49 protein-coding genes (1 of these 49 only partly in view) are annotated in these 56,768 nt (G+C 72.5%); 17 read left to right on the top strand and 32 right to left on the bottom strand.

What is annotated here, in order from left to right; all coding sequences use genetic code 11:
- The 3 genes from ACFW01_RS19570 to ACFW01_RS19560 form a co-directional block, all read left to right on the top strand.
- Positions 1 to 513, top strand: partial view of a PadR family transcriptional regulator gene (locus tag ACFW01_RS19570; RefSeq protein ID WP_384504980.1) — the 3' portion only. Its footprint begins 54 nt before the window's first position; only the last 513 of its 567 coding nucleotides appear in the window; its start codon lies off the left edge, out of view; it ends in the stop codon at positions 511 to 513.
- Between the two features lie 67 nt (positions 514 to 580).
- Positions 581 to 2,290, top strand: a complete 1,710-nt coding sequence (locus ACFW01_RS19565) for an acyl-CoA dehydrogenase family protein (RefSeq protein ID WP_384504977.1) — start codon at positions 581 to 583, stop codon at positions 2,288 to 2,290.
- A gap of 65 nt (positions 2,291 to 2,355) precedes the next feature.
- A complete protein-coding gene (locus ACFW01_RS19560) occupies positions 2,356 to 2,907 on the top strand; it encodes a YciI family protein (RefSeq protein ID WP_234957749.1) in 552 nt (183 codons plus the stop codon).
- Between the two features lie 29 nt (positions 2,908 to 2,936).
- Here ACFW01_RS19560 and ACFW01_RS19555 read toward each other — a convergent pair whose 3' ends face one another.
- Complete coding sequence (locus ACFW01_RS19555; RefSeq protein ID WP_384504974.1) at positions 2,937 to 5,399, bottom strand: SCO7613 C-terminal domain-containing membrane protein; 2,463 nt, start codon at positions 5,397 to 5,399, stop codon at positions 2,937 to 2,939.
- A gap of 147 nt (positions 5,400 to 5,546) precedes the next feature.
- Between ACFW01_RS19555 and ACFW01_RS19550 the strand changes: the two genes are divergently transcribed.
- Together ACFW01_RS19550 and ACFW01_RS19545 are read left to right on the top strand one after the other, a co-directional pair.
- Complete coding sequence (locus ACFW01_RS19550) at positions 5,547 to 5,726, top strand: hypothetical protein (protein WP_234957747.1); 180 nt, start codon at positions 5,547 to 5,549, stop codon at positions 5,724 to 5,726.
- A 29-nt stretch (positions 5,727 to 5,755) separates the two neighbouring features.
- Complete coding sequence (locus tag ACFW01_RS19545) at positions 5,756 to 6,058, top strand: hypothetical protein (RefSeq protein ID WP_234957746.1); 303 nt, start codon at positions 5,756 to 5,758, stop codon at positions 6,056 to 6,058.
- A gap of 52 nt (positions 6,059 to 6,110) precedes the next feature.
- On the opposite strand, the gene ACFW01_RS19540 is transcribed toward ACFW01_RS19545, so the two are convergent.
- Positions 6,111 to 8,102, bottom strand: a complete 1,992-nt coding sequence (locus tag ACFW01_RS19540; RefSeq protein WP_384504969.1) for an NAD-binding lipoprotein — start codon at positions 8,100 to 8,102, stop codon at positions 6,111 to 6,113.
- Between the two features lie 297 nt (positions 8,103 to 8,399).
- Between ACFW01_RS19540 and ACFW01_RS19535 the strand changes: the two genes are divergently transcribed.
- Positions 8,400 to 8,549: a hypothetical protein gene (locus tag ACFW01_RS19535; protein ID WP_234957744.1), complete on the top strand. Its 150-nt coding sequence runs from the start codon at positions 8,400 to 8,402 to the stop codon at positions 8,547 to 8,549.
- Between the two features lie 21 nt (positions 8,550 to 8,570).
- On the opposite strand, the gene ACFW01_RS19530 is transcribed toward ACFW01_RS19535, so the two are convergent.
- From ACFW01_RS19530 to ACFW01_RS19520, 3 genes are all read right to left on the bottom strand, one after another.
- Entirely contained in the window at positions 8,571 to 8,909 is a 339-nt protein-coding gene (locus ACFW01_RS19530) for a hypothetical protein (protein ID WP_384504966.1), read from the bottom strand.
- 61 nt (positions 8,910 to 8,970) lie between these two features.
- Complete coding sequence (locus ACFW01_RS19525) at positions 8,971 to 9,906, bottom strand: MerR family transcriptional regulator (protein WP_384504963.1); 936 nt, start codon at positions 9,904 to 9,906, stop codon at positions 8,971 to 8,973.
- A 41-nt stretch (positions 9,907 to 9,947) separates the two neighbouring features.
- Positions 9,948 to 11,015: an aldo/keto reductase gene (locus tag ACFW01_RS19520; RefSeq protein WP_384504960.1), complete on the bottom strand. Its 1,068-nt coding sequence runs from the start codon at positions 11,013 to 11,015 to the stop codon at positions 9,948 to 9,950.
- A gap of 140 nt (positions 11,016 to 11,155) precedes the next feature.
- Here ACFW01_RS19520 and ACFW01_RS19515 point away from each other — a divergent pair, with 140 nt between their 5' ends.
- On the top strand, positions 11,156 to 11,968 hold the full coding sequence (locus tag ACFW01_RS19515) for a helix-turn-helix transcriptional regulator (RefSeq protein WP_234957741.1): 813 nt from the start codon (positions 11,156 to 11,158) through the stop codon (positions 11,966 to 11,968).
- Here the strand turns inward: ACFW01_RS19515 and ACFW01_RS19510 are convergent.
- Positions 11,941 to 13,140 (bottom strand): hypothetical protein, encoded by a 1,200-nt coding sequence (locus ACFW01_RS19510; protein ID WP_384504957.1) that lies wholly within the window; start codon positions 13,138 to 13,140, stop codon positions 11,941 to 11,943. The genes ACFW01_RS19515 and ACFW01_RS19510 overlap by 28 nt on opposite strands.
- A 215-nt stretch (positions 13,141 to 13,355) precedes the next feature.
- On the opposite strand from ACFW01_RS19510, the gene ACFW01_RS19505 reads away from it, so the two are divergent.
- From ACFW01_RS19505 to ACFW01_RS19495, 3 genes are all read left to right on the top strand, one after another.
- Positions 13,356 to 14,597, top strand: coding sequence for a PP2C family protein-serine/threonine phosphatase (locus ACFW01_RS19505; protein ID WP_384505006.1), 1,242 nt, complete (start codon positions 13,356 to 13,358; stop codon positions 14,595 to 14,597).
- Positions 14,598 to 14,667: 70 nt separating this feature from the next.
- Positions 14,668 to 16,212, top strand: a complete 1,545-nt coding sequence (locus ACFW01_RS19500; RefSeq protein ID WP_384505003.1) for a CHASE3 domain-containing protein — start codon at positions 14,668 to 14,670, stop codon at positions 16,210 to 16,212.
- Positions 16,209 to 16,655, top strand: a complete 447-nt coding sequence (locus ACFW01_RS19495) for a response regulator (RefSeq protein WP_234957739.1) — start codon at positions 16,209 to 16,211, stop codon at positions 16,653 to 16,655. Before ACFW01_RS19500 ends, ACFW01_RS19495 begins: the two co-directional genes overlap by 4 nt.
- 23 nt (positions 16,656 to 16,678) lie before the next feature.
- Here ACFW01_RS19495 and ACFW01_RS19490 read toward each other — a convergent pair whose 3' ends face one another.
- From ACFW01_RS19490 to ACFW01_RS19475, 4 genes are read right to left on the bottom strand one after another with little or no spacing between them, the layout of a single operon-like run.
- A complete protein-coding gene (locus ACFW01_RS19490; RefSeq protein ID WP_234957738.1) occupies positions 16,679 to 17,647 on the bottom strand; it encodes a PfkB family carbohydrate kinase in 969 nt (322 codons plus the stop codon).
- On the bottom strand, positions 17,644 to 19,122 hold the full coding sequence (locus tag ACFW01_RS19485; RefSeq protein ID WP_234957737.1) for a cytosine permease: 1,479 nt from the start codon (positions 19,120 to 19,122) through the stop codon (positions 17,644 to 17,646). Before ACFW01_RS19485 ends, ACFW01_RS19490 begins: the two co-directional genes overlap by 4 nt.
- Before the next feature lie 47 nt (positions 19,123 to 19,169).
- The gene (locus tag ACFW01_RS19480; protein ID WP_384504952.1) at positions 19,170 to 20,162 is read right to left on the bottom strand and encodes an ADP-ribosylglycohydrolase family protein; all 993 of its coding nucleotides are present in this window, start codon (positions 20,160 to 20,162) and stop codon (positions 19,170 to 19,172) included.
- The gene (locus ACFW01_RS19475) at positions 20,159 to 20,878 is read right to left on the bottom strand and encodes a GntR family transcriptional regulator (RefSeq protein WP_384504949.1); all 720 of its coding nucleotides are present in this window, start codon (positions 20,876 to 20,878) and stop codon (positions 20,159 to 20,161) included. Before ACFW01_RS19475 ends, ACFW01_RS19480 begins: the two co-directional genes overlap by 4 nt.
- Before the next feature lie 253 nt (positions 20,879 to 21,131).
- On the opposite strand from ACFW01_RS19475, the gene ACFW01_RS19470 reads away from it, so the two are divergent.
- Genes ACFW01_RS19470 through ACFW01_RS19460 form a run of 3 tightly spaced genes read left to right on the top strand, consistent with a single transcriptional unit; the run spans position 21,132 to position 23,955 of the window.
- Positions 21,132 to 22,154: a FecCD family ABC transporter permease gene (locus ACFW01_RS19470; protein ID WP_384505000.1), complete on the top strand. Its 1,023-nt coding sequence runs from the start codon at positions 21,132 to 21,134 to the stop codon at positions 22,152 to 22,154.
- 1 nt (position 22,155) lies between these two features.
- Positions 22,156 to 22,929, top strand: coding sequence for an ABC transporter ATP-binding protein (locus ACFW01_RS19465; protein ID WP_384504946.1), 774 nt, complete (start codon positions 22,156 to 22,158; stop codon positions 22,927 to 22,929).
- A gap of 15 nt (positions 22,930 to 22,944) precedes the next feature.
- Positions 22,945 to 23,955 (top strand): ABC transporter substrate-binding protein, encoded by a 1,011-nt coding sequence (locus ACFW01_RS19460; RefSeq protein ID WP_384504943.1) that lies wholly within the window; start codon positions 22,945 to 22,947, stop codon positions 23,953 to 23,955.
- A 54-nt stretch (positions 23,956 to 24,009) separates the two neighbouring features.
- Here the strand turns inward: ACFW01_RS19460 and ACFW01_RS19455 are convergent, their stop codons facing one another.
- A complete protein-coding gene (locus tag ACFW01_RS19455; RefSeq protein WP_234957732.1) occupies positions 24,010 to 24,585 on the bottom strand; it encodes a snapalysin family zinc-dependent metalloprotease in 576 nt (191 codons plus the stop codon).
- 149 nt (positions 24,586 to 24,734) lie between these two features.
- Between ACFW01_RS19455 and ACFW01_RS19450 the strand changes: the two genes are divergently transcribed.
- The 3 genes from ACFW01_RS19450 (at position 24,735) to ACFW01_RS19440 (ending at position 27,726) form a co-directional block, all read left to right on the top strand.
- Positions 24,735 to 25,592 carry an aldo/keto reductase gene (locus ACFW01_RS19450; RefSeq protein WP_384504939.1) on the top strand — a complete coding sequence of 286 codons (858 nt, stop codon included), beginning with the start codon at positions 24,735 to 24,737 and terminating at the stop codon, positions 25,590 to 25,592.
- A gap of 198 nt (positions 25,593 to 25,790) precedes the next feature.
- The gene (locus ACFW01_RS19445; RefSeq protein ID WP_234957918.1) at positions 25,791 to 26,927 is read left to right on the top strand and encodes a PQQ-dependent sugar dehydrogenase; all 1,137 of its coding nucleotides are present in this window, start codon (positions 25,791 to 25,793) and stop codon (positions 26,925 to 26,927) included.
- Between the two features lie 142 nt (positions 26,928 to 27,069).
- The gene (locus ACFW01_RS19440; RefSeq protein WP_234957731.1) at positions 27,070 to 27,726 is read left to right on the top strand and encodes a phosphatase PAP2 family protein; all 657 of its coding nucleotides are present in this window, start codon (positions 27,070 to 27,072) and stop codon (positions 27,724 to 27,726) included.
- Positions 27,727 to 27,733: 7 nt separating this feature from the next.
- Here ACFW01_RS19440 and ACFW01_RS19435 read toward each other — a convergent pair whose 3' ends face one another.
- The 21 genes from ACFW01_RS19435 to ACFW01_RS19335 all read right to left on the bottom strand — a co-directional run bounded on the left by ACFW01_RS19435 (position 27,734) and on the right by ACFW01_RS19335 (position 55,318).
- Positions 27,734 to 29,068: a glutamate-1-semialdehyde 2,1-aminomutase gene (locus ACFW01_RS19435; protein WP_234957730.1), complete on the bottom strand. Its 1,335-nt coding sequence runs from the start codon at positions 29,066 to 29,068 to the stop codon at positions 27,734 to 27,736.
- A gap of 7 nt (positions 29,069 to 29,075) precedes the next feature.
- Complete coding sequence (rfbC, locus tag ACFW01_RS19430; RefSeq protein ID WP_234957729.1) at positions 29,076 to 29,627, bottom strand: dTDP-4-dehydrorhamnose 3,5-epimerase; 552 nt, start codon at positions 29,625 to 29,627, stop codon at positions 29,076 to 29,078.
- Positions 29,624 to 30,862 (bottom strand): polysaccharide pyruvyl transferase family protein, encoded by a 1,239-nt coding sequence (locus ACFW01_RS19425; protein ID WP_384504934.1) that lies wholly within the window; start codon positions 30,860 to 30,862, stop codon positions 29,624 to 29,626. The genes rfbC and ACFW01_RS19425 overlap by 4 nt, the downstream gene beginning before the upstream one ends.
- The gene (locus tag ACFW01_RS19420; protein ID WP_234957727.1) at positions 30,859 to 31,806 is read right to left on the bottom strand and encodes a glycosyltransferase family 2 protein; all 948 of its coding nucleotides are present in this window, start codon (positions 31,804 to 31,806) and stop codon (positions 30,859 to 30,861) included. Before ACFW01_RS19420 ends, ACFW01_RS19425 begins: the two co-directional genes overlap by 4 nt.
- Positions 31,803 to 33,134, bottom strand: coding sequence for a hypothetical protein (locus ACFW01_RS19415; RefSeq protein WP_384504930.1), 1,332 nt, complete (start codon positions 33,132 to 33,134; stop codon positions 31,803 to 31,805). The genes ACFW01_RS19420 and ACFW01_RS19415 overlap by 4 nt, the downstream gene beginning before the upstream one ends.
- Positions 33,131 to 34,429, bottom strand: coding sequence for a DUF4910 domain-containing protein (locus tag ACFW01_RS19410; RefSeq protein ID WP_384504927.1), 1,299 nt, complete (start codon positions 34,427 to 34,429; stop codon positions 33,131 to 33,133). The genes ACFW01_RS19415 and ACFW01_RS19410 overlap by 4 nt, the downstream gene beginning before the upstream one ends.
- Entirely contained in the window at positions 34,426 to 35,451 is a 1,026-nt protein-coding gene (locus ACFW01_RS19405) for an NAD-dependent epimerase/dehydratase family protein (RefSeq protein WP_384504924.1), read from the bottom strand. Before ACFW01_RS19405 ends, ACFW01_RS19410 begins: the two co-directional genes overlap by 4 nt.
- Before the next feature lie 6 nt (positions 35,452 to 35,457).
- On the bottom strand, positions 35,458 to 36,105 hold the full coding sequence (locus ACFW01_RS19400) for a PIG-L family deacetylase (RefSeq protein WP_234957724.1): 648 nt from the start codon (positions 36,103 to 36,105) through the stop codon (positions 35,458 to 35,460).
- Entirely contained in the window at positions 36,102 to 36,896 is a 795-nt protein-coding gene (locus ACFW01_RS19395) for a sugar phosphate nucleotidyltransferase (RefSeq protein ID WP_234957723.1), read from the bottom strand. The genes ACFW01_RS19400 and ACFW01_RS19395 overlap by 4 nt, the downstream gene beginning before the upstream one ends.
- Positions 36,893 to 38,128: a class I SAM-dependent methyltransferase gene (locus ACFW01_RS19390; RefSeq protein ID WP_234957722.1), complete on the bottom strand. Its 1,236-nt coding sequence runs from the start codon at positions 38,126 to 38,128 to the stop codon at positions 36,893 to 36,895. Before ACFW01_RS19390 ends, ACFW01_RS19395 begins: the two co-directional genes overlap by 4 nt.
- On the bottom strand, positions 38,125 to 39,366 hold the full coding sequence (locus tag ACFW01_RS19385) for a glycosyltransferase (RefSeq protein ID WP_384504919.1): 1,242 nt from the start codon (positions 39,364 to 39,366) through the stop codon (positions 38,125 to 38,127). The genes ACFW01_RS19390 and ACFW01_RS19385 overlap by 4 nt, the downstream gene beginning before the upstream one ends.
- Before the next feature lies 1 nt (position 39,367).
- Entirely contained in the window at positions 39,368 to 40,621 is a 1,254-nt protein-coding gene (locus ACFW01_RS19380) for an O-antigen ligase domain-containing protein (protein WP_384504916.1), read from the bottom strand.
- 1 nt (position 40,622) lies between these two features.
- Complete coding sequence (locus ACFW01_RS19375) at positions 40,623 to 42,143, bottom strand: right-handed parallel beta-helix repeat-containing protein (RefSeq protein WP_384504913.1); 1,521 nt, start codon at positions 42,141 to 42,143, stop codon at positions 40,623 to 40,625.
- Positions 42,144 to 42,152: 9 nt separating this feature from the next.
- Entirely contained in the window at positions 42,153 to 44,129 is a 1,977-nt protein-coding gene (locus tag ACFW01_RS19370; RefSeq protein WP_384504910.1) for an alginate lyase family protein, read from the bottom strand.
- Positions 44,126 to 46,312: a bi-domain-containing oxidoreductase gene (locus ACFW01_RS19365; RefSeq protein ID WP_384504908.1), complete on the bottom strand. Its 2,187-nt coding sequence runs from the start codon at positions 46,310 to 46,312 to the stop codon at positions 44,126 to 44,128. Before ACFW01_RS19365 ends, ACFW01_RS19370 begins: the two co-directional genes overlap by 4 nt.
- 16 nt (positions 46,313 to 46,328) lie before the next feature.
- On the bottom strand, positions 46,329 to 48,263 hold the full coding sequence (gene asnB / locus ACFW01_RS19360; RefSeq protein ID WP_384504906.1) for an asparagine synthase (glutamine-hydrolyzing): 1,935 nt from the start codon (positions 48,261 to 48,263) through the stop codon (positions 46,329 to 46,331).
- Positions 48,264 to 48,266: 3 nt separating this feature from the next.
- Positions 48,267 to 49,802 (bottom strand): Wzz/FepE/Etk N-terminal domain-containing protein, encoded by a 1,536-nt coding sequence (locus ACFW01_RS19355; protein WP_384504903.1) that lies wholly within the window; start codon positions 49,800 to 49,802, stop codon positions 48,267 to 48,269.
- Complete coding sequence (locus tag ACFW01_RS19350) at positions 49,799 to 51,166, bottom strand: Wzz/FepE/Etk N-terminal domain-containing protein (RefSeq protein ID WP_384504900.1); 1,368 nt, start codon at positions 51,164 to 51,166, stop codon at positions 49,799 to 49,801. Before ACFW01_RS19350 ends, ACFW01_RS19355 begins: the two co-directional genes overlap by 4 nt.
- Positions 51,156 to 52,442 (bottom strand): glycosyltransferase family 4 protein, encoded by a 1,287-nt coding sequence (locus tag ACFW01_RS19345; protein WP_384504897.1) that lies wholly within the window; start codon positions 52,440 to 52,442, stop codon positions 51,156 to 51,158. Before ACFW01_RS19345 ends, ACFW01_RS19350 begins: the two co-directional genes overlap by 11 nt.
- Complete coding sequence (locus ACFW01_RS19340; RefSeq protein WP_234957712.1) at positions 52,432 to 53,751, bottom strand: nucleotide sugar dehydrogenase; 1,320 nt, start codon at positions 53,749 to 53,751, stop codon at positions 52,432 to 52,434. Before ACFW01_RS19340 ends, ACFW01_RS19345 begins: the two co-directional genes overlap by 11 nt.
- A 73-nt stretch (positions 53,752 to 53,824) precedes the next feature.
- Positions 53,825 to 55,318, bottom strand: coding sequence for a sugar transferase (locus ACFW01_RS19335; RefSeq protein WP_234957711.1), 1,494 nt, complete (start codon positions 55,316 to 55,318; stop codon positions 53,825 to 53,827).
- An 814-nt stretch (positions 55,319 to 56,132) separates the two neighbouring features.
- Between ACFW01_RS19335 and ACFW01_RS19330 the strand changes: the two genes are divergently transcribed.
- Positions 56,133 to 56,684, top strand: a complete 552-nt coding sequence (locus ACFW01_RS19330) for an EF-hand domain-containing protein (RefSeq protein ID WP_384504893.1) — start codon at positions 56,133 to 56,135, stop codon at positions 56,682 to 56,684.
- The last annotated feature ends 84 nt before the right edge of the window (positions 56,685 to 56,768 follow it).

Below are 56,768 nucleotides of genomic sequence, written 5' to 3'. Positions count from 1 at the left end.
TACGAACTCGCGCGCCGGTTCGAACGGTCCATCGGGTACTTCTGGACCGCCACCCACCAGCAGATCTACCGCGTCCTCGGACGCATGGAGGGTGGCGGCCTCCTGCACGTCCGCGACGTCCCGCAACAGGGGCGGCCGGGCAAGAAGGAGTACTCCGTGGCGGCCCCCGGCCGCGCCGCGCTCTCGGCGTGGCTGCACGAGCCGATCGAACCGGAGAGCGTACGCCACGAACTCGCCGTGAAGATCCGGGGAGCGGCCTTCGACGACCCGACGGCGCTGCTCTCCGAGGTCGAGCGCCATCGAAAGGCCCACGACGAACGGCTCCGGCGCTACCTCACCGGAGAGCAGCGGGACTTCACCGGCCCCGAAGCACCCGACCCCCTGGACGTCGGCCAGGAACTCCAGCACGTCGTCCTGCGCGGCGGCATCGCCTACGAGCGCATGACCATCGCCTGGCTCGACGACGTCCTCGACACCCTCCACCGGCTCCGCGCCACGAAGCCCCGCGCCTGAACACCCGGCGCCCCCGCCACACCCGTACCACGTCCGCTCGCCCGACCCGCTCCGGAAGGCACCCCTCATGGCCGACCAGTTCCTGTTCAACCCGCGCACCTACGACCCGGCGCACTTCGACCCGCAGACGCGCAGGCTGCTGCGCGCCACGGTCGACTGGTTCGAGGCGCGCGGCAAGCGCAGGCTGATCGAGGACTACCGCTCGCGCGTCTGGCTGGAGGACTTCCTCGCCTTCGCCGCGAAGGAGGGACTGTTCGCCACCTTCCTCACCCCCGCGGCGGACGGCGACCGGCCGGACCAGCGCTGGGACACCGCCCGGATCGCCGCCCTCAACGAGATCCTCGGCTTCTACGGCCTCGACTACTGGTACGCCTGGCAGGTCACCATCCTCGGCCTCGGCCCGGTCTGGCAGAGCGACAACGCCGCCGCCCGCGCCCGTGCGGCCGAACTCCTCGCCCAGGGTGAGGTGTTCGCCTTCGGGCTCTCCGAGAAGAGCCACGGCGCCGACATCTACTCCACGGACATGCTGCTGGAACCCGACGGCAGGGGAGGCTTCCGGGCGACCGGCTCCAAGTACTACATCGGCAACGGCAACGCCGCCGGACTCGTCTCGGTGTTCGGCCGCCGTACCGACATCGAAGGTCCGGACGGGTACGTCTTCTTCGCCGCCGACAGCCGCCACCCCGCCTACCACCTGGTCAAGAACGTCGTCGACTCCTCCAAGTACGTCAGCGAGTTCCGGCTCGACGACTATCCCGTCGGCCCCGAGGACGTCCTGCACACCGGACGGGCGGCCTTCGACGCCGCCCTCAACACCGTCAACGTCGGCAAGTTCAACCTGTGCACCGCCTCGATCGGCATCTGCGAACACGCCATGTACGAGGCCGTCACCCACGCCCACAACCGCATCCTGTACGGCCGCCCGGTCACCGCGTTCCCGCACGTGCGGCGCGAACTGATCGACGCCTATGTGCGCCTCGTCGGCATGAAGCTGTTCAGCGACCGCGCCGTCGACTACTTCCGCACGGCCGGTCCGGACGACCGCCGCTACCTCCTCTTCAACCCGATGACCAAGATGAAGGTCACCACCGAGGGCGAGAAGGTCGTCGACCTGATGTGGGACGTCATCGCCGCCAAGGGCTTCGAGAAGGACACCTACTTCGCCCAGGCCGCGGTCGAGATCCGGGGCCTGCCGAAGCTGGAGGGAACGGTGCACGTCAACCTCGCGCTGATCCTCAAGTTCATGCGCAACCACCTGCTCGACCCGGTCGACCGTCCGCGGGTGCCGGCCCGCCTCGACGCGGCCGACGACTCCTTCCTCTTCCGCCAGGGCCCGGCCCGGGGACTGGGCTCCGTCCGGTTCCACGACTGGCGCACGGCGTTCGACGCCTACGCCCGGGTGCCCAACGTGGCCCGGTTCCGCGAGCAGGCCGACGCGCTGTGCACATTCGTGACGACCGCCGCTCCCGACGAGCGGCAGAGCCGCGACCTGGACCTGCTGCTCGCGGTCGGCCAGTTGTTCGCCCTGGTGGTGCACGGCCAGCTCATCCTGGAGCAGGCTGAGTCGGCCGGCCTCGACGAGGACGTCCTCGACGAGCTGTTCGCCGTCCTCGTGCGCGACTTCTCGGGCCACGCCGTGGAGCTCCACGGCAAGGACTCCGCCACGCAGGAGCAGCAGAACTGGGCCCTCGGGGCCGTCCGCCGCCCGGTCGTGGACGAGGCCCGCTCGGCCCGTGTCTGGGAGCGCGTGGAGGCGCTGTCCGGCGCCTACGCCTGACGCGCGCACGCGAGGGTGCCGGGGGCCGGAAGCGAGCGCGCCGCGGGTGGGTGAAGACTGGGCGCATGGAGTTCTTCTGCTACCACCGCGACCGGTCCGGCTCCCTGCCGCTCCGCCACGAACTGCTGGAGCGGCACTGGTCCTACATGGACGGCTACGCGAAGGAGATGACCGCCCGCGGCCCGACCCTCTCGGACGCCGACGGTGATCCCACCGGCAGTGTGCACATCCTCGACCTGCCGGACCCCGCCGCCGCCCGGGCCTTCGCCTTCGACGAGCCCGGCTACCAGGCGGGCGTGTACCGGGACGTGCTGCTGCGCCGGTGGCGCAACCTGCTCGGCCGCACCATGTGGGACTTCCCCGGCGGCCCGACCGTAGGGGACCGGTACCTCGTGCTCGGCCTCGGCGCCGGTCCGGGGGCCGACCTCGCCGTCCCGCCCGGCCGGGACGAGCTGATCGCCTACGGCCCCCTGCTCTCCGACGACGGCGCCACCTGGCTGGGCACGGCCGCACTGGTGCGGGCCCCGGACCCGGACACGGCCCGGGCCTGCCTCACACCCGACCGCTACGCCGGCATCGAGGTGCACCATTGGCAGTTCGGCGGCCGGCCGACCTGACCTCGGGCGGGCGCCCGGCCGGCCACGACCTAGTGCAGCCGCCCCAGCGCCTCCCGCACCCTGCGCGCGTCGCGCAACCGCTGCTCGTAGGTGGCGCCCAGCACGAGCAGCACCACACCGGCGAGGGCCGGAGGCACCCAGCGGGGCAGCGTGCCGACGGCCTGGGCGATGTACGGGGCGAGTTCGTGCAGGGCCACCAGCGCGAGCGTGCCCCCGCCGAGCAGCAGCGGCGCCTTGAGCCGGTGCCGGGCACCCACCAGGGTCACCGCCAGCGCGGCGGCGCCGAGCAGCAGGGGACGCGTCCAGTGCTGGTCGCCCCAGACCGCGAGCAGGCCCGGCACCAGCGTGACGGCCAGCCCGGCACCGTACGCCGCCCACGAGGAGACCTCCGGTTCGCGGCGCCGGCGGAGGAAGCCGACGACGAGCACGGGCACGGTCACGGGCAGGGTGTAGGCCTCGGGTGCGGTCACCTCCCAGGCGACCAGCCTGACCCACGTCGCCAGCAGGAACAGCACGGCGGCGGCATGTCCGGCCGGGCGGCGGTCCGGGCGCAGCGCGGTGCCGGCGGCGATCGCCCCGGCCAGGGCCAGCACCAGCGCGAACACCGGCGGATCCGTCACGGAGAGCGCGAGCGCGACCATGCCCGCCGCCAGACCCGCCACCTCGGTCGGGACGGTCGTCGCCGAGGCGTCCGCGAGCCGGGCCGCGATCAGTGCGGCCAGGGCGGGCACGACCAGGACCAGCAGCGCGGTGTGGTGCCACTGCCAGCCGGCGGAGGCACCGACCGCGCATGCCAGTGCCGTCGCGTACCCGAGGGCGGCGGGCACACTGAACGGTCCGGCGCCCGGACGCAGACCGGCGGCGCCGAACACCACCGTCAGCGCCAGGAGCACACCGATCGTCGCCTGCTCGGAGGCCAGCGAGAGGAGTGCGAGGTGGGCGGAGGTGACCAGGGCCGCCAGGAGGGCCGTGACAGGGAGCGGCGACGCCTCGGCGGCGGAACGCCGGGCCCCCTCGGCACAGCCGAGGGCGGCCACGACCACCGCCCCCTCCGTCAACAGAGCTGCTGTGTAGGGGAGTTCGAGCACCACCGGCAGCACGAAGAGCGCCGCCCATCCCAGGACGAGCCCGCCCACCGCGGTCGCCGGACGCCGGATCCCGCGCCGTTCGGCCACCAGCAGGACGGCGGCCAGCGCGCCGAGCACGAGCGGCACGGTGCTCGCGTACGGGGGCCAGGGCACGTGCGTGAAGACGGCGTCCCGTACGTCCCCGGGCGCCCCGGACCACGGCCGTTCGCCCCGTGCGACGGGGCCGAGAAGGGTCCCGGCGAGCAGCGGTACCGTCGACAGCGCGGCCCAGGCCTGGACCGTGACCGATGCCCACGCCAGCCCCGTGCGGAGCGGGCGGGGCAGGGGAGTGCGCAGCACCGCCAGGAGGGCCAGGCCGCAGGCCAGGCATCCGGGCACCGTCCACTCGCCGGGCACCGAGACCCGCAGCACGCCGCCCGCCCCGGCGACCACGCACAGCCCCGCCGCCAGGGCCGCGACCAGGGAGACGTCCGGCTTCGGCGCGAACCTGCCGCCGGTGAGGGCGATCGCCGCGGCGAAGACGAGGAGGGCCGCCGCCCGCGCGGCCGCACCCGGGCCGGACGCGCTCCAGCAGAGCAGTCCGGCGGCCAGGACACCGACGGCGCCCGTACCGAGCGCCCCGACGACCGCGACGTACCGCACCGGCAGGAGCGCCGTGCGCAGCGCGAGCGCGGTGCCGCCCGAGGCCGTCACCAGCAGCACGGCCGTGAGCGTGTGCGCACCCGCACCGGCCGCGACCGCCCACAGCAGCAGCGGCAGGTGTGCGGTTCCCACCGCGAGGGGGAGCGGCACCCGGAGCGTGCGGCGCACGCCCGGAACCGGTGCGCCGTTCTCCGCCGCCGGGCGGGCGGAGTTCTCCGGCGCGAGTCCGCCCGTTCCCACGCCGTACGCGGCCCAGACCGCGGCCAGCACGGCGGAGGCGGCGGCCGCGTACCCGAGTCCGTCCGTCCCGGTGAACGCCACCTCGTGCAGCGCGTACGCGTCCAGTACCGTCAGCGCCAGCCCCAGACCCGCCACGGCCTCCGCGGTCGACCGCAGCCCGCGCCGCAGCAACACCAGGGGCGCGCCCAGCGCCCCCACGGTCAGTGCGCCGAGCACCAGACCCCGCCCCGTGATCCCCATGTGGCCCCAGCTGACCAGGGTGAACGCGATCGCGGCGATCGTCAGCAGGACCCCGCCGAGGATCAGCAGCACGTTCTGTACACCGGGAGCCGTGGCGTCCGGCCGGGGCGCCGGCACGGCACCCGGAGCGGCCGGCCGCCATCCCGCGGGGGCGGCGGACGTGCGCAGTGTGTGGATCAGCCACTCGCGGCGGCGCAGCAGGACGGCACGGCGGGCGTCGAGCTGCCGCAGCTCGGCGTCGAGGAACCGCAGTTCCTCGGCCGGGGGCGGAAGGTTCGTCATGCCTCGCAGTGTGGCCTTGGCCACGCGGCCCGGCATGAGCGCGGATACTCAGCCCGTACTCAGGTACCTGCCGGTCCGGACCCCCGTATCACCGGCGCTCTCCTGGGCACCCGGCAACCGTCAGGTTCACGAGCCGGAGGAGAGACCATGCCGCAGACACCCGAGGGACAGAGCCGCAGCCGCTTCTGCAAGGCATGCGGCACGCCCGCCGGGGACGGCGCACTGTGCGAGCACTGCGGATCCGTCCTGGAGACGCCCGACGGCAAGGGGCTGACGGAGGACCAGGGTGCGGCCGTCCGGCGAGACTTCGAGGAACGTCGCCCATAGCGTGCCGAGTGCCGGGTACACGGTGCCGCATGGCAACGAGCACTGATTCCCCCGCACCCCTGTCGGTCGTGCGCCGGCTGCGCCAGCTCCGCCGCACCCGGGCCTCCTACGCGGTCGGTCTCGCCCTGTGGGCGGTGTCCACCGCCTGGACGGGGTGGGAATCGCCCGGCAGCCGCCAGATGTGGGTGTCCGTGCTCCTTCTGTCGGTCTTCGCGGCCCTGCTGCTCATGACCTCGCTGTGGACCCGCCGTCTGGAGAAGGCGCGTCCGGCCGGGCCCGCACACCACGCGGCGCCGCGCCCGGCGGTCGTTCCGCACCACGCCGGCACCTGAGACGACGGCGCCCGTACCGCCGCGACGACGGGCGTCCGTCCTGCCGTCGGCATCAGCCGTGCGGTGGGCCGGACGCCGAACCGTCGTCCGTCTCGGTCCGCTCCGCCCCGCGCATGCCCGGCAGGATCCGGTTCCCGCCGGGGGAGTGGCGCTCGTCGTCGGGCGGAGCCACGACCAGGACCTCGTCGGCGTCACTCCAGACTCGTCGCTCCGACTTGCGGGGCGCCAGCCGGACGTCGTCGGGGCGGCCCGACGCCTGCGGGCGGTATCCGATCGCGCACTCCCCGCGCCCGAGCGCGGCGGCCACCACCGTGGCGAAGGACGCCTCTCGACCCGTCAGCACATAGCGGGAGGCGGGGTGCAGGGCCAGCGCGCCGCCCCTGGAGGCGAACAGTTCCTCGAACAGGGAGGCCATGGCCGGGGCTTGGGAGATCCGCGTCATGACCAGGGCAGTGAGTTCCGCGCGCACCACGGCGGCCGACCGCGGGCCGAGGGGTGCCAGAGCCCGGCTGCGGTGGTCACCCAGCTCGGCGACCACGGGCAGCGGCCGCCCCGCCGACTCCTCGCACGACCGCAGGGTCAGCAACGTCAGCAGGGTCTGGTCGTCAGGCCCGAAGGAGACGGTCCCCTCGTCGGGGCCCAGGACGATCACACAGTCGTAGCCGAAGAGGTCGAGCCCCGCCGCCTGCTCCGGCAGGTCCGGCTCACCGGTGCGGTGGGTGACGGTGAGCCGCCCACCGCTCACGCGACGCACGAGACGGGACGCCGTCGGCGCCGCCCGAGGGGCGGTCACGATGTCAAGGACGGAACCGGGCCGTGCCGTGCGGCTCAGCAGATCCGTGACCAGCGGAGCCCGGCTGTTCCACCCCAGCAGGAGGAAGCGTGCCGGCGGCCCCGGGGGCGTGACGGCCGGGGCCATCACACCGGCGTCGACGTGTGCCTCCCCGGCCGCCGTGCGTTCGGGCCGCTCGTCCGGGGCGACGACGATCAGGCGGTCACCCGGACCGCACCGGGTCCGCGCCGCCGGGGTGAGCAGGGCACGTCCGTCCGGAAGCAGGAAGCCGACGGGGCACGCCCGCGCGTACCGCAGAGCGAGCTCCCCGAACTCCAGGCCCACGGCCTCCGGTTCGTCGACCACGTGGAACTCGGCCCCCGCCAGGTCGAGAAGGTCCCGCAGTGTGGCCACCAGCCCGGGGTTGCGTGCGGCCTGCACGAGCAGCCGTGCGGTCGTGGCCTCCGTCTCGAGCACGGTCCCCCGCGCGCCGGCGGCGAGCCGGGCGGCCGTCAGGTGGCGCTCGTGGCGCACCGCGGCGACCACCGGCGGCCCCGCCTGCTCGCCGAGCAGGGCCCGCAGCGCCAGCAGGATCCGGATCACCTCGAGGTCGGCGTTGTCGTCGTCGGACGGCATCACCAGCACGGAATCCGCCGCCGACGGCGTGAGCAGGGCGAGCGCGTCGGGATCGGCCGGTGAGCCGGAACGGCAGACGATCCGGACGCCGCCCGTCGCACCGAGCGCGGTGTGCAGCGCGGCCGCCATCTCGGTGGAATCCCGGTCCGCGAGGACGGCGACGACGCCTCTCGACCGGGCGGACTGGGCCGCGACCAGCTCGCCGACCACCGTGAACACCTGGTCCGACCAGCCCAGTACCACCGCGTGCCCGCGTTCGAGCACCTTGGAGCGCCCTCGCCGCAACTCCTCCAGCCGGTCACCCAGCCCGGTCGTGACGACGCCGACCAGGGTCGACACACACAGCAGCGCGATCAGCCCGAGCACCACGGACAGGAGCATCCGCAGCGGTGCGCCCGTGATCCCGCCCAGACGCAGGGTCTCGGCGCTCGTGCGCCACACCGCGACCAGCCGCTCGGAGAGCGAACGCGGCGCCTGGGGATCCGTCCAGACCAGCAGCGTGCTGACCGGCACCACGACCGCCAGGCAGCACACGGCGAGCCAGCCGAGCAGGGTCCCGGTGCTCCGGGCCAGTGTCCGGTCGAACGCGTAACGCGCCCGGTCCCGGCACGAAGCCGGTCGCTGCCGCCGCTCCACAGCCACCTCCTGCCAACCCGCCCGGCGTCCGCCGTCAGCGGCAGAGTGCTGGCAGGGACCCCCGCGACACACCGTGCCGACGGGACATTCACCCTTACGGGAGGCCGCTGAACCGCCGGGAGCGGGTGCCCGCGCCCTCGGGTCCGCCGCAACGGGCAACGGTGGGGGAGCCGTTGGTCCGGACCATGGCACCCGCGGCCGGTCCGGGCGGGCAATGTGTGGGGCGTCGGCTTGCTGTACTTCCAGTAACAAGATCATTCTTGTTCGCGTCTCAGCTCCCCAGTGACAGGAACCCCGATGACCACGCCGCACGACCGCCTCGAGCAGGCGCGCCAGGACTACGAACGGCACCTGCGGAGCTGCCGTCAGTGCGAGGCGGACGGCGCGGAGTGCCCCGCGGCCAAACACCTGAGACGCCTCTACAACAACCAGCTCAGAGCGGGCTGACGACCACGCCGCGACCCGCGGTCAGACGGTGGTGGTGACGCGGTCCCTGCCGTCGGTGACGGGTGCCTGCGCGGCCAGGGACTGCTCCAGGGTGTCGAGCGCCTGGCGCATGCCGGCGATGCGCTCGGCGAGAACCGCGGGATCCGGCGCGGGAAGGCTCACCACGGTGGTCCGGCTTCCGAGTTCACCGTCGCTCGTCGGGCGCCGCGCGTCGTCGAGCGCCGCGGTGTCCAGTTCGCGCGCCTCGTCGAGGCTGTTGAGGACGACACGGAGCGTGCGCTGCGACCCCCGGGCGGCAGGAGCGGCTGCCCCCTCGCGCCTAACGCGTGAGACGCCGTCAGGCTGCGGCGCGAGGAGCAAATGACCACGGGATCCATCCACTTCGGCGAAGGCCCGCTCCCGAACGCCCGCACGCCGCTCGTCAGGTCCGGCCGAGGGCCTGGATCATCCAGGGCTGGAACGGCAGATGTCCGTCGATGACCTGCCAGTCGTTCACCGTCCAGACAAGACGCCAGTACCGCTCCACGAGGGGGTCGTGTCCCGCCTCGAACTCCCGGGCCATCCACTCCCGCAACCCGGGCCCCGCCGGGCGGCCGAGTACCTCGGCGAAGCGCGCGACGACGGCGTCGACGATGGGGACCGCCGCTGCACTGTCCGGCTCGATGCCCGCACCCCGCGCGGCGGCGACGGCCTCCCTGGTGAAGGACACCAGCCCGGCCGCCTTCCCGGAATCCACCCGCGGCAGGGCCGCTTCGTCGGCGGCGGCGAACGCCCCGTGCGCCAGGCGGGTGCGGAAACCGTCGTCGGCCATGAGCTCGGCGATCTCCACCCATGCGGCCAGCTGGGCGTCGGACGGGTCGTCGGGCAGCACGGGCAGCGCGGTGCCCAGCACCGCCGCCGCACCGCGGGCCTGGGGTGTGCCGGGGGCGAGACCGGCGACGAAGTCGGCGACCAGGCGCTTGCGTTCCTCGGCAGTGAGGTGGGTGAGGCGGTGCATGAGAACGGTCTCCTCGGGGCTGGAACCACGCTCGGCGACGAGCCGCAGAATGCTCTGACGCAGGCGCAGCGTGCGGATCCGGAGCGCGGTGGCTTCCCTCTGCGCCGCCGCGACCTCCGCGACGGAGAGGCCGTCGTCCAGTACGCGGCGGATGGTCGGGAGATCGACGTCGAGGTCCCGCAGGACGCAGATCAGGTGCAGCCGCCCCACGGACACGTCGCTGTACCGGCGGTAGCCCGCCGGGGTGCGATGAGCCGGGGGCAGCAGTCCGGTGTCCGAGTAGAACCTGATCGTCCGTACCGGAACGCCGGTACGGACGGACAGGTCGCCGATCGAGTGTGGGAGCGTCGCGCCGTTCATGACGCCCACTCTCCGGTCTCCAGCCACTGGAGAGTCAAGCCTCAGCGGCCGGTTTCGATCCTCAGGTCACCCGTGGTCACCCTGCGGATGTGGTCACTGGCGAGCATGTCGTGCGGGAAGCCCAGCTCGATCCGGCCGGCCTCGTCGAGACGGGCCAGCTGGGCGGCGGTGAGCTCGACCTCCAGCGCGCCCAGGTTGCCCTCCAGCTGCTCGGGGGTGCGGGCGCCGATGACCGGTGCCGTCACCCCCGGCTTCCGCAGGGCCCAGGCCAGCCCGACCTGCGCGGGTGTGCGGCCCAGTTCCGCGGCGACCTCCTTGACGACGTCCGCGATGGCGAGGTTCCGTTCGGTGACCGTGCCCAGGGCGAGGTTGAAGCTCTTGCGGCTGCTGCCCTCGTCGGACGCGCCGTCCTGTGCGGTGAGGTCGGCACGGCTGTACTTCCCGGTGAGCACCCCGCCACCGAGGGGCGAGTACGGGACCACACCCAGTCCCATCTCGCGGGCCATGGGGATCAGGTCGCGTTCGCCCGCCCGCTCGATGAGGCTGTACTCGATCTCCAGCGCGACCAGCGGCGCCCAGCCGCGCAGGTCGGCGATGGCCTGCATGCGCGACACCTGCCAGGCCGGTGCGTTGGAGATCGCCACGTGCAGGACCTTGCCCTGGCGGACCAGGTCGTCCATGCCGCGCAGGATTTCCTCGACCGGAGTCGTGAAGTCCCACACGTGCAGATAGAGCAGGTCGATGTAGTCCGTGCCGAGCCGCCGCAGGCTGGACTCCACCGACGTGAACAGACTCTTGCGGTGGGCGCCCCCGGAATTCGGGTCACCGGGCCGACGCAGCGTCGTGTACTTCGTCGCCAGCACCAGGCTCTCCCGGCTGTCGCGGGTGAACTCGCCCAGCAGACGCTCGGAGCTGCCGTCCGTGTAGGTGTTGGCGGTGTCGATGAAGTTGCCGCCGCGCTCGACGTAGAGGTCGAACAGCTTGCGCGACTCGTCCGGCCCGGCGCCCCAGCCCCACTCGGTGCCGAAGGTCGCCGCACCCAGGGCCATCGGTGAGACCCGCAGCCCGGAGCGGCCCAGCGGCCGGTAGGTGTCGAGGGTGAGGGACATCGTGTCCTCCTGTGCTCGTGATCGTGCGATCCGTCGTCGAGCGCAAGCCTGCGACCGCCGTGAGCAGGGGGTAAGGGAAGAGGCTTCCTGGGAACACCGGTCCCACCCTCGCTGTTGCACCCTGCATGCCGCCCCGGACCGTGGACACGACACAGGAGTTGGCCGCGTTCCTGCGGACCCGACGCGAGCGCCTGGACCCGCAGGACTTCGGACTGCCGTCCCGTCGGCGGTCCCGGCGGACCCCGGGGCTGCGCCGCGAGGAGGTCGCCGAACTGGCCGGGGTCAGCATCGACTACATCGTGCGGCTGGAGCAGGCCCGCGGGCTGCGGCCCTCCGGGGACGTGGTGGAGGCCCTGGCCCGGGCCCTGCGGCTGACCCCCGACGAACGCGCCTACCTCTTCGACCTGACCCGGCAGCGCCGCCGCGGCGCCGTGGGAATCACCAGCACCGCGGCGCCACAGCTGGCCCGGCTGGTCGCGGACCTGTCGCCCCTGCCGGCCATGCTGACGAACCACCGGTACGACATCCTGGCCTGGAACGGTGCCATGGCGAGGCTGCTGCTGGACTTCGGCACCCTGCCGCCGTCGCGCCGCAACGCGATGTGGCTGTGCCTGCTGCATCCGCGGATCAGCGCGTGCTACGTCGACCGTGACCGCGTCGTGCGCGAGGGCATCGCCCACCTGCGCGCCGCGTGGGCCGCGTACCCCGAGGACGCGGCGCTGACCGGCCTCATCACCGAGTTCATCACCCACGACGAGGAATTCGCGCGCCTGTGGGCCGAGGGCGACGTCAAGGTGAACGGCCGGGGACACAAGGTGATGCGGCATCCGGACGCCGGTGAGATCGCCCTGCACTTCGAGGTGCTCATGCCACTGCAGGACACGGACCAGCGGCTGATGATCTGCCGGGCCGCCGACGACGCGAGTCAGTCGGCCCTGGACCGATTGCGGTAGCCCACGGCCACCGGCGGCAGTCCCGGCCGCTCGCGGGGGCCAACGGCCGGGCAAGTCGCCGGGACCGGCCAGGGTGCGCGGTCGGAGGAGGGGTCGAGGGCGGCGACGAGCTGGTCCCAGCCGTCGGTGAGCAGCCGGCCGGCGTCGACGGGGACGCGACACCGCGGCTTTCCGGCCGCCGTCGGCTGCGCGGGCGGTGCGTGCAGGGCGTCCCGCGCCTCGGCGGGCGCGGGCCGCTCCTCCGGGTCCTCCCGCATGAGCCGGGTGATCAGCGGGGCGAGGACGGCGAGCGCCGGACTGTCCGCGGAGGCCGCCGTCACCAGCTGCCGCACCCGCTCGTCGTGGGAGCGCGGTGCGACGGCGCGCGTGGTGCCGGGCCGGTCCTCGGGCAGCAGGGGAACGAAGCCGGTGCACAGGTGGAAGAGCGTCGCCCCGAGACCGTAGAGGTCCGCTGCCGAGGTGGCCGGGGAGGTCCGGTCCGAACCGAGGCACACCTCGGGCGCGGTGAAGCCCGGAGTACCCACACCGGTCACCGGTTCCGCGACCGCCGCCACGAACTCGGTGTCGATCAGCAGCGGGTCCCCGTCCGGGGTGACCATCACGTTGCTGGGGGCGAAGTCCCTGATCACCAGCCCTTTGTCGTGTACGGCCGCGACCAGTTCCACCAGGCGCCGGGCCGTGGGCAGCACCTGCCCCGCTGCCAGGCCCCGGCCGGGTTCGCCGAGCTCCCGCTCCCTCGCCCACCGGTACAGGGTGGTACCGGGCACCTCCTCCTCGGCGAGGAAGAGGTGCCCCTGATGCTCGAAGAGGTCCACCGGCCGGACCGCGATGCCCAACGGCTCCAGCACGGTCAGGGTCCGGTACTCGTTGTGGAGGTGGTCCCGGGCGTCGATGCCGTCCGGCCTCGCGTCGATGTGGGGACGCGCCTCCTTGGCCACCGTCCGGCGGTCCCCGTAGTGCCGGTCCAGCGCGCGGTAGACACCGCCCCTGTTGGAGTGCCGGAGGGCCTCCCGCACCAGGAACCGACCGCCCAGCAGAACGGGGGAGGGGACGCGGCCGCCCGCGGGCGTCCCGCCGCCGTGCGCGTTCGCCCCGTCGGTCGCCAGAGCCGGCAGGGTGGCCCACTCAGGGGGCGAGAGCCAGGCGTTGCGGACCGGATATGTGCCGAGCATCCGCGTGATATCCGGTACGCCCTCACGGGGAGTTGCGTGGAGCACATCCGGCGCGTCACCCGCCCGATGTTGTGTACATTCTGTAAGAGCGGGCGAAGTCGTCTTGGGGGAGGCGGCCCGAGTGTGCTGGACCCCGTACTCAGAGCCATGATCCTGTGTTTGACGGGACGGAAGGTGGAGGCAGGGTGGCGGCGCCACAGTCATGGGCCGGCGGCATGCCCGCGTCCGCGGGGACCTCCGACGCGGAGGCCTGGCAGTGGCGGGAACCGTCGGTGCTCCTGATCGAAGACGACCCGGGCGACGCCCTGCTGGTCGAGGAACTCGTCGCCGACAGCGCGTTGAAGATGCGCCTGCGCTGGGCCCGGTCCATGGCCGAGGCCCGCGAGCTGCTGCTCGCGGAGGCCCCGGACTGCGTGCTCCTCGACCTCCACCTGCCGGACGCCCACGGGCTCGAGGCCGTGTCGAGGGTCCACGCCCTGGCCGAGCAGGTCGCCGTCGTGGTGCTCACCGGTCTGGCCGAGGACGAGACCGGCCTCGCCGCCCTCATGGCGGGTGCCCAGGACTACCTGGTCAAGGGTCGCGTCGAGCCGGAACTGTTCGGCAGGGCCGTGCGGTACGCCATGCAGCGCAAAGAGGCCGAGCAGGCCGCGGTGGCGCTGCAGGCCAGCCAGATGCACGCCCGGGAGAACGCCCGGCTGGAGAGGGGCCTGCTGCCCCGCCCGCTGCTGCACGGCACCGGCGTGGACGTCGTGGCCCGCTACCGCCCCGGCCGCGCCCAGGCGCTGCTAGGCGGCGACTTCTACGACATCGTCCAGAGCCCCGACGGAACCGTGCACGCCGTCATCGGTGACGTCTCCGGGCACGGCCCCGACGAGGCCGCCCTCGGCGTCGCGCTGCGCATAGCCTGGCGCACCCTGGTACTCAGCGGTGTCACCGGGCCCGAGCAGATCGGCCGCCTGGAGGAGATCCTCGTGGCCGAACGGGCACGGACCGAAGTCTTCGCCACACTGACCAGCCTCATCCTTCCGCCGGGCGCACCCTGCGCCCGGATGGTGCGGGCCGGGCACCCGGGCCTGCTGCTGCGTACCGACGACGGCGACGTGCGGTGGGTCGAGGTCGCCGGGGGACCCGCCTTGGGCGTGGTGCCGGGCCTGGCCCGCTGGCCCGTCCAGGAACTGCCCCTCCCCCCGGGAGCGGCACTGGTGCTCTTCACCGACGGACTCTTCGAGGGATACGTCGGCCAGGGCAGGGAGCGGCTCGGTGAGGAAGGGCTGCTCCGGCTCGCGAAAGAGGTGGCCCGGCTGGCCCCGGAGCCGTTCGTCGACGGCCTGATCGAGCGGGCCGAGGAACTCGCCGAGGAGCAGGGCGGCCTCGCCGACGACGTGGCCGTGCTGCACCTGCGCTGGAACGCGCTGCAGGAGAACGGGAACAAGGGTGGAGACGGAAGAAGTGGCTGACGAGACACGGCGGCCGCGGAGCGGCGGCCGGCTGACGGTGCAGGGCTGGTTTCAGCTCGTACTCGGCCTGATGGTCCTCATCGTGGTGGTGGGCACCGTGGTCGGTGCCCGGGTGCAGGGACGCACCACGGACCTCACCGACCAGCTCACCGACCGCGTCCAGCCGGCCCAGACCGAGGCGTACCGGCTCCAGGCAGCCCTGGTCAATCAGGAGACGGGCGTACGCGGCTACGCCATCGCCGCCGACCGGCAGTTCCTCACCCCCTACGAGCAGGGCAGGAAGGACGAGGCCCGGGCCGCGGCCCGGCTGCGCACGCTGATCGGGGACCAGCCCGTGCTCCTCGCGGACCTGGAGACGGTGCAGCGGCAGGCGGCCAAGTGGCGACGCACCTACGCCGCCCCCCTCGTGGACGGGGTCACGCCCGGTGAACCCCGGACCGTGGACCAGACGACCGCCGGGCGGGGCAAGAAGGTCTTCGACGCGATGCGCGCCGCCTGGACCCAGCAGAACCGCGACCTCACCGACGTCGTCGACGACGGCAAGGCTGAGCTTGCCGACGCCCGCACGCTGCGCAATCTGACCTTCGGCGTCATGGTGGCCGCCTTCCTGCTGGCCGGTGTGGCGCTGGCGATCGTGGTACGCCTGCTGGTGGCGCGGCCTCTTCAGAACCTGCGCGAGGCCTCGCGGAAGGTGGCGCGCGGGGAGTTCGACTACTCCATCCCCGCCGAGGGGCCGGCGGACCTCACCGCCGTCGCCCGGGACGTCGAGGACATGCGGCAGCGGATCGTCGCGGAGCTCGCCGCGTCCCAACGGCAGCAGGACGACCTGGGCCGGCAGGCCGCCGACCTGGACGCCCAGGCCGTGGAACTCCGCCGCTCCAACGCCGAACTGGAGCAGTTCGCCTACGTCGCCTCCCACGACCTCCAGGAGCCCCTGCGCAAGGTCGCCTCCTTCTGCCAGCTGCTGGAGAAGCGGTACGGCGACAAGCTCGACGACCGGGGCCTGCAGTACATCGACTTCGCCGTCGACGGCGCCAAGCGCATGCAGGTCCTCATCAACGACCTGCTCACCTTCTCTCGGGTGGGCCGGCTCAACGACGCCGCCGTGGAGTGCGGCCTCGACGAGTTCCTGTCCAAGGCCCTGACCAACCTCGACACGGTCATCACCGAGACCGGTGCGCAGGTCGAGCGCCCCGAGGAACTGCCCCGGGTCGTCGGCGATCCGACCCTGCTGGTCATGCTCTGGCAGAACCTGGTGGGCAACGCCGTCAAGTTCCGCGACCCCGAGCGCGCCCCCTGGATCCGGATCACCTGCGACGAGGACCCCGACACCCCCGGAGTCTGGCGGTTCTGCGTCACCGACAACGGGATCGGCATCCCGCAGGAGTTCGCCGAGAAGGTTTTCGTGATCTTCCAGCGGCTGCACAGCCGGGACACGTACGGTGGCACGGGCATCGGCCTGGCGCTGTGCAAGAAGATCGTCGAACACCACGGCGGGCGCATCTGGATCGACACCGCCCACACGGGCGGTACCCGCTTCTGCTTCACTCTGCCGTCCGTCGCGAACGACACCGGCGACATCGACTCCCGTACCGAGGAAAAGGCCCTGGCATGACGACACCCGCCACCCCCATCGACGTCCTCCTCGTCGAGGACGACCCGGGCGACGAGCTGATGACGCGCGAGGCGTTCGAGGACAACAAGATCGGCAACACCCTGCACGTGGTCCGGGACGGCGAGGAGGCGCTCGACTTCCTCTACCGTCGCGCCGGCCACGCCGAGGCCCCCCGGCCGGACCTGATCCTGCTCGACCTCAACCTGCCCAAGTACGACGGCCGGCAGGTCCTGGAGAAGATCAAGTCCGACCCCGAGCTGAGCGACATCCCGATCGTCGTCCTGACCACCTCGGCGGCCGAGGAGGACATCCTGCGCAGCTACAAGCTGCACGCCAACGCCTACGTCACCAAGCCGGTCGACCTGGACCAGTTCATCGCCGCGGTCCGCCAGATCGACGACTTCTTCGTCCAGGTCGTACGCCTGCCCCGACGCGGCCTCTGAAGAAGCGGGCGGGGACGGCCTCCTTACGGACCCTCCGCTCCGAACAGGGCCTTCGCGAGCGGGTCCGCGCCCAGGAACGCCGCCAGTTCGGCGCGGTCGGGTGCGGTGGCCGGGCCCCGGCGGCCCACCGCGAAGGCCGCCGCCGCGTTGGCGCCGCGCGCGGCTGTCAGCGGGTCGTGGCCCTGTGCGAGCAGGGCCAGGAACGAACCGACGTGGGCGTCTCCCGCCCCGTTGCTGTCGACCGCGTCGACGGGGAAGCCCGGCACGTGGACCGGTTCCCGGCCGGGCAGTGCCAGCCGGCAGCCGTCCTTGTCGGCCCGCACGAGCACGCCCGCCGTCGGCGCCAGCCGATCCCGCAGGGCTGCCACCGCGGCCCGCGGATCCTCGTGCCCACAGAGCAGGCGGGCCTCTCGCGCGTTGAGGCTGAGCCAGTCCGTGCGGGCGAGGACGGGCGCGAGGACGGCCTCGGGGATGTCGGCCACCAGGGGCGCCGGGTCGAGGCAGAGCGTGATGCCCGCCGGGAGCCCGGACGCGAAGGCGGACAGCAGGGGACCGTTGACCGGCAGCACCAGGCCGTAGCCGGAGAGCTGCACCAGGTCCCCGGGGCGCAGTTGCCCCGCGACCGCCTCGATGTCCGAGGGCCGCAGCGTGGCCTCGACACCGAAGCTGGTGACGAAGGTGCGTTCGCCGCCGCCGTCGATCAAGGCGACGGTGAAGCCGGTGTCGGCCTCCGTACGGGCGGGAAGCAGGGTGCCGATGTCCTCGGCGGCGAGCGCCTCGCGCACGAGATCGCCGTACGGACCGCTGCCGTGCAGCCCGGCGAAGACCGCCTCCGTGCCGAGCCGACGGGCGGCGACCAGGGTGTTGAATCCGCCGCCGGCGGTCGTCTCGCTGCGCGTGCCGATGACGTCCCCGCCGCGTTCCGGCAGCGCGGGCACCTCGATCACGAGGTCGGCGATCACATTGCCGGCGAGGACGAGACGGCCGGTCATCGTCCGGCCTCCTGCAGGGCGGAGGGCACGGTCCGGTCCCCGCTGCCCGCGACGGAGCGGCTGCCGCGGTCGAACAACGCGTACACGGCGGCGCCGACCGCCATGGAGATCGCCCAGCCGAGCCCGTTCCGGCCGAACCAGGTGTCGGAGAGCGGACCCGCGAACCAGACGTCCGCCTCACCGGTCGCGGCCTTGGTGAAGAGCAGGCCGGCCACGATGGCGGCGACCCAGCCCAGGACGGCGGGCAGCCGGAAGCCGCCCGAGTACCAGTAACGGCTGGTCGACGTGGTGTCCATCAGCGCCTCCGGGTCGTAGGCGCGCCCGCGCAGCGAGTCGACCGCGATCACTCCGATCCAGGCCGAGATGGGAACGGCGAGCAGGGTCAGGAACGTCGAGAAGGGCCCGTAGAAGTCGTCGGCGATCAGCATGAAGTAGACGCCGCCCGCGAACATCAGCACCACGTCGAGGGCGACGGCGACGGCCCGCGGCACCCGCAGCCCCAGGGTGATCATCGTCAGCCCGGCGGAGTAGGTGGAGAGGTGGTTCGACATCAGCAGTCCGCCGAAGGCCGCGACGAGATAGGGGATCGCCATCCAGGAGGGCAGCATCGCGTTGATGGCCGCCACCGGGTCGGACGAGGTGGCGAGCGTGGGATCGCCCGCCGAGAGCAGCGAACCGAGGGAGATCAGCAGGACGAGGGGGATGCCCGCACCGAAGGCGGAGGCCCCGATGAGCCGGCGGCCGGGGACGGCCCGGGGGAGGTAACGGGCGTAGTCGGCACCGGCGTTGGCCCAGCCGATGCCGGTACCCGCGGCGATGAAGCCGATCCCCGCGATCACACCGCTGGCCGGACCCGCCGGGGTGCCCAGAACCTCGGACCAGTCGACCGTGGCGACCAGGAAGCCCATCACGACCAGGTTGAGCGCGCCGAAGACGACCGTGGCCCACTTGTTGATCCACATGATGGTGGCATGGCCGAGGCCGCTGATCAGCAGCGTGCAGCCGATGAAGACCAGCAGGCAGACCAGGGTCAGCACGGTGTTCCGGCCCACCCCGAAGGCGGTGTGCACCATGGCCAGCAGCGCGTACGCCGCGGTCGTGGTGGTGATGGTCTCCCAGCCGACCCGGCTGAGCCATGTGATGAGGGTCGGACCGGCGTTGCCCCGCTGTCCGAAGACCGCGCGGGAGAGGGTGAGCGCGGGCGCCCCGCCCTTCTTGCCGGCCAGACTCAGGGCTCCCACCAGCGCGAAGGAGCCGAAGGAACCGACAGCGGCGACGAGGGCCGCCTGCCAGATGTTCAGGCCGCGGAAGGCGACGAGGGTCGCGCCGAGCGGGAGCCCGAGGATGCTGATGTTGGCCGCGAACCAGGTCCAGAACATCTGGCCGGCCTGGCCGTGCCGCTCGTGGTCGGGGACCGGCTCGATCCCACGGGTCTCCATGGCGCCGACGCGATCGTTCGTCTTCGAAGCGGTCATGACGGAACCTCCTTGCTGGTGCGGAGGGGCGGGGCGTGCTCGGCGGCTCAGCGGAGTGCGAGCAGCCGTGTGGTCAGGGGTTCGAGTTCCAGGGAGTTGACGGACCGCAGCGTGTCCACGGCCTCGGCGGGCAGCCCGGAGAGCCCGGCGACGGACCCGGCGACGGCACCCGCGATCGCGCCGATGGTGTCACTGTCACCGCCGAGGTTGGCGGCGAGCAGGGCGGCCTGCCACGGGTCTCCGTCGGCCACCGCCAGGACCGCGAACGCGGCGGGCACCGACTCCTGGCTGGCGACGCTGGTGCCGACGAGCGCGACGATCCGGTCCAGCGCCTCGGCCTCCGGGAGATGCCGTACGAGGTCCCGTGCCCAGGTGATCCGGGCGGCGATGTCGGCCCCGGCGACCCAGTGGCCGCGCCGCGCACCGGCCCGGGCCGCGGCCACCGCGGCGGCGACGGCGTCGTCCAGCGAGCCGCCGCCGACACCCGTGCTGACGGCGGCGGCGACGGCGGCCGCGCCCGCGATCCCGAGCCCCGTGTCATGGGTGACCTGGCAGGACTCCACGACATGGTCCAGGAAGACGTCCAGCGGCTGGACGTCGCAGGCGATGCCGACCGGGGTGACACGCATGGCCGCGCCGTTCGTCGTGCCGTTCCTGCCCGCCTCCCGGACCGGAACACCACCTGCCACCGCGTCCAGGGCGGCCTTGGTGGAGGGGCCGAGGAGGTCGAAGGAGCCCTTGGCTTTCATCTCCTTCTCCCAGTCGAGCAGGTCGTGGGCGAGGCGCAGGGGATCGATCCGGCCGTGTCCCTCGGCGATGAGTCGGCCGACGATGACGGCCTGGTCGGTGTCGTCGGTGACGGAGCCGGCGGGCATGCCGGCGCTCACCGGGTTGTCGGGGAGCGCGGGTCGGAAGCCGGTGAGCCTGCCGTAGACCCGGACGACGTCCTCCCGGGACATCACCTGTGTGGGCATGCCGAGAGCGTCGCCGAGGGCGAGCCCGTAGTAGGCGCCGAGGGCGCGGTCGAGCCGGTCGGTCACGGCCGGCCTCCCTGGCCCGAGCGCACGTGCAGTTCGAACTTGGCGGGATCCAGCAGGCTGGTGACCTGCTCGACGACCGAGCCGTCGCCCGCTCGGTACACCTGGGCGAGCCGCAGGAAGGACTCGCCGGGCGAGCGGTGCAGCACAGCGGCGTCCGCCGCGTCGAGCCCGCGCACCGACACCACACCCTCGCCGGAGACGGTGACCCGGCCCGCGGCGATCAGCGCCCGGCTCAGCGAGCCGTCGACGAGGCCGCGTTCGGGCAGCCCGGCCAGGTCTCCCGTGGCAGGGACCCTGCTGCGCTCCAGCGACACGCCCCGTCCGTCGGCGAGTCGCCTCACCCGGTCCAGTGCTACGAACATACTGGACTCCATTCCGAGTTCGGCGGCCAGCCCGTGGTCGCTCACCTCCTCGAAGCGCAGGGTCTCCGACGTGAGCTCCGTGCCCTGCTCGGCGAGGGCCTTGGTCCAGCCGAGCCGGTGGTCGATCGGTGTCCCCTCGAAGGTGACGAAGGAGCCGATCCCGGCATGGGTGGCGATGAGCCCTTCCTCTCCGAGGGCTTGCAGCGCCTGCCGCAGAGTGGTGCGACTGACCCCGAAGCGCTGGGTGAGCGCGTGCTCCCCGGGGAGCCTGCTGCCGTCGGCGTGGACTCCGGCCCTGATCTCGTCGGAGAGGACACGGACGATGCGATGGTGTTTGTGTACCTGTCCAGGCATGTCCAAACCGTAAATGAACAAGTCTGGTCAGGTCCATAGCCGGCCGAGGATTTCCCGAACCGCGCGATCACGCGGGGCCGACGTGCTAGATTCCCCACCTGAACATGGTTCCCATTATCCAAAGAAAGCGAAGGTAGGCCACGTGCCTCCGCCCCCGACATCCATACCGACGGCGCGCGCCGACGCGTTCGCCGCGGCCGAGGCGCCCGCACCCGCCGCGGGAGGCGGCGGCCGACTCGCCTCCCGCACGGGACTGCTGCTGGCCTGCGGCGCGTTGACCGCCCTCCTGCTCGCCTCGGTCGTCGTGGCCATCGGCCTGGGACCCGCGGTCATCACCCCGGGGGAGACCGCCCGTCACCTGTGGGCGGCGCTCAGCGGCGGGGTCATCGGCCAGGGCGAGGTGACGACGTACCAGATCATCTGGCAGATCCGCACCCCACGCGTCCTGCTGGCGGCCCTGGTCGGGGCCGGGCTCAGCGCGGTCGGCGTGGCGATCCAGGCCATGGTGCGCAACGCGTTGGCCGACCCCTTCGTCCTCGGGGTCTCGTCGGGCGCCTCCGTCGGCGCCGTCGCCGTCACGGTCACGGGCGGGCTCGCGGCCCTCGGCATCTACGCCGTCTCCGCCGGAGCCTTCGTCGGCGCGCTCGCCGCCTCGCTGCTGGTGTACGCCGCGTCCGCCAGCCGGGGTGCGCTCTCCCCGCTGCGACTCGTCCTGACCGGCGTGGCCATGTCGCTCGGTTTCCAGGCCGTGATGAGCCTGATCGTCTACTTCGCGCCGGACAGCGAGGCGACGAGCATGGTCCTGTACTGGACCATGGGCAGCTTCGGCGCCGCGACCTGGGGCTCGCTGCCCGTCGTGGCGGTGGTGGTCACGGCCGGGATCCTGGTCCTGCACCGGTACGGGCGGGTGATGGACGTCCTCGCCCTCGGCGACGAGACCGCGGCGAGCCTGGGCGTCGGCCCCGACCGGCACCGCAAGGGGCTGCTGGTACTCGTCTCCCTCGTCACCGGCGTCATGGTCGCCGTCAGCGGTGCCATCGCCTTCATCGGACTCGTCATGCCGCACGTGGTGCGCATGCTCGTCGGCGCCACCCACGCCCGTGTCCTCGCCGTGGCACCGCTGGCCGGAGCGATCTTCATGGTGTGGGTCGACCTGGCGGCCAGGACCGTGGTGGCCCCCCGGGAGCTGCCGCTCGGCGTCATCACCGCACTCGTGGGCGTGCCCGTCTTCATCGCCCTGATGCGCCGCAAGGGCTATACGTTCGGGGGGCGTTGACATGGAACTGAGGCTCGACGGACTCTCCGTCGTGACCGACGGCAAGAGCCTCGTGCGCGGCCTGTCCCTGGACGTGCCGGACGGGCAGGTCGTGGGTCTTGTCGGCCCGAACGGCAGTGGCAAGTCCACCGCGCTGCGGTGCGTGTACCGGGCCCTGCGACCCAGCTCCGGAACCATCTGGGTGGGCGATCGGGACCTGGCAGGGCTGTCGCTCCGGCAGAGCGCGCGAGCCATCGCGGCGATGACCCAGGACGGCGCCGTCGACTTCGACTTCACGGTCGAGGAGGTCGTCGCACTCGGCCGCGCGCCCCATCTCCAGGGGAACCAGGCGCTCAGCGGCCGGGAACGCGAACTGTGCGAGCACGCGATGCACCAGCTCGACATCGGTCACCTCGCACAGCGCGGAGTCCTGACCCTGTCGGGCGGCGAGCGCCAGCGCGTCCTGCTGGCCCGCGCCCTCGTCCAGGAACCGAGCATCCTGATCCTGGACGAACCGACCAACCACCTCGACGTCCGCCACCAGGTCGAGCTGCTCTCGCTGCTGCGCGGGTCCGGCCTCACCGTCCTGGTCGTCCTGCACGACCTCAACCTGGCCGCGGCGGCCTGCGACCGCCTCGGCGTGCTGGCGCGGGGCCGCCTCGTCGCCTCGGGCACGCCCGCGGACGTCCTCACGACCGAACTGGTCGGCGACGTCTTCGGCGTGACGGCCAGCGTCGTCCCGCACCCGCTCACGGGCGGTCCCCAACTCCTCTACTCGCTCGGCTCATCCCGGTGAAAGGCGCCTCACGACATGCGTAGAACCCCCTTCCCCGTCCCGGCACGGCAGCGTGCGGCCCTCGGATCCGCCCTGGCGGCGGCGCTGGTGCTCAGCGGCTGCGGCGCCGAGGTCGAACCGGACGCCAAGACGTCCGCCGAGGTCACCGTCAAGCGCTGTGGTGAGCCGGTGCGGTACAAGGTCCCCGAGCGGGCCGTCGCCTACGAAGCCGGCAGCGCGGACAAGCTGTTCGCCCTGGGCCTGACCGATCACGTGCACGGCTACGTGATGCCGCCGGCCAACCCACCGGTGAGCGAGTCCCCGTATGCGTCCGAGTACGCCAAGGTGAAGATGCTCAGCGACGACCTGCTCAACAAGGAGGTCGTCGTCGAGGCCAAGTCCGACTTCGTCGTCGCGGGCTGGAACTCCGGATTCAAGGACGAGCGGGGCATCACACCGGCCATCCTGGACAAGCTCGGCATCCAGAGCTTCATGCACACCGAGAGCTGCTTCAACTATCCCGGGCATCCGGAGAAGGTCACCCCCTTCGAAGCCCTCTACACCGACTTCGAACGGCTGGGCAGGATCTTCCGGGTCGAGGAGAAGGCCAAGACGGTGGTCGACGGTCTCAAGGAGCGCGTCGAGGCCGTCGAGACCAAGGCCCCGGCGGGTGACCCGGTTCCGGTCTTCCTCTACGACTCCGGGACCGACCAGCCGTTCACCGCGGGCAATCAGGTCCCGCCCAACGACATCATCAAGTCCGCCGGCGGCAAGAACGTCTTCGACGGACTCGACGAGCGCTGGACCCAGGTCAACTGGGAGTCGGTCGCCGAAGCGGAGCCGGAGGTCGTCGTCATCCTCGACTACGGCGACCTGCCCGCCAAGAAGAAGATCGACTTCCTGAAGAAGTCCCCCCACACCAAGGGACTTCCCGCCGTGAAGAAGAACAACTTCTTCGTCCTCGACTACAACGAGGGCATCAGCGGGCCCCGCAACATAGACGGTCTGGAGAAGTTCGGCGCGTACCTGCGCGGGCTCGAGGGCTGATGGTGCGACTGCCGTACGGCACCAGTGAGGTGCCGTACGGCAGTCGCGCCCCGGTCAGTCGCGCACCAGCACGGGCATCCGCGCCGCAGCCTCGGACGGCGAGGCGGCCGCGGTACCGAAATTGCCCTCGACCTCGGACTTCTCCGCCGCGTTCGGATACGGGTTCGTGCAGGCGACGCCCGCCGTGGAGCCGGACATCAGGCTGGAGCACGGTCCGGGTTTGCGGTCCGGCAGCCCCAGGATGTGGCCGAGTTCGTGGGACGAGATGCGCACCGTGTTGTAGCCCTGGTTCACCGCCTGGCGCCCGATGTAGACCGTGCCGTTGCCCAGCGAGGTGGTGTAGGCACGCGGCCAGCCGTTGTCGGCCAGGATGCGGATGTTGGCCCGCTGCCCGGACGCCGCCGGGCGCATCTCCACGCCCTCGACACTCTCGTTCCATATCGCCGCGCCCCGGTCGACGGCCGACCGGAACTCCGCGGAACCGCTCGCGTCGTAGGTGAGCACCGTGGCCGCGGCCAGGGAGCGCGCGGTGCCGCTCGGGGAGTCGGCGGCCACGGCCTGGCCGCTCAGCAGGGGCATGGACATCAGCAGGGCTGCGGCGATACCGCCGGTCAGTGTGCGGACGTGCATGTTCGACCTCCTTGTGGGGGTAGGAGTCGTGCTCATGACATCACCTGCGTCCCTGCCCGCTCGCCCCGGCGGTCAATCCGCTATTCCGTCCGGCGTCGAACAACTGCGCTGACAACGTGGCGTCTTGAGCGAGGGGGAGTAGGCGGCACGTGACTTCGACTGAGTTTCTGATCGGCGGGGATCTGCGCGTACGGCGGCTCGGATTCGGGGCCATGCACCTGCCGACGGACCCGGGCCCGGCCCGCGAGAACTCTCTCGCGGTCACCCGGCGGGCCGTCGAGCTGGGCGTCACCCTGATCGACACTGCGTACATGTACGGCGGCGGAGCCAACGAGGAACTCCTGGCCGAGGCCCTCCACCCCTGTCCCGATGAGCTGCTGATCACCACCAAGGTCGGCGTCGCCCGGTCCGGCTCCGACGGCGAGTGGAGGCTCGACGGCCGGCCGGCAGTTCTGCGCGACCAGGTCGAGCAGGCTCTGCGCCGACTGCGCGTCGAGCGGATCGAGCTGCTCCAGCTCCACCGGATCGACCCCGAGACCCCGCTCGCCGACCAGGTCGGCACGCTCCGGGAGCTGCGGGACGAGGGGAAGATCGGCCGGATCGGACTGTCCGAGGTCACCGTCGGCGAACTCGACCAGGCGCGGCGGATCGTCGATGTCGCGAGCGTGCAGAACCGCTACAACCTGCTCGATCGCGAGCACGAGCCGGTGCTGGCTGCCTGCGAGGCAGCGGGGATCGCGTTCCTGCCCTGGCGCCCTGTCGCCTGGGGAGAGTCAGGACAGCGGGCCGAGGTCGCCGCCGTGGCCGCCGAAATCGATGCCACCCCCACACAGCTTGCCCTGGCTTGGCTCCTCGGCCACTCGCCGGTCGTCCTCCCGATCCCGGGCACCGCCCGGATCGACCACCTGGAGGAGAACCTCGCCGCCGAGAACCTCCACCTGTCCCCGGCCCATCGCGATCGCCTCGACCGCCTCGGAGACGCCGGCAGCCGGGGAACGACCAGGTAACGCCATCGGTTTGGAAACCGAGTGACAGATGTGGCGTGCATTGGTCTAGGCCTGAGCGCTCTGGGGTCGTATGGTCGGCGGTGGCCGGCGGCACGACCTCCCCCCACCCGGGTTGCGAGCCGGCTCGGACGACGCCCCACGACCGCGACCCGAGCAGCCGGGTGAACTCCCCCCACTCACCGCCTCCGGGAGGCCATGGTGAAAGTTCGCACCAGATTGTCGGCGATCATCGGCACGCTCGGTCTCGTCGGATCCCTGGCCTTGGCCACGGCGTACGCCGACGAGCCCGCCACCGACGCGAGCGCGGCCCAGGTCGCGCTGACGGAGGTGGCCCAGGCCACGAACCCGACCGCCGGTACCGCGGGACCAGGCGACACGGTCTGGATCGCCGAACGCGCGGGAACGGTCCGGGTCCTGAACGACGCCGGACTCGGCGAACCCGTCCTCGACATCTCCGACGAGACCACCACCGACGGCGAACGCGGCCTGCTCGGCATGACGTTCGACAAGGACTTCGCGCACTTCTACATCTCCTACACCGACCTCCAGGGCACCAGCCACATCGACGAGTTCGCCGTCCAGGACGGGACGATCCAGGAGGACACCCGGCGCACCGTCCTGACCCAGGAGCAGCCCGAGTCGAACCACAACGGCGGCGACATCACGTTCGGTCCCGACGGATACCTCTACATCGCGTTCGGTGACGGCGGAGGCGGCGGCGACCCCGACGGCAACGGGCAGAAGCTCGACACCCTGCTCGGCAAGCTGCTCCGGATCGACCCGCGGGGCGGCACCCCGTACGCCGTCCCGCAGGACAACCCGTTCGTCGGCGACCCGAACGCCAGGAGCGAGATCTGGTCGTACGGGCTGCGCAACCCGTGGCGGTTCTCCTTCGACGCCGGCTCCGGCGACCTGCTGATCGCCGATGTGGGCCAGAGCGCGTGGGAGGAGATCGACTGGGCGCCCGCGGACAGCAAGGGCGGCGAGAACTACGGCTGGGCGCAGATGGAAGGCACCCATCCCTTCCGCGGCGGCACCGAGCCCGCGAACCACGTCCCGCCGATCCACGAGTACGACCGCAACGGCCTCGGCTGCTCGGTCACCGGCGGCTACGTCTACCGCGGCCAGGCCGTCGCGGACCTCCAGGGCCAGTACGTCTACAGCGACTACTGCGACGGCACCCTGCGCTCTCTGGAGATCGAGAACGGCAAGGTGACCGCCGAGCACGACCTCGGTGTGAACGGCGGAGAGGTCGTCTCCTTCGCCCAGGACACCGACGGAGAGCTGTACGCCCTGGCCATCGGCGGCACGGTCTGGCGAGTCGACCCGGCGTGACGTGAGGGAACGACGGAGCCCCGGAAGGGCCGCACTTCTCAAGGGTTAGGGTAGAAGAGTGACCCTCATCGTGCGGCCCGACCGCGTCGTCCGACGCCCCCGTTGAGTGGGCGCGCCTGTGACCGGTGCGCGGGAGCGCGCGGTGCTTCCCACGGGGCCGCGCGTGTGGTGGGGGGCGATCGCGGCCCTCGCCGCACTGGCGGTCGTCGCGCTCGGCATCCTCTACGCCGGCGGCAGCGGGCCCGGCGTGGTGGACACGCGGGTCGGGGCGGCGGTGGACGGTGCCGGGTCGTCGTGGCGGCACGTCGCCCTGGCCACGGACTTCCTGGGCGAGCCCGGGGGAGCGGCGATGCTGGTGGTGGCCGCGGCGGCGGGTGCCCTGGTGGTGCGGTGGCCTCGAGCGGCGGTGCTCGTCGTGGCCGGGCCCGGCCTGACCGTGGTGGCGACGAAGCTTCTCAAGCCTCTGGTGGGACGCACCATCCACGACGGTCACCTCTCCTACCCGAGCGGGCACACCGCCTTCCTCACCGCGTTCGCCCTCACGGTGGCGCTGCTCGTGACCGGCCGGCTCCGGCTCGGCGGCGCGGCCCGCGCGTCGCTGGTGCTCGCCACGGCCACGGCGGCCGGCGCCGCGATGGGCTGGGCGCAGATTGCCCTGGGCGCGCACTACCCGACGGATGCGCTCGGCGGCTGGTGCACCGCGCTGGCGGTGACACCGGCCACCGCGTGGCTGGTCGACCGGACCGCCGCCAGGCAGGCCGGCCGGATGTCCGACGCCCCTCAGCCGGAACGCCGCTGACGCCGGGTCACACGGAACGCCGGAACACCGGTTTCACCGGCCGTCCCCCCGTCCACGGCGTGGGGTCACCCGCGTCCAGCGCCTTCCGGTACACCGCACACGCCTGCGCCACCACGTCGACGGTGTGATCGATGTCGGCGTCACTGAGCGCGTCGCTCACCACGAACGACGGGGCCAGCACCCCGCCCGCCAGGAGCCGGCGCAGGAACAGCGTGCGGTACGGCTGCGACGGCCGGCGGTTCTCGTCGAGGGTGGCGAAGACCAGGTTGCTCGCCCGGCCCCGGACGACGACGTGGTCGGCCACGCCCATGCCGGCCGCGACGTCGCGGACACCGGCGGCGAGCCGCTCGCCGAGCGCGTGCAGACGCGCGGTGACGCCCTCCTCGACGTAGGTGCTCTGCACCGCCATCGCGGCCGCCAGCGAGTGCGTTTCGGCCCCGTGCGTGGTGGACAGCAGGAACACCCGGTCGCCGGAGTGACGCAGCCCGCCCCACTCCATCAGGTCGCGGCGCCCGGCCAGGGCGGAGACGGCGCATCCGTTGCCCAGCGCCTTGCCGAAGGTGGAGAGGTCGGGGACGACGCCGTACAGGCCCTGGGCGCCCGCCTCGGACCAGCGGAAGCCGGTGATCATCTCGTCGAAGACCAGCACGCAGCCGTGCCGGTCGGCCAGTTCGCGCAGACCGGCGAGATACCCGGGCGGCGGCTCGGTGTGGGTGGCCGGTTCGAGGATCAGGCAGGCGATCTCGTCCCGGTACCGGGTGAGCAGTTCCTCGGTGGCGGCCAGGTCGCCGTACGGGAACGCCACGGTGAGGTCGGTGGTCGCCGCCGGAACACCGGCGGACATGGGCGTGGTGCCGATGAACCAGTCGTCGACGGAGTAGAAGGGATGGTCGCCGCAGATGGCGACCCGTGCGCGCCCGGTGACGGCGCGGGCGAGACGTACCGCTGCGGTGGTGACGTCGGAGCCGTTCTTCGCGAACTTCACCATCTCCGCGGTCGGCACGGTGGCGAGGAAGCGTTCCGCCGCCTCGGCCTCCACGACGGACGGCCGGACGAAGTTGCTTCCGCGGCCGACTTCGCGTCGTACCGCCTCGACCACACGCGGGTGCGCGTGCCCGAGGCTCACCGACCGCAGGCCGGAGCCGTACTCGACGTAGCGGTTGCCGTCGACGTCCCACACATGGGCACCGTGGCCGTGGCTGATGACCGGGGCCAGGTCGTCGGGGTACTGGTCGTCGCCCTTGGCGTAGGTGTGCGCGCCCCCGGGAATCGCGGCGTGCAGCCGCTCGTTGGCCTGCCGCGACCGGGGCAGGAGGAAACCTTCGGACTCTTGGGTGTCCACGCGTACGTCAGCCCTCTCTCTGCTTCAGGACCTCGGCGAGGCTCGGCGCCTCCCGGTCCCGCCGGGACATCGACCTGGGCGGCAGCGGCCAGGGAACGGCGAGTTGGGGGTCGTCGAAGGCGATGGTGACGTCCTCGGCCGGATCGTGCGGGCGGTCGATCCGGTAGGACGTGTCGGCGGTCTCCGTCAATGCCTGGAAGCCGTGCGCGCACCCCGCCGGGATGTACAGGGTCACTTGCGTCTCGCCGGACAGTTCGAAGGTGGCCACGTTGCGGTAGGTCGGGGAGCCGGGTCGCAGGTCGACCACGACGTCGAAGATCCGCCCGTGCGAGCACCGCACCAGCTTGGCCTCTCCGGCCCCCGCGCGCAGGTGCAGTCCGCGCAGCACGCCCCGGACCGAACGGGACACGCTGTCCTGGACGAAGGCGCCTGGGTCGAGGCCCACCGAGCGGACCACGTCGGCGTCGAAGGTGCGGCAGAAGAAGCCGCGTTCGTCGGCGTACGGCACGGGCTCGAAGAGGTACGCGCCGGTGATCTCCGGGACCGCGGTCGCCTTCATGAGGTCTCCTGTCGGGCGGGGGCGTCGGCGTTGCCGGCCGGGGGGAACAGGGTCGCGGTCAGGACGGCGAACTGCTGCTCCAACCGCCGGACGGCGGCCGCGTTCCGCTCGGCGAGGGTCAGCCGCAGCTCCGTCGAACGCTTCTCCACCTCCCGGAACAGTTCCAGCAGACGCTCGGCGTCGACCTCGCGGGCCGGCTGACAGTACGGGGCCAGCCCCATGCGGGCCATCAGGGCGTCGCTCTTGGCCGAGTAGCTGAGCGCGAGCGTCGGCGTGCCGGCCTTCAGCGCGCAGACCAGGTTGTGGTAGCGGGTCGCCACCACGGTGTCGGCGGCCGCCGTCTCCTTCATCAGGTCGGCGAGCGAGGCCGTCTCGGCGACGGTGACCAGCGGCGAGTCCACCGCGTCGACGATCCCGTCGGCCACCGGCCGGTCGAGCCCGTCGCCGGTGAGCAGCCGGACCGGTCTGCCCTCCGCGACGAGCGCGCGGACGAACCGGGTCGTCCCGTCGAGGTAGCGCCGGTGGATCGCGTCGGCCCTGGCGCGGTCGTCGTTGCCGCCGTAGAAGGCCATGACACCGACGCAGACCGTGCCCGGCGGAGCCGGTGCCGCGCTCGTCGCCGGTGTCGGCAGGGCGAACGCGAGGTCCTCGTAGACCTCGTCGCGCGCGGTGTCCACGCCCATCACCCGCATCGCGTCACGGGACATGCCGTCCCGGAACGACCGGTACGTCGCCAGCCGCGCCGACCAGCGCGTCAGCACCCGGGTCGGCCGCCGGGCGATCGTCGCGGCGCCCACACTGACCAGGGCGACCCGGGTGCCGAGCAGCCGCCCGGTCGCGCAGAGCAGGAACAGCGAGTACGGGAACCCCCACGGCCGCAACGGCAGCGTGGCCTCCAGGACACCCGTGCCCGGCACGATCACCACGTCGTGCCGGCGCACCCACCGGGCGGTGCGGACGGCGTCGACGAGTTTGCCGAGCCCCTTGGCCGCGATCGCGCCCGCCCGCGACGCGGTCCGGTACTCGCCGCTGTACCAGTTCAGCCGCGTCGCCGGGATCCCGTAGCGGCTCTCCACGTGCTCGGGTCCACCGCACAGCGCGTCCACGACGGCCGCCGGATGCTCGGCGCGGAGGTACCCGAGCACGGCCTCGAGCGATCCGTCGTTGCCGACGTTGCCGGAGCCGAGCAGCCCGAACAGCCCGACACGCACCGGCGTTTCGTGCGGAGCGGTCATGCCTGCCTCCTCTCCCGGCCGGCGACTAGCGCGTCCACGGAGACGGCCAGCCGCCCCGGGTCGACGGGTGCGCGGTCCTCGACCCGCTCACCGGCGCCGGGCCTGGCCCGGCTGGTCATCCACGCCGCGAGGTGGCGGTAGCACGCGCGCCGGTCCGCGGCCGACAACGGCGCCCGCCGGATCGCCGCGACGAAGCCCCAGACGTACTCGGCGAGCAGCCGGGGCGTCGGGTGCAGCGGGCCCGCCCGGCGCGGGTCCAGGTTGACGCACCGGGCGCGCTTGCCCGGGTTCGCCCGCTCGGCGCGAGTGGGGTGATCGCGGCGGAAGTACAGCAGCTCCGGCACCTGGTGGAAGGGACCGTGCAGGGTGATCTCGGCGACGAACGTGCGGTCCGCGTGGTGGTAGCTGTCGTGCGGCTTCACCCGGCGCAGCACGTCGGCCCGCATCACCCCGTAGAAGTCGTCGCCGCCCGGCTCGAACAGCAGACTGCGGAAGCGCTCCGGCGCGTGCGGCGAGTCGGTCGCGAGCCCGTACTCGTAGGGGACCTTCACCTCGCCGTCGCCGTCGACGACCGCCTGCCCGCTGTGCGCGAGGATCACCTCCGGCCGCTCGTCCAGCGCCTGCACGCAGCGCCGCAGCAGGTCCCGGGCGTACAGGTCGTCGTGCGAGGCCCACTTGAACAGCTCGCCCCGGCACTCGGTGAACACATAGTTGTGGTTGGGCGCCGCGCCGATGTTCCTGGGCAGCCTGAGGTACCGGATGCGTGAGTCCCGCGCGGCGTACCGGCGGCAGATGTCCCGGGTGCCGTCGGTCGAGGCGTTGTCGGAGACGACCAGCTCGAAGTCCTCGTAGGTCTGGCCGAGCAGGGCGTCGAACGCCTCGGACAGGTACTCCTCGCCGTTGTACACGGGCAGGCCGATGCTCAGCCGGGGATGGGCGGTCATGACGTCCTCACTTCACGAATGGAATGGTGGTGGCGCTCGCGCAGGGCGGCCCGCAGTTGCAGCCACCAGACGGCCGAGCCGCAGGCGGCGGCGGTGGCGACGCCCCAGGCGGAACCGACCGTGCCGGCCGCGAAGGCACCACCGAGCCCTCCGCCGACGTAGCAGACGGAGGCGAACAGCTGGCAGCGCAGGCTGCGCCGGGCCGCGGCGAGCGCGCGCAGCCCGGCCGCCGCGCCGGTGCCGAGGCCGGCGCCCGCGACACCGAGCGTGACCGGCACGACGATGGCCGAGGCGGCGTCCCAGACATCGCCGAGTACCAGCTCGCCGAGCCGGTCCGGGACCAACAGCAGCGCCGCGCCCCAGAGCAGGGCGCCGACGGCCTGCCCGCCGCCCAGGAGGAGGCAGAACCTGCCCAGCCGCCGCGGGGCCTGGCGCAGTACCCGGGCCGCCTCCGCCACGGTGACCAGCGACAGCCCCATCAGTACCGCGAGGAAGGGGCCGAGCAGCAGTTCGGCACCCCGGATCACACCCACCGCGCCGACCCCGACGATCACGCCGAGCCCGTACGCCCGCAGCTGGCTGGAGCCGCTGACGCCGACGTTCTCGACCAGGTACCGGTAGCCGAGGTCGCGGTGGTCGCGCAGCCAGTCGCGTGCCCCGGTCAACCTGGGCCGGATGCCGGACTGGAAGCAGCCGTACACGGCGGCCACCGCGGCGGACGTGCCCCACGCGACCACGAAAGCGGTCACGCTGCCCACCCGGGCGGCCACCACCATGGCGGGGACGAGGGCGACACCCCAGACGACGTCGTTCACGAACGCCTTGCGCCCCTGGCCCGCGGCGAAGAACGAGTACCGCCAGGCGTCCTGGAGCAGCAGCCCGGGCAGCATGAGGCCGAGGCCGGCGAACGCGGGCCCCACCCGGCCGCCCATGCCCAGGCCGACCACCAGGCACACCGCGCCGACGGCGGTGCCGACGCCGAGGGCGGTGCCCGACGACCGGGCCACCGCCCCGCGCCAGGACGCCTCCGGCACGCCGCTGAAGCGCACCACGAGCGGGTCGGTGGCCAGCCCGCGCGAGACGCTGAGCACCACGCCGTACGTCACCCAGGCCAGGCTGAACACGCCGAACGCGGTCAGCCCCAGCGAGCGGGCCACGTAGATCCCCACCGCGAAGTTGGAGATGCTGGAGGCCGCCTGGTCGGCCAGTCCCCAGGACAGCCGGCCGGCCATGCCCGCCATGGCCCGCGTGCCACTGGGCCGCGCGGGTCCGGCCCCGTCAGCCGAGGCCGTCGTCGTCTTCTTCCCTCCCGTGGCCATGGGCGTCATGCCTTGAGCAGCCCTGCGCCGTGCAGGGCGTCGGCCGCGTCGGCGACGGTGTCGAACGGGAGCCCGGCCCGCTCGGCGATGTCCAGCAGACCGTGCTCGCCGTCGGAGAGGCTGAGCACCCAGAGCATGGCCATCTGGGCCTGCTTGGCGTCGCTGCGGCCGCCGAGCGAGTCGTACAACCCGCGCCGCCCCAGCTGAGGTTCGCCGTAGGGGCTGAGGTTGACGTACCGCCGGTCGCGGTCCAGCACGGCGAACGCCTCACGGCAGACGGCGAGCGTGTCCTCCATCGCCCGGGGGGAGACGAAGTCCAGGTTGTCCGCCGAGGTGTGGTACTCGGGGTAGCCGGCGTACGGGGTGCGGGTGAGCGAGCCCACGCCGAGGTCGAAGCCGGGCGAGCAGAACTGGCGCTCGTCGTAGCCGTACGGGGTGAACTCGGCGATGTGGTGCGGGCGTTCGGAGGTCTCCAGCACATGCCGCATCACCCGGTCGATGCCCGCGTCACCGCGCCTGCTCCGCTTGTAGGTCAGCCGGCCCCGGTCGCCCGCGCAGGCCAGCACCAGGCCGTGCTTGACCCGTTCCACACGCTCCGCGTTGCGGGCCAGCCAGGTGATCGCCCCGATGGTGCCGGGCGCGAACAGGAACCGGTACGTGTAGTACGGAGTCCGTTCCGCCAGCTCCCGGGCCAGGAACGTCGCCACCGCGATGCCGGCCAGGTTGTCGTTGGCCAGCGACGGGTGGCAGACGTGGCAGGAGACGATCACCTCGTCGGGGACCTGCCCGGGGACCACGTGCTCGGCGTAGGTGAGGTGGCCGTCCGCGAGGGTGGAGTCGATCCGGACCTCGTAGTCGCCGTCCGGCAGCGCGTCCAGGGTGTCCTGGGCCAGGCAGAAACCCCAGTCGGGCTGGTAGTAGCTGGTGCGGTACGGCACCCAGGCGGGGTGGTCCGGCAGGGTGTGCAGATGTGCGCGGAGTTCGGCGAGGGGCATCGTCGTCGACACCGGGACGCTGTAGCCGAGCACGTGCAGGCTGGACGCGGCGAAATCGACGACCCGGTTGCCGTGCGCGTCGGCGATGTACGCGTCGCGGATGTTCCACTCCTGCGGCACCGTCCAGTCGAGCACCTGCGTCCCGGTCGGCACCTCGTGCACCCGCAGCGGAAGGTACTCGTCCACGATCTCCAGGGTGGCCCGAACCCCGTCGCCCGTGATGCTCCGGCACAGCGGATACATCCGCTCCACCAGCGCGTGCATCCGATCACCGACCGCCGCCTCGGGCTGGGCGCCGGCCGTCGTCATCCGCGCCACCGCAGGGTGTCGTCCACGGAGCCGGCCTCGGAGGCCGCACGCAGCACGGCCAGCCGGGTGAAGCGGCGCTCGAAGTCCTGCCGGGTCAGCCCGTGTTTCCGGTAGGCGTCGGCGAGTTCGAGCGCGCCCTGCTTCACCGTCCACTCGCAGTCGAAGCCGGGCACCGCGGCGCGGAACCGGGAGAAGTCCACCCGGTACGACCGCGGATCGGCACCGGTCTCCCCGGTGATCACCACGCGTGAGTCCGGCACCGCCGCCGCGACCTGCTCGGCGATCTCGGCGACCGTGACGTTGTTGACCTCGCTGCCGATGTTGAACGCCCGGTCGTGCACCGCCTCCCGGGGCGCGGTCAGCGCGGCCGTGAAGGCCCGGGCGATGTCCACGGCGTGCACCAGCGGACGCCAGGGGGTGCCGTCCGAGAGCACCAGCACCTCGCCGGACAGGAGCGCGTGGCCCACCAGGTTGTTCAGCACGATGTCGGCGCGCAGCCGGGGGGAGTGGCCGAAAGCGGTGGCGTTGCGCATGTACACCGGGCTGAAGTCGCCGTCCGAGAGTGCGTGCAGGTCGTCCTCCACCCGCACCTTGGACTCCGCGTACGGCGTCACCGGGCGCAGCGGGGCGTCCTCGGCCACCAGGTCGCCGCCGCCCGCGGCGCCGTAGACCGAGCAGGTCGACGCGTAAAGGAAGCGCCGCACCCCGGCGTCGCGGGCCAGCCGGGCCAGCCGCACGGACGCGTGGTGGTTGATGTCGTACGTCAGCTCCGGCGCCAGGGAGCCCAGCGGGTCGTTGGAGAGCGCGGCCAGGTGGATCACGGCGTCCACCCCGCTCACGTGCTCCGCCGTGACGTCACGCAGGTCGACCCGGTGGCCGGGCGGGTCCTCGGGCGACGGGCCCAGCAGGCAGTCGGCGAACAGGCCGGCGTCGAGACCGACGACCTCGTGCCCGGCGGCCGTGAGGACGGGCGCCATCACGGTGCCCAGATAGCCCTGGTGTCCGGTCAGCAGTACGCGCAAGGTTGTTCAACCCCCCAGGTTGAGAGTGAGTTTGGTGACGGCGAACGCCTCGGCGTAGCGCGCGTGGCATTCGATGCCGCGGATCCGGGCGAGACCGAGGAAGGCCTCCCGGTCGTACCAGGGCCGGTGCCGCTGCGAGGGGTAGTGCTCCTGGAGCAGCCGTACCTTCCGCTCCGCGATCTCCAAAGACAGCGGCTGGTACGCCACCGGGCGCCCGAGATCGCCGTCCCACTTCGCGATCTCGTAGCGGAGCACCAGGTGGTCGCGGAACGCGGTGGTCATCAGTTCCGCCAGGCCGCGGTGGTCCTGGTGCGCGTCGTCGGTGCGCGGCGCCAGCACGAGATCCGGTTCGGTCCGCTCGCGCAGCTCCTCGACCGCGGCCTTGGCCTCCTCCCAGTGCGCGGGCATCCGGCCGTCCGGCAGCTTGAGCACGGTCAGCCGCAGATCGGCGCCCGGGCAGAAGGCGTCGAGCGCGGCCCGCTCCTCCTGCTCCCGCTCGCCGCCACCGCCGGACAGCACCAGGGCGTCGACGCGGACGCCCGGCCGTGCGCGGCACAGCGTGAGCAGGGTGCCGCCGGCACCGATGGCGATGTCGTCGCAGTGCGCGCCCACCGCGACGATCCGGTCCAGGGGCCCTGCCCCGAGCCCGATCACGCGCGCGCTCCGACGCCGGCCCGCTCCCACACGGCCCACGGACGGTCGCCCTGGGCGTAGGCGGCGTCGAGGGCGGCCCGCTCCTTCACCGTGTCGGTGGGCTTCCAGAAGCCGCGGTGCTGATGCGCCACCAGGCGTCCCCGCTTGGCCAGTTGGGCGCATCCGTCGGCGACCAGGTCGCCGTTCTCCGGTATGTGGTCGAAGACTTCCTGACGGAGCACGAAGTAGCCGCCGTTCTCCCACAGTGGCAGTTCGCCGACCGCGGTGATGCCGCCCACCAGACCGTCCTCGCCCAGCTCCACGCAGTGGAACGACGACTGCGGCGGGACGACCATCATCGACGCCCCGGCGTCGCGCGCGGCGAACCGGTCGATCATCTCCGGCAGCGGGGCGTCGGTGAGCACGTCGGCGTAGTTGGCGAGGAACATCTCGTCGCCGTCCAGGTGGTGGCGCACCCGGCGCAGGCGTTCCCCGATCGGCGACTCGATGCCGGTCTGCGCGAACGTGATGGTCCAGTCGGATATGTCCGTGGACAGCAGCTCGGTGCGCCCGCCGCGCAGGACGAAGTCGTTGGACGTCGTCTCCTCGTAGTTGAGGAAGAAGTCCTTGATGTGGTGCGCGCCGTACCCGAGGCACAGGATGAACTCGGTGTGCCCGAAGTGCGCGTAGTACCGCATGACGTGCCAGATCAGCGGCCGTGGGCCGACCATCGCCATCGGCTTGGGCACGTCGTCGGAGGTGCCGCTGCGCATCCGCATGCCGTAACCGCCGCAGAACAGGACGACCTTCATCGCTTGACCTCGACAATGCTCAGTTCCGGAATGGGGAAGACCAGCCGGCCGCCCCATTCGTGTACGAAGGACAACTGCTCGACCAGCTCGTCCCGCAGGTTCCAGGGGAGGACGAGGACGTAGGCGGGCCGGTCGGTGCCGATCTGCTCGGGCGGCAGGATCGGGATGCGGGTGCCCGGGGTGAACCTGCCGTGCTTGTACGGGTTGCGGTCGACCGTGTACGGCAGCAGGTCGGGCCGGATGCCGCAGTGGTTGAGCAGGGTGTTGCCCTTGCCCGGCGCGCCGTAGCCGACCACCGTCTCGCCCCGTTCGGCCGCCTCGACGAGGAAGCGCAGCAGATCCCGGCGCACCTTGGCCACCCGGGCGGAGAACTCGGTGTACCCGGACAGTTCCTGCAGCCCGGCGGCCTTCTCCCGGGCCAGCACGTCGGCCACCCGCCCGGTCGGCTCGCCCGCCGCCTCGGCCGGCCGGGCCCACAGCCGGATGGAACCGCCGTGCGTGGGAAGCAGCTCGACGTCCACGAGGGCGAGCCCGCCGCTCGCCAGCGCGCGGATCGCGGACGCGACCGTGTAGTACTGGAAGTGCTCGTGGTAGATCGTGTCGTACTGGTTCTCCTCGATCAGCGTCAGCAGGTGCTGCACCTCGATCGAGACCCAGCCGTCGTCGGCGACCAGGGCACGCAGCCCCTGGGTGAAGCCGACCACGTCGGGGATGTGCGCGTACACGTTGTTGGCCACGACCAGGTCGGCCGGGCCGTGCTCGGCGCGGACGGCGGTGCCGGTCGCCGGGTCCAGGAACGCCGTGAGCGTGGGCACACCCGCCTCCCGCGCCGCGGCGCCGACGTTCACCGAGGGCTCGATGCCCAGGCAGCGGATCCCGCGGTCCGTCACGTGCCGCAGCAGGTACCCGTCGTTGCTGGCGACCTCGACCACGAAGGCGTCGGCGCCGAGATCCAGCCGCGCCGCGGCGTCGGCGACGAAGGCGCGCGCGTGCTCCACCCAGGAGGTCGAGTACGAGGAGAAGTACGCGTACTGCGTGAACGTCTCCTCCGGCGTGATCAGCGGAGGTATCTGCGCGAGCCAGCAGTCGGTGCAGACCCGCAGGTGGAGCGGGTATGTCGGCTCCGGCTGGGCCAGTTGCTCCGCCGAGAGGAAGCTCTCGCACGGTGGTGTCGCCCCCAGGTCGACGACGCTCTCCGTCGCCTCGGAGCCGCAGAGTCGGCATCTTGTCATGTGCTGTTCCCATCCCCCCTGCCCGCGCGGGCGCGCCCGCCCCGGGCCAGTGCTGACCGATCCGCGATCGCGGTGCGGTACCCCTCCAACAGGCGCTCCAGCCCGACGGCCGGGCTGAAGCCCTGCTCGTAACGGCGCCGGGCCGCCTGTCCCATCTCCCGGTTCCGGGACGCCCCGGCCGTGATCCGGCGCAGGCACGAGGCGAGCGAGGCGGGCTCGCCCGGCCGGTGCAGCAGCCCGCTCACCCCGTCCTCGACGAGTTCGACGAAGGCGCCGTGACCGGCGGCGACGGTCGGGACCCCCGCGGCCATCGCCTCCACGACCACCAGGCCGAACGCCTCCAGCCAGGTGGACGGCGCCACCACGGCGACCGACCGAGCGACGGCCTCCCGGCACTGGGCCGGGTCGTACAGCCCGACGTACCGCACGTCGTCCCGGCCCGCCGCCCAGGCGGTCACCTCCCGCTCCAGCGGCCCCGCGCCGGCGATCACGAGCGGCACGCCCACGCCACCACCGGCGGCGATCTCGTCCCACGCGGCCATCAGAAGCCGCACGCCCTTGGCCTCCGCGAGGCGCCCGAGGAAGAGCAGGTGCTCGCCGGGGCCCGTTCGCCGGGCGCCCGGCTCGGGCACGAAGTTGTGCTTCACCGACAGCCTTTCGGCCGGCATGCCCGCTCCCACCAGCACGTCGCGCTGCGCCGCGGAGATGCAGAAGAACCGCTCCACACCGGACCACCAGCGCCGCCGGTTGACCGACATGCTGACCGCGAGCGGCACCGTCGCCAGCCGCGAGTTCCGGTAGCAGCCGTGCCGGACCGCGGGCAGCGGACCGGACCCGACGCATTCGGTGCACGGCCGGCCGTCCCGCTGCAAGGTGCCTGGCGGGCACACCTGGGTGTAGTTGTGCAGCGTGGCGACGGCGGGCACACCCGCGTCGGCACAGGCGGCCAGCACCGCCGGCGACAGGAGCGGGAAGACGTTGTGGATGTGCACCACGTCCGGCCGTTCGGCACGGAGCCGTGCGGCGAACTCCGCCCGCACCGCCGGATTCCACGGCACGAGGAGCGGCACCGCGACCTTGCCCGGCAGCGACCGGGCGGCGATCTCGTCGCTGCGCCGCTCGAACAACCCGACCCGGTGTCCGGCCCCGCGCAGCAGCGCCACCTCCTGGTCGACGACCTTGTTCTCCCCGCTCGGCTGCGCCGAGGCGTAGCGGTTGTGCGCCACGAGGACGTGCATCTCAGGTCACCTCCGGTGTGCTGCGGGCCCATCGCGGGACGTGTCGGCCGGGGGCTCCCGGCGTCGGGAGGCCAGTGGCCGGCGAGGCGGGAGCCGCCAGCAGCGACGCGGCCACGGCCAGATGCAGCAGATACGGCGAGGCGTCGCCCAGCCCCGCCTCGGTGTACGACGCGATGGCGCAGTAGCCGATCAGGAAGATCGCGCAGGCCCTCGACAGCGAGGGCGGCCGCAGCAGTGCGACGGCGCCCAGGACGACGACCATGCCCGCCACGAGCGCCACGCCGGTCACGCCCTGCTCGTGGTAGACGGCCAGCCAGCTGTTGTCGATCGGCAGCCCGCCGAACGACTTGTCGCCCAGGCCCGCGCCGAACAGGTACTCCGAAGTTGTCCGGGGAGCCGCCAGCAGGGCGTCCCAGACCTTGGCCCGCCCGGTGAGGCTGGTGAAGTTCTCCTCGCTCTGGCCGCGCAGGAACCAGGCGTGCAGCGCGGAGCCGAACACCACCGCCGCCAGCGCGGCGCACCCCACCGCCCAGGTGAAGAACCGCCGGGCGGCGGCGCTGGTCAGGACGAGCGAGCCGATCGCCAGGGCCAGCCCGACCAGCAGACCCAGCGTGGCGGTCCGGGTATGGGTCAGCATGAGCAGGACGAGTGCGGGCACGACGACCACCGCCGCACTGGTCCGGTCGGTCCGGTGGCCGAGCACGAGCAGCACCGTGAGGCCGATGACGACCGCGGCGTACTGTCCGATCTGCGGCGGGGTGAGCGGCCACAGGGCGCCGACCAGCCGCCCGCCGTACAGGTCGGGCAGGGCCGTGCCCGGTGAGACGACCGCGCCGGCGGCCACCGTCCCGAGGACCGCCACGTACGTCCGGATGTGGTGCCGGACGAACGTCGTGCCGCCGTCCCACCAGCGGCTGAGCAGCCACAGGGTGGCGAGGAAGAGCGCCAGCCGGGCGCAGCGGAACAACGCGCCGAACCCGGACTCCAGGCTCAGGCTGGAGAGCACGCTCGGCACCAGCAGCAGGGTGAGCAGGAGGAGGAAGGAACTCGCCCGCACGCGCAGCCGGAGGTTGACCACGAGCGCCAGCGCGAACGCGGCGGCCAGCGCGCCCATGGTGACCATCTGGATGAGGGAGCGGGGGAGCGGCACGATGGTCTCCGCCCCGGTGGAACCCAGCGTGTTGAGGACCAGCAGCCCCCAGACCGTCGCCACGGTCCTCGGCGTGGTGTGCTCGGCGGCCCTCTCAACCACCATCTCAACCACCGTCCCGAGCGCGGAAGGTACTGCCCTCGTCCTGCCGGTACGGCATGCCCTGCCACTGTCCGGAGTCGAGGGTGCGGCTCGGGTCGTGGGCGACGAACGTCCACGCGCCGACGTAGACGTTGTCGTACCAGCGGTTGTGCTGCTCGCCGGTGATCGCCTCCGCCACGCGCTCGCCCTGGTAGGGCGACCAGTCCGGGTAGGTGCCGTAGTTGGCCAGTACCGCCATCCGGTCGCAGAGCGTCGTGCAGTCGACGACGGACTTGTCCAGCACGAAGCGGTTGTCGTGGATGTCCACCCGCTGGGTCTTCCACCGGCAGTCGGCGTACAGCGGTGCGGTGGCGATGGCCGGCTGCGCGCACCGGTCGGTGTCCTTCACCAGGAGCGTGCACTCACCGGAGGAGGTGTTGGCCGGGCTGTTGCAGAACCGGTCGGCGTTCTCCCACAGGGTGATCCCGGACCAGTTGTTCTCCAGCGTGTTGCCGTAGATCTCGATCCTGTCCGTGCGGGCCCGGATCCGCGGTTCGCCGCCGGACTCGGACACGTAGACGGTCGCGAGCGGGAAGCTGTCGCCGCGGTCGGCGTAACGGCGGCCCTCGACCCAGTTGTTGCGCCGGATCGTGTTCTTGCGGACGACGGCGTTGTAGCTGGTCTCGTAGATCAGCGCGGCTCCGTCGTTGGCCTCCAGCACGTTGCCCTCGATGCGGAAGTCGTTGTTGTTGGTGTCCGCCCACAGTCCGGCTCCGCGGTTGTCGTGCACCCAGTTGCCGCGGACGTCGGCGCCGTCGACGGCCCAGAACTTGACGCCTCCGGTGCAGCCGCAGCCCGGCCGCCGCCGCTCCCAGTCGTCCCTGTTGTTGCCCGTGATCTCGTTGCCCTCGACCACCAGGCCGGTGATGCCGCCGCCGCCCTTGTACGCGTTCATGCCGTACTGGCCGTTGCCGCGCAGACAGCTGGCGCGGACCCGCTGGCGGGCCCCGGCCATCAGCCCGGCACCGGAGTTGTACTGGATCGTCGCGTGCTCGATCACCCACCCGTCGGCGGAGTCGTGGTTGACCACGCCCTCGTCGTGCGGCGCGACGAACCCCTGCACGGTCAGGTGGCGGATGGTCACGTCGCGGGCGGTGCCGCCGAACGCGTACTGGTTGGTCTTCCGGCCGTCCAGCACCGCGCCCGGCGCACCGAGATAGCGGTTCCCCTCCTTGGGGACGACCTGCGCGTAGCGGTCCGGCTGGAGCCGGTGGGTGCCCGGCCGCAGCCAGAACGTGGTGTTCGGGGGACTCTTCCTGGTCTTCGCGGCCAGATCGCCGGCGACCGCGGCGTCCACCGTCACCGCGCCCGCGGGCGCCTTCGCCGGTCCGGCGGCCGGCTCGGCGCACACGCGTGCCACCGACGCGGTCGGCGCGGCGGCCGGCTTCGGCCGAGCGCCCTGCGTGCTCTCACAGCCGGTCGCCGCCAGCAGGGCCAGTGCCAGCGGTGCGGCAGGCAACGCCCAGCGCCGCCACTTGATCCCCACGCGGCCCCCCTAGCCGTGGAACCTGAGTACGGTGGTGAACCCCTCGGCCCCGTCGGAGAAGCCGGTGCCGACGAGCGTCGTGGCGGGTTCCTTGCGCCCGAAACCGGCGGAGTACCAGCCCAGCGGCGGATCGGTCTCGCCGCGATGCGCCCGCCAGCTCAGCTCCCCGGGCAGGTCGAGCACGGCGGAGCGCTCCGCGCCGTCCCGGGTCCAGCTGAGGGCGGCCCGGCTCCCCGTCAGGTCCGCGGCGATCGCCGGACCCAGGTGAAAGGCCAGCCGCACGGACCGGCGCGGACCGCGCACCTCGTCGACCACCTTCAGCTCCCGGCTCGCGGCCGTCAGCTCCACCCGGCGGCGGTGCACGGACCGCTGGTATCCGTCGTGCTCGGCGCACCAGCGGGCCGTCCCCCCGTCCAGGGCCCCGGACGGGTCCGCGGCCAGCACCCGGCTGCGGGCGTGCCGGGTCCACAGGAACGGGCCGCCGGAGACGGACTGGTCGGCGTCGTCCAGTTGCAGGGTGTTGTGCCCGAGCGTCGACCGGAAGTACCGGCGCCACACGGGTTGCCCGTGGTAGCAGAACGTCCCGGGGTCGGCGAGCACGTCGACGCCGTCCTGCCGGACCTCCACGGACAGCGCGTCCGCGTGCGCGTGCGCGGCGATGGACAGGAAGCCGTGCGGACCGCCGTCGCAGCGGCACCAGATCCCGGCCGGTCCGCGCAGGACGGTGAGCCCCGCGTCGGCGAAATGGGCCGGCCGGCTCGCCGGGCGGGTCACCGGGAGTGCGGCTCGGTCCTTCGGGTACGGCCGGATGAGCGCGGCCAGCAGCGGGGTGCGTACGTCGGTTCCGGTCACGTCCGGCCACCATGCGCACCGCCCGAACACCGCGTCCCCGGTGGCCAGCAGCGAGCCCCAGCGGTCGGTGCCCGCGCCGTCCAGGACCAGCCCGTGGCCGTCGTCGGCGTCCCCCTGGCGCGGCGGCCGCAACCGGTCGTCGACGATCGCCGCGAGCGCGTCGGTCATCCGCAGCAGCACCAGCCGGAGCGTCGGCGGCACCGGCACGTCCGCGAGGTCCGCCTCCGCCAGTGCGGCCAGGCCGAGTTCCAGCACGAGCCCGTGGTACTCGGTGGCCAGCTCGCGGTTGAGGCCGGACAGGAAGGTGTTGCCCCGCAGGTGCCGGTCCAGGGACCGCAGCGCGTCGGCCTGCAGCCGCGCCGAGGAGGGGAACCACGCGAAGGCGCAGGACGCCGCGAACTGTCCGGCGGCCTCGGCGATCACGTGGTTGTTGGCCGAGGACCCCCGGCTGGGGAAGGCGGCCAGCCAGCGCTGGTGGTGCCAGATCTGGTTCAGCGCCACCGGGTTGCGCTCGAACAGCTCCGCCGCGCCCGGCCAGCCGTCGAGCAGCCGGCGGACCCACACCCACGACAGCAGCCGGATCCCCAGTTCGATACCGCTGGTCCAGTGCACCCCGTGCAGCGGCGCGTTCGCCGCCCACCACGACCGCAGATGGCCGGCCACGCGCTCCGCGTACCGCTCGTCGCCGGTGATCGCGTAGGCGGCGGCGAGCACGGTGAGGTACTGGTGCCGGGACAGCTCCCAGATCTGCTTGATGTCACCGACCACCTCCTCGTCCCGGTACGGCACCCCGAAGGCATAGCCCCAGGGAGCCCGGCGCCCGGTCTTCGGGTCGTACCACCAGTCCGGGTCGGCCAGGTCGTCGCGGACCACCCCGAAGTACTCGGCCTGCCCGGCCATCAGCCGGTCGGCCTCGGCGACGAGACGCTTCGCGGCGTCCGGCGGCACGGCGGCGACCGTCCCCGCGGGCAGGACCGCGGTGAACCGGGCGCCGGTCACGGTGGGGCAGTGCGGCGGCGCCGACCGCCAGCGCCGCCTGCGCAGGGCGTCGCCCGCCCGGCCGCCGACCTCCCGCGGCCCCATCCGGGACAGCCGCCGCAGGTACCAGCCCGGACTCCCCGACTTCACCGTCATCGCGCCGCCGCCAACGTGACCGGCGCGCCGCCGGCCAGACTGGTCTGTACGGCGAGGGTGGCCGTGGTGGTGGCCACCAGCGACTCCAGCGGCACCGGCATCGGCCGGCCGGTCCGCACGGCCCTGATGAACGCGGCCAGTTCGGCGTTCTGGCCCTTGTCCCGCGCCTTCGGCAACCGGGAACTCACCCACCGCTTCCGGCCGCTGTCGTAGACGGAGGCACGGACGAAGTCGTCGAGCCGCAGCGCCCGGCCGTCGGCGACCAGGTCCAGCGCCTCCTTGGGGAACCCGGCCGGGCCGGTGGTGAGGTAGCTGATGGTGGCGGTCGAGCCGCCCGGGTAGCCCAGCACCACCTGGAGGTCCTCGTTGCCGGGCGTCGCCGTCGCGTAGACCGACACCGGGTCGGCGTCGAGCAGCCGGCTCGCCGTGTCGATGAAGTGCCCGCCCTCACCGGCGAACCGCGAGCCCTGGGTGCCCTGCTGGAGGTACCAGCTGCCGTGCTCCAGCCGGCCCGCGTTGACCAGGTAGCGCAGGCTGGCCGGCCCGGTCCGCGCGCCGAACCGCTCCCGCGCCTCCAGGAGCAGCGGCGCGAACCGGCGGTTGAAGCCCACCTGCAGCCGGTCGTTGCCCGATTCCTCCACCGCCGCGAGCACCCCGGCCAACTCGTCCTCGGTCAGCGCCAGCGGCTTCTCCACGAACACCGCCTTGCCGGCCAGCAGCGCCCTGCGGGTCAGCTCGGCGTGCGAGCTGTGCCGGGTGACCACGAACACCGCGTCGACGGACGGGTCGTCGAGCACCGCGTCGAGTTCCGTGGTCGCCTGGGCGAAGCCGAACTTGCGCTGCGCGTTGGCCGCGGACAGCGCCGTCGTGGTGACGACCGTGGACAACTCGACGCCCTCGCGCCGCGCCAGGTGCGGCAGCAGCATCGACGTCGCGTAGTTCCCGGCGCCCACGAACGCCAGCCGCACCGGCGACTTGCCGGGCCGGCCCGGTGCGGGGGCCCCGCCACCGCGGCGCACCGCGGGCACGGTCATCTCCGGGGCCACCGCCTCCTCCGTGTGTCCGGGGTACCGGAACAGCACGGCCACGGCTTTGAGACCGCCGTCCTTCAGGCTCCGGTACGTCTCGACGGCGTCGTCGAAGTCGGCCGTGTGGGAGACCAGGGGCTCCACGTCGACGCGACCGCGGGCGACGAGATCGAGGAAGCACGCCAGGTTGCGGCGCTCGGTCCAGCGCACGTAGCCGATCGGGTAGTCGCGCCCCTCCAGTTCGTACTCCGGGTCGTAGCGGCCGGGACCGTACGAGCGGGAGAACCGGACGTCGAGCTCCTTCTCGTAGTACGCGTTCCAGGGCAGGTCCAGGCTGCACTTGCCGATGTCGACGACCCGGCCGCGGTCCCGGCTCAGCCGCGCGGCCAGCTCGACGGGCTCGTTGCTGCTCCCGCCCGCCGCCAGGTACACCTGGTCCACTCCGTGACCGCCGGTGAGTTCGGCGACGGCGTTCTCCACGGCCGGTGAGGAGGGATCGCCGCAGGCCGCCGCGCCCAGACGCTCGGCCAGTTCGCAGCGCACCGGGTCGGGGTCGGCCCCGACGACGCGCACCCCCGAAGCGGCCAGCAACTGCACCACCAGCTGACCGATCAGCCCCAGGCCGACGACCAGCGCCACCTCGCCGAGTTGCGGCTCCCCGCGGCGTACGCCCTGCAACGCGATCGATCCGACGGTGCCGAACGCGGCGTGCCGCGGCGCGAGACCGTCCGGCACCCGGGTGTAGAGGTTCTTCGGGACCCAGTTCACCTCGGCGTGCAGCGCGTGCTCGTTGCCCGCGCACGCCACCACGTCGCCCACGGACACGTCGTCGATCCCGGCGCCGACCTGCTCGACCACCCCGCACAGCGAGTAGCCGAGCGGCGTGTAGGAGTCCAGCTTGCCCATCACCTTGCGGTAGGTGGCGGGCACTCCGTTGGTGGCCACGCTCTGCACCACCTTGGCGACCTGGTCCGGCCGGGAGCGGGCCTTGCCGACCATCGACATGCCCGCCTCGGACACCTTCATCAGCTCGGTCCCGGTGGAGATCAGCGAGTAGGCGCTCCGCACCAGCACACCGCCCGGCTTGCACCCCGGCACCGGGACGTCGAGCAGCGTCAGCTCGCCGCTCTTGTAGTTCTGCACAACCTGTTTCACCGAAGTCCTCTTGTCTCTACGCCGTCGAGGGAGAGTGCTGGCCGGCCCCGGAGAGCGCGCCGCGATACCAGTACTCGAGGGTCAGCACGTGCCACAGATGCTTGGAGTAGTCCCGGTGCCCGGCGGCGTCCTCGGAGACCAGCCGGGCCAGCGCGTCGCGGCGCAGCAACCCGGCCCGGACCAGCTCGCCGTCGTGCACCACCTCGCGGACCAGCGGCGCCAGATCGCGGCTCATCCAGGCCCGCAGCGGAGCGCTGAACAGGCCCTTGGGCCGGTACACGATCTCCCGGGGCAGGACCGAGACGGCCGCCTCCTTGAGGACCGCCTTGCCCTGACGTCCGGCGATCTTGCGGTCACCGGGCACGGCGAAGGCCGCCTTGACCACCTCGACGTCCACGTACGGCACCCGCACCTCGGTCGACGCGGCCATGCTCGACCGGTCCGTGTACGCGAGGTTCAGACCCGGCAGGAACATCCGGGCGTCACCCAGGCACATCCGGTTGACGAAGTCGTCGAGGTCGTTGTCCTGATACACGTCGGCGTGCTCGGTCAGCACGTCCTCCACCGTCCCGGCCAGGTCGGGATCGACCAGGGCGAGCAGCTCGTCCCGGTCGTACATGGTGTAGCTGCGCCGGAACGCCGTCTCCTCGGGCAGTTCGGCGAAGGAGAGGAACCGCTTCGCGAAGCGCACCGACCGGTAGCCGCGACGCGCCGTGGCGACCGGCAGCCGGTCCACGGCCGCGGAAACGCCGCGCCGCAGGGGACGCGGGACACGCTGGTAGCGCAGCGCGAGCAGGTTGGCCAGGTGCTTGCGGTACCCGGCGAACAGCTCGTCGGCGCCCATCCCCGAGAGCATCACCTTGACCCCGGCCTCCCGGGCGGCCTCGCAGATCAGGAACGTGTTGATCGCCGCGGGATCGCCGATCGGCTCGTCCAGGTGGTACGTCATCCGCGGCAGCAGGTCGAGCACGTCGGGGGCGATCTCGATCTCGCGCAGGTCGACGCCGAACCGTTCGGCCACCCGCCGGGCGTGACGCAGGTCGTCGGGCATCGCCTCGAACCTGGCGTCCTCGGCGCGGAACCCGATCGTGTACGCGGAGATCCCGGGCCGGTCGCGGGCGGCCAGCGCGGTCAGGTAGCTGGAGTCCAGCCCGCCGGAGAGGAAGGTCGCCACGGGCACGTCGGAGAGCAGGTGGAGCCGGGTCGACTCCTCGACGACGGCCGCGACATCCGGCCGTTCGCCGCTCAGCGCCCGCTCCCGGCCCTCGGCCGCGACGTCCTTCAGGTTCCAGTACCGGCCGCGCTCCACCCGGCCGTCGGGCCGGCACCGCAGCCAGCTCCCCGGCGGCAGCTTCTCCGCCCCGCGCAACGCGCAGCGCGAGTCCGGCACCCAGTAGTACAGCAGCGAGGCGACCAGCGCCCCGTGGTCCACCTTCAGCGACCCGCCGGTCACGGCGGCGAGCGCCTTCAGCTCGGAGGCGAACACCAGGCCCTCGCCGCGCCGGAGCAGGAACAGCGGCTTGACGCCGAGCTGGTCGCGGGCGAGGACCAGGTCACCGGTCCGCTCGTCGAAGATCCCGAACGCGAACATGCCGCGCAGCCTGGGCAGGCAGTCGGTGCCCCAGCGCCGCCACGCCTCCAGCAGCACCTCGGTGTCGGACGTACCGCGAAAGCGCACCCCGGAGGCGGCCAGCTCGGTGCGCAGCTCCGGCGCGTTGTACAGCTCGCCGTTGTACGTCAGGACGAGGCCCCCCGAGACCATCGGCTGGGCGCCCGTCTCCGTCAGGTCGATGATCGCCAGCCGGCGGTGCCCCAGGTGCACCTCGCCCTCACCGACGGGGTGGCTGTAGCGGCCCGCCCCGTCCGGGCCGCGGTGGGCGAGGACGTCGGTGAGCCGGTCGGCCACGGCCTTCCCGTCCGGCCATCGGTAGGTGCCTGCGATGCCACACATGTCCTATCGCCCCTCCTGGTCGCTGTCCGGGACCTGTGCGGCCCGCATCGGCAGCCGCTCCGTCCGCGGACGTTCGGTCCCGTTCCGCCGGGCCGGCCGATCGCCGCGGCCGCGCAGCGCGTGGGCCTGCCCGTCCCACAGCGTGCCGTCGGTCCGGTCCCGTGGATCGGGGTCGATCAGCACCACACCGATCACCGGGACGCGCTGGTCGGCGAGGTGCCGTGCCACGGTGTGCAGCCAGGCGGCACTGCCGTGCCCGGCACGGACGACGAGCACCGTACGGCTGCCGAGGTGCGGCAGATCGGTCCACGCCGTGCCCGGCGCCACCGAGCCGACGCAGAGCCGGAGCTCCTCCTCCGGCCCGGCCGCGGCGGTGCCTTCGCCGCCGATCACGGTCGGGTCTCCCGGCTTCGGGCGGCGCCGGGATAGCGGGAGGCCGGGCAGGGCGTCGACGACGACCACCGACTCCCGTCCGTCCCGCTCCGACAGTGCCGCCGCGAGGTCGAGGGCGATCACGCCCGCAGTGCGCGCGCCCCCCAGTTCCAGCAGCGACAGCGGTTCCGCGGAGCCGCGTACGGTGCGGGCCAGGGACGTGGCGAGCCGTGCGCGCGCCGCCCGGATCCGTCGGCGCCGCCACAGCCTCGGCGACCCGGGGCGGGGCAGCTCCGCGATGACCGAGGCCCCGAGGTGCGCCGCGATCTCCCGCCGCAGCACGGGGCGGTCCGCCACCAGGGAGCCGACCGCCGCGGCCACGAGCCCGAGGACCAGCCCGAGGACGAGTCCGATCCCGGCGTTGGTGACAGCGGTCCTGGGCAGGGAGTGCCGCACCGCGCGGGGGGCGTCCACGATCTGTGTGCCGGAGACGACCCCGGGGGTGCCGGTACGCGCCTCCGCGGCCCGCTGGTCGAAGTCGGCGACGCGTGAACTGAGTTCGGCCCGGCGGGCGAAGAGCGTTTCGAGGCTCGCCGACGCCTTCGGGTCGCTCTCCGGTGACCGGTCTCCGATCGCCTCGTTGACCTCGGCGAGTTCGTTTCGCGTGCGCTCTCGCTGTTCGAGCAGGGCCTTGGACTCGGCGTCCGCGGTCGCGCGCATCCGACGGACATGGTCCGCGACGAACGCGTCGGCCAGCGCCTTTGCCCGGGCCACGGCCCCAGCGTCGCTGTCGCCGGACACGGTGATCTCGAGCAGGTTGTTGGTCAGGCCGGTGCCCCGGTAGTCCGCCATGAAGTCCTCCGGTTTCTCCGGGGACTCGAGGGCGCGCAGGGCCGCTTCGGCTATCCGCGTCGTCCTCAGCAGCTCGACGTCGGTGCGGATCAGCGTTCCGGTGTCGTTCGGCTGGTCCTCCTTGTGGGCGACCAGCACCTTCGTCACCGCGGTCGGTGGCGGCGGCAGCAGGACCGCGAGCGCCCCGCCGGTCACCAGCCCCAGCATCGCCAGGGAGCACCAGAGGCGTCGGCGCCTGCGCACCGCCGCCACCAGCGGCTGCAGGTCCAGCAGCGGAGCGGGGGCCGGAGAGTCCGCTGTCCTGTCCGTCGTCACGCCGAACCTCCCCTCGCGTCGTCGCCGACCGCGACCGCCGGCGCCGGGTGACGCGGCGGGCGCGCGGCCACCCGGGCCCGGGGGGCCAGGACGGTGGTGGCGACGACGACACCGACGACCTCATGCCCGGCGTCCGCACAGGCTTCGGCGAGGCCGACCAGCTCGCCCGCGGTCAGAGTGCCCGCGCCGAGCACGACCAGGGCACCGGACTCGGCGTCGCGGTCAGGCACCATCGGCCGGTCCACCGAGACCTCCGCCACCCGCAGCAGCGCATCGCCCCCGGCCTCCGCCACGAGTTGCCGGGCGGCCCGGCGGGCGGTGTCGTCGCCCTCCGGTACGACCACCAGCAGCCGCCGTGGGGCCGGCAGCCGGTCCCGGAGGCGAGCGCGCACCCGCCGGTAGCGGATCCGCCTGCCCTCCTCGTCGCCGGACGTCTGCGGGGGCGGCGTGTCCCAGGGCGTGTCGATGCCCAGCAGGCCGCTGATCCGGGCCCCTCGGCCACGGCCTTCCGGTCGGGGCGCCGGCCGCTCACCGGGTACGTCGACGGTACCCAGCAGCGCCGAGCCGAACGCCCCGGCGATCTCCTGGCCGGAGCGTGGCCGGCGATTCATCCGCGCGGTGACGAGATGGCCGACGACCGCGAGCAGGAGGAACAGCAGTGCCCCGCCCACGACGAGGTGCACCCGCGTCGGCGGGGCCTCGCCGGTCGGCCGGGCCGCCGGCCCCATGACGACCAGGTTGGCCCCGCCCGTCGCCCCGTCGGCCTGCTCCAGCTTGTTCATGGCGTCCGCCAGCGTGGTGCGCAGCTTCGCCAGTTCGGTGCGGGCCTGCACGCTCTCCACGGTCCGCCCGGGGTCGGCCGAGTCGGCCAGCTCGGTGATGCGGCGGTTGGTCCGCACGACCTGCTGCCGCAGCGCCTCGGACTCCGTGGCCGCGTCGGAACCGGTGTGGTCGCCCGCGATCCGCGCGGCGAAGGAGACGAACTGCTGGGCCACCTCGTCGGAGAGCCGCTGCGCGCGCCCGGGGCTGTCGGCCGTACCCGAGATCTTGATGATGTTCCCGTCGGTGGCCTCGGCGCCCACCTGGTCCCGCAGGTCTATGCCGTCCACGCCGTTCCAGTGGAGCGCGGCGGCCGCGCGGTCGACCACCTCCGAACTGGTCGCGATCTCCGCCTGGGTGAGCAGCTCGCGCTGCTCCCACTGCCCGGGCAGGAGGACGGATGCCGACGTCGTGTATCCCGGCGGGAACAGCAAGGAGGCGCCGAAGCCGACGAGTGCGCCCACCACGGCGAGGACGGCGAAGAGCCGCCGACGCCTGCGCAGCATCCGCCCGATGGTGACCAGACGTATGGTGTCATCGCTCAACGGTGCGGCTCCCGCCCTGTACTGACGAGCCGGCCGGCGGCACCGGAGTGCGGCCGTCGCAGGCGGCGGCGTAGGCGGCGAGCAGCGACCGCTGGGAGTTCCGCCAGGAGAGCTCCCCACCGATCCGCTCCTGGCCGAGCTTGCCCATCCGCTCCCGCCGCTCCGGGTCATCGAGGAGCAGCGCGATGAGCCCGGCGAACTCTGCCTCGTCGTTGGCGGGCGCGTAGACGGCCGCGTCGCCCGCGGAGACCCTCGCCTCCCGGAGGTCGAACGAGACGATCGGCCGGCCCATCACCATGTACTCCAGGACCTTGTTCATCGTCGACACGTCGTTGAGCGGATTGCGCGGGTCGGGGGAGAGGCACACGTCCGCGGTGGACAGGTAGCGCACCAGGTCGGCGTCCGGAATGCGCCCGGTGAACTGCACCTGCTCCGCGAGCCCGAGCCGCCGGGACAGCTCCACCATCTCCTCGAAGGTGTCACCGGCGCCGACGAACACCGCGTGCCAGTCGGTCCGCCCGAGGTCGTCGCGCAGCCTCGCGAGGGACCGCAAGGCGTAGTCGACGCCGTCCTGCGGTCCCATGACGCCGAGGTAGCACAGCAGATGCGGCTTGCCTCGCTTCAACTCCGGCTCGGGCGGCACCGGGTGGAACCGGTCGACGTCGGGAGCGCTGCGGACCACGAAGACGTCCGCCGGACGCCGGCCGCCACGGCGCACCGCGACGTCCCGGTAGCTCTCGTTGGTGGCGATCACGACGTCCGCGGCCCGGTAGGTGAGCCGCTCCAGGGCGCGCACACCGCGGTAGAGCAGGTCCTCACCGCGGCCGAACCGGGACAGGTACAGCTCGGGTACCAGGTCGTGCTGGTCGAAGACGAACCGCGCGCCGCGCCGCTTCATCCACAACGCGGGCAGGAACAGCAGGTCGGGCGGGTTGCAGGCATGGACCACGTGGACCGGGCCGACCTTCCGGGCCAGCCGGACCGTGTGCCAGAGCGCCGCCCCGTACTCCCGCAGATAGCCGGCCGGTCCTCCGGTGGCGGCGCGCAACGGGTAGCGGTGGATCCGCACCCCGTCGATCTCCGCCTCCGGCTCCGTGTCCCGCTTCGTTCCCCGCGGACAGATGACGTGCACCGTCCAGCCCGCGTCGCGCAGCGTCGTGCACTCCTGCCACACCCGCCGGTCGAACGGGACCGACAGGTTCTCCACCAGGATCAGCGCGCGCCGTTCCGGCCGGGCGCCGCCCTTCGCGTCATTCGACGCCGTGTCACCAAGCAAGGCCCATGTACCCCGGTTCGGCCCGGCGCGCCTCGGCGTCGGGAAGGTGGACGAGATCGACGATCACGGGGCCGCCGGCGCCACGGGGCAGTGCCGACAGCACCGCCGGGTCCCTGGTCCCGACCACACACACCTCCGCGTGTTCGAGCACCTCCTCGACGGAATCCGCGAGCAGCTGCGCGAGGTGCGGCAGCCGCGTCTCGATGTACTCGCGGTTCGCGCCGAGCAGCCGGGACAGGCTCACGTTGGCGTCGTGGATCCGCAGGTCGTACCCCTTGCCGAAGAGCCGCTCCGCCAGCTCGACCAGCGGGCTCTCGCGGAGGTCGTCGGTGCCGGGCTTGAAGGACAGCCCGAGCAGGCCCGCCCGGCGTTTGCCGGTGCGCTCGACCAGCTCCACAGCGCGCTGCAGATGGTCGGAGTTGGAGGGCAGCACGTGGGAGAGGATGGGCACCGAGACGTCGGCCCGCTGCGCCGCGTGGACCAGGCTGCGCAGGTCCTTGGGCAGGCAGGAACCACCGAAGGCGAAGCCGGGCCGCAGATAGGCGGGGCTGATGTTCAGCTTGCGGTCGGCCAGGAACACGTCCATCACCTGGTGCGAGTCCACGCCCAGCGCCTGGCACACAGCGCCCAGCTCGTTCGCGAAGCCGATCTTGAGGCCGTGGAACGCGTTGTCGGCGTACTTGATCGCCTCCGCCGTCGGGATCGGCACCCGGAACACCTCGCCGGGCAGGCCGTGGTACAGCTCCATCACCGCCTCGCCACTGGCGGGATCCAGCTCGCCGATGACGGTCTTCGGCGGGTCGAAGAAGTCCCGCACGCTCGTGCCCTCGCGCAGGAACTCCGGGTTGACCGCGACCCCGATGTCCACGCCGGCCGTGCCGCCGACGGCCTTCTCCAGGATCGGCACCAGCAGGTTGAGGCAGGTGCCGGGGAGCATGGTGCTGCGGAACACGACGGTGTGCCGCCCGCCCTTGTCGGCCAGTGCGGCGCCGATCTGCTCGGTGACCCGCTCCAAGTACGTGGTGCACAGGCTGCCGTTGGGCTCCGACGGGGTGCCCACGCAGACCAGCGACACCTCGCTGTGCATGACGGCCTCGTGGACGTCGACGGTGGCACGTAACGCGCCGCTCCGCGTGACCTCGGCGATCAGCTCGCCGATCCGCTCCTCGACCACCGGGGCCTTGCCGTCGTTGACCAGGTCGACCTTCACCTGGTTCACGTCCACCCCGATGACCTCGTGGCCGATACTGGCCAGGCACGCGGCCGACACACAGCCCACGTAGCCGAGCCCGAAGACGCTGACTCTCATGACGCGTTCCTCCCCCCAGGCAGGCCCACCGGGCCTGCGGTCCGTGCACCGGCCGGACCACGGCTCCGGCGCATCAGTAGGCCCCCTGGCCGTAGAACACCGCACGCAGCGTCTTCCACAAGATCACTGTGTCCAGGGCGAGCGACCAGTCCTCCACGTACCGCAGGTCCAGCCGCACCGCCTCGTCCCACGACAGGTCGCTGCGTCCGCTGATCTGCCACAGGCCGGTGAGTCCGGGCTTGACCAGCAGCCGCCGCCGGATGTCCGGGCCGTACGCGGCGGACTCCTCCGGTAACGGGGGCCGCGGGCCGACGAGCGACATCGAACCGGTCAACACGTTGAAAAGCTGCGGAAGTTCGTCGAGCGAGTACCGGCGCAGCACCGCCCCGACCCGGGTCACCCGCGGGTCCCGACGGAGCTTGAACAGCAGGCCGGCGCCCTCGTTGCGATCGGCCAGCGCCGCACGCGCCCGGTCCGCCCCGGCGACCATGGTGCGGAACTTGAGAATGGTGAACTCGCGGCCGTCCTTGCCGACCCTGCGCTGGCGGTAGAAGGCCCCGCCCCGGCTGTCGACCAGTACGAGCAGCCCCACGCACACCATCAGCGGCGCGAACAGCAGCAGCAGGATCGCCGCGCCCGTCCGGTCGACGATGCCCTTGATCGCGCGGCGGCCACCCGTGAAGGTCGGCATGCTGACCCGCAGTAAGGGGATGCCGAGCACCGCGTCGATGTGCAGCCGCGGTCCGGCCACCTCCATCAGCACGGGCGCCACGACCATCTCGGTGTCGCTGCCCTCGAGGTTCCAGGCCAGTCGCTGCAGCCGGTCCGGCGACCAGTGCGGGTCCGGTGTGACGGCGACGACACGGTAGCCGTCGCGGTGGACGTGGCCCGCGACGTCCGAGAGCCGGCCGACGACCGGCACTCCGTCCAGTTGGTCACCGCCGTGTCCCTGACCGTCCGTCCCCAGACCGTCCGTCGTGCACACCGCGTCGACCCGCCAGCCGAGATGCGGGAATCTTCGGGTCCGCGTGATCAGGTCGCGCACGGTGGCCGGACTCCCGGCGGCGAGCACCGGTATCAGGCACCGCCCGTCCTTCCGCTGCCGGTGCAGCCACAGCCGCAGCACGTACCGCGCGGTCATGGTGACGAGCGCGATCGCGGGAATGGCGACGAAGATCCAGAGTTTGATGTTGCGCGAGGTGAGGGCGATGCCGCCGAGCGCCAGTACGACGGTCGCCATGAACAGTGAGCGCCCGAGCCGGCGGAATTCCTCGGCACCCTGGCCGAGCACCCCCGGGGCCCACGACCGGCTCACCGCGAGCGCGCCCAGCACCAGCAGTTCGGTGCCGAAGGCGAGGATTCCCCACTTCTCGTGCCAGTTGGCCGCGTCCCGAGCCCCGAAGAAGTTGCCGATCGCCGCCACCACGACGGCGGTCGCCACCGTATCGGTGGTGATCACGGTACGGCGGTATCGCTGTTCCCAGTCGGCCGCGGGCCGGCCGACCGCCCCGTTCGCCAGGCTCCCGCCCGCAGCCGGAAAAGGGCTGACTATTCCCCCTTGCCGCACAGAACCCCCCAGGTCCCCAGTGATTCGACGTGTTCGCCCAACACTGTTCTGCTCTGCCGGGAGGCCCCCGCCTTCCGTGCCGATGCGGCAATGCAGAGCTACTTGAAGCAGAGCTACTGGAATTCGAGGCGCGCCGGTACCCGCCGAAACCTTGGGTGCTCCCCTCACCCAAGCGCCCTTTCGGGCTCCAGGAATTGATCATCCCCATGTCCGGTAGCGAGGGCACGCGGCCGCAACGCCGGCCTGCCGAAGTCCGGACCTATAGATCATTACTGGTCGCCTCGTGTCGAAGCACGGTCAATGTAGACCATCGGGGCTCGGTGTGAAGAGGGGATGTGTGTAATTTGTGTTCAACCTTTGAGGTCTCCTCCATTATTCGGTCACGCTTCATCGCGCGCCCGATGCCGCCCGGACTCGGGCGGCGGCCTTGATCGAATGTGCGCTGCTTCTCACCCCCGAGCCCCGGCCGCAAGCCACGGAACCGGTGCTGAGCTGCGGGCATCGTGCCGTGTGAGCGTTCGCGCACGTCGTCCGCGACTTTGCAGGCGGTTGCCCGATCGGGCCGGCCCGGCCCGCGAAGAGCGCTCTCCGGCCGGGATCGCCCGCCCGCCGGGGAGGGGCGTGGGGATCAACATCGGCTGGATTGCGGCGGGGTGGGGTCGCGGCCGTCGAGGAAGTGTGTGCGGGGGAGGTCCCCGCGACTCCAAACCGGCGCGCGGTGTCGTGGGCCCGGTCGCCGGTGATCCCGGGCGCCGTTGGCCGGCGCGCTGAACTGGACAGGCTGTCCCCAACCGGGTGAGTCAGGGGGCTTGAGATGGCCAGTGGGTTTCAGAGGGCGAAGGTCCGGGCGATGTTCGAGGCGTTCGACGCCGACGGCAACGGCTTTCTGGAGGAGGCGGACTTCGAGGCACTCGTGGCTCGGTGGCGCCGGCTGCCGCGGGTCGCGGCCGGCCCGGAGCTGACGGAGCGGGTGCGAGGTGTGCTCATGGGGTGGTGGCACCATCTGTCGGCCCTCGCGGCCGAGGAGGGAGAGGGTGCGGGGCAGGTCGACATGGACGTCCTGATGGCGATGGTGGACCGGCTGCCGTCGATGCCCGAGGCCGTCACGGCCACGGCCGACACCATCTTCGACGCCGTGGACGAGAACGGTGACGGACGTATCTCCCGCGCCGAACACCAGCGGCTCATCGACACGTGGCACGGGCGCGGCACGGCGACGGGGAACGTGTTCGACCGTCTCGACCAGGACGGCGACGGCTACCTCAGCCGACCGGAGTTTGCGCTGCTGTGGCTGCAGTTCTGGATCAGCGACGACCCGGCCGAGCCCGGCAATGTGATGTGCGGTCCACTGGCCCCAGCCGCCTGACGCCGAGGGTGTCGGCACGGGAGCACCGTGCCGACGAGCCGGCCGCCGGGCGGCGCGCCCCGGCGGCCGTGGGCAGCGACCGGG

The sequence above is a fragment of the Streptomyces sp. NPDC058985 genome, assembly GCF_042740985.1.
Taxonomy (GTDB): domain Bacteria; phylum Actinomycetota; class Actinomycetes; order Streptomycetales; family Streptomycetaceae; genus Streptomyces.
Note: the sequence above shows the minus strand (reverse complement) of the source record. Positions and strands in the feature narration are given on the sequence as shown.

Bases quoted from the DNA above. Each gene is read 5' to 3' on its own strand.
- ACFW01_RS19565 (WP_384504977.1), top strand. From the start codon at position 581: ATGGCCGACCAGTTCCTGTTCAACCCGCGCACCTACGACCCGGCGCAC.
- ACFW01_RS19560 (WP_234957749.1), top strand. From the start codon at position 2,356: ATGGAGTTCTTCTGCTACCACCGCGACCGGTCCGGCTCCCTGCCGCTC.
- ACFW01_RS19555 (WP_384504974.1), bottom strand. From the start codon at position 5,399: ATGACGAACCTTCCGCCCCCGGCCGAGGAACTGCGGTTCCTCGACGCC.
- ACFW01_RS19550 (WP_234957747.1), top strand. From the start codon at position 5,547: ATGCCGCAGACACCCGAGGGACAGAGCCGCAGCCGCTTCTGCAAGGCA.
- ACFW01_RS19545 (WP_234957746.1), top strand. From the start codon at position 5,756: ATGGCAACGAGCACTGATTCCCCCGCACCCCTGTCGGTCGTGCGCCGG.
- ACFW01_RS19535 (WP_234957744.1), top strand. From the start codon at position 8,400: ATGACCACGCCGCACGACCGCCTCGAGCAGGCGCGCCAGGACTACGAA.
- ACFW01_RS19525 (WP_384504963.1), bottom strand. From the start codon at position 9,906: ATGAACGGCGCGACGCTCCCACACTCGATCGGCGACCTGTCCGTCCGT.
- ACFW01_RS19520 (WP_384504960.1), bottom strand. From the start codon at position 11,015: ATGTCCCTCACCCTCGACACCTACCGGCCGCTGGGCCGCTCCGGGCTG.
- ACFW01_RS19510 (WP_384504957.1), bottom strand. From the start codon at position 13,140: ATGCTCGGCACATATCCGGTCCGCAACGCCTGGCTCTCGCCCCCTGAG.
- ACFW01_RS19505 (WP_384505006.1), top strand. From the start codon at position 13,356: ATGCCCGCGTCCGCGGGGACCTCCGACGCGGAGGCCTGGCAGTGGCGG.
- ACFW01_RS19500 (WP_384505003.1), top strand. From the start codon at position 14,668: ATGGTCCTCATCGTGGTGGTGGGCACCGTGGTCGGTGCCCGGGTGCAG.
- ACFW01_RS19495 (WP_234957739.1), top strand. From the start codon at position 16,209: ATGACGACACCCGCCACCCCCATCGACGTCCTCCTCGTCGAGGACGAC.
- ACFW01_RS19490 (WP_234957738.1), bottom strand. From the start codon at position 17,647: ATGACCGGCCGTCTCGTCCTCGCCGGCAATGTGATCGCCGACCTCGTG.
- ACFW01_RS19485 (WP_234957737.1), bottom strand. From the start codon at position 19,122: ATGACCGCTTCGAAGACGAACGATCGCGTCGGCGCCATGGAGACCCGT.
- ACFW01_RS19475 (WP_384504949.1), bottom strand. From the start codon at position 20,878: ATGCCTGGACAGGTACACAAACACCATCGCATCGTCCGTGTCCTCTCC.
- ACFW01_RS19465 (WP_384504946.1), top strand. From the start codon at position 22,156: ATGGAACTGAGGCTCGACGGACTCTCCGTCGTGACCGACGGCAAGAGC.
- ACFW01_RS19460 (WP_384504943.1), top strand. From the start codon at position 22,945: ATGCGTAGAACCCCCTTCCCCGTCCCGGCACGGCAGCGTGCGGCCCTC.
- ACFW01_RS19455 (WP_234957732.1), bottom strand. From the start codon at position 24,585: ATGCACGTCCGCACACTGACCGGCGGTATCGCCGCAGCCCTGCTGATG.
- rfbC (WP_234957729.1), bottom strand. From the start codon at position 29,627: ATGAAGGCGACCGCGGTCCCGGAGATCACCGGCGCGTACCTCTTCGAG.
- ACFW01_RS19425 (WP_384504934.1), bottom strand. From the start codon at position 30,862: ATGACCGCTCCGCACGAAACGCCGGTGCGTGTCGGGCTGTTCGGGCTG.
- ACFW01_RS19420 (WP_234957727.1), bottom strand. From the start codon at position 31,806: ATGACCGCCCATCCCCGGCTGAGCATCGGCCTGCCCGTGTACAACGGC.
- ACFW01_RS19415 (WP_384504930.1), bottom strand. From the start codon at position 33,134: ATGACGCCCATGGCCACGGGAGGGAAGAAGACGACGACGGCCTCGGCT.
- ACFW01_RS19410 (WP_384504927.1), bottom strand. From the start codon at position 34,429: ATGACGACGGCCGGCGCCCAGCCCGAGGCGGCGGTCGGTGATCGGATG.
- ACFW01_RS19395 (WP_234957723.1), bottom strand. From the start codon at position 36,896: ATGAAGGTCGTCCTGTTCTGCGGCGGTTACGGCATGCGGATGCGCAGC.
- ACFW01_RS19390 (WP_234957722.1), bottom strand. From the start codon at position 38,128: ATGACAAGATGCCGACTCTGCGGCTCCGAGGCGACGGAGAGCGTCGTC.
- ACFW01_RS19385 (WP_384504919.1), bottom strand. From the start codon at position 39,366: ATGCACGTCCTCGTGGCGCACAACCGCTACGCCTCGGCGCAGCCGAGC.
- ACFW01_RS19380 (WP_384504916.1), bottom strand. From the start codon at position 40,621: ATGGTGGTTGAGAGGGCCGCCGAGCACACCACGCCGAGGACCGTGGCG.
- ACFW01_RS19370 (WP_384504910.1), bottom strand. From the start codon at position 44,129: ATGACGGTGAAGTCGGGGAGTCCGGGCTGGTACCTGCGGCGGCTGTCC.
- asnB (WP_384504906.1), bottom strand. From the start codon at position 48,263: ATGTGTGGCATCGCAGGCACCTACCGATGGCCGGACGGGAAGGCCGTG.
- ACFW01_RS19340 (WP_234957712.1), bottom strand. From the start codon at position 53,751: ATGAGAGTCAGCGTCTTCGGGCTCGGCTACGTGGGCTGTGTGTCGGCC.
- ACFW01_RS19330 (WP_384504893.1), top strand. From the start codon at position 56,133: ATGGCCAGTGGGTTTCAGAGGGCGAAGGTCCGGGCGATGTTCGAGGCG.